Consider the following 55,322-nt stretch of genomic DNA (forward strand, 5'->3'; position numbering starts at 1 on the left):
TCCCGATCGCGCACATGGTCTGGGATTCCAACGGCCTGATCTTCGGCTGGGGCGCGCTTGATTTCGCAGGCGGCACCGTTGTGCACATCAACGCCGGTATTGCCGGTCTGGTGGGCGCACTGTTGATCGGCAAGCGCCACGGCTATGGCCGAGACAACATGGCGCCGCACTCCATGACGCTGACCATGGTGGGTGCATCCATCCTGTTCGTAGGCTGGTTCGGCTTCAATGCCGGTTCCAACCTCGAAGCCACAGGCGGTGCAGCACTTGCCATGATCAACACCTTCACCGCCACCGCCGGCGCCGTGATTACCTGGGTGGTGATCGAAGGTCTGGCACGCGGCAAGGCTTCGATGCTCGGTGCGGCATCGGGTGTCGTCGCCGGCCTCGTTGCCGTGACGCCTGCTGCGGGTCTTGTCGGTCCGATCGGCGCGATCGTGCTTGGCGCTCTTGCTTCTGCGGTCTGCTACTGGTTCGTGGCCGTGGTGAAGATCAAGGCCGGCTATGACGACTCGCTCGACGTGTTCGGCATTCACGGCATTGGCGGCATCATCGGCGCGATCGGCACCGGCATCTTCGCTTCGCCTTCGCTGGGCGGCGTCGGCTATGCCGATGGCGTCACGATGGGCGGCCAGGTCTATACGCAGATCCTTGCCGTGCTCGTGACCATCATCTGGTGCGGCGTGGTGTCCGCGATCCTCTACAAGCTGGTGGATGTCGTGATCGGTCTGCGTCCAACCACCGAAGCCGAAACGCAGGGTCTCGACATCACCTCGCACGGCGAGGTGGCGTACCACTCCTGATCGAAGGAGCGGGCTTTGAGGGCCCGCCTCTTCAGTTCTCAGAAAAAGAAAAGCCCGCCACCTGCGCGGGCTTTTTTGTTGCCTCGGATTAACAAAAAGCAATGCTTTGAGGGGCTTGGCAGCTTCGTCAGGCTTTTGTATTCACCTGAAATCTCTTTCTGTTCTTCGTGCGAGTCGCCGTGACCAATCCCCTTGTGCTGTTTTTGTCGCGGCGGGATGATGTGAGCGCGGAAGAAATCGCCGCGCTCGAAACCCTGACGCTCAACCACCAGGATTTTGCAGCGGGCACCGCGATGATCCGGCAAGGCGATCGACCGCAATCCAGCATTCTGGTTCTGGATGGGCTGGCGGCACGCGCGCATTACCTGGCCGACGGCAAGCGCATGATCAGCGCCCTGCATATTCCGGGCGATTACGTGGATCTGCATTCGCTTCTGCTCGACCGCATGGACCACGATGTGACGGCGTTGACGGATTGCCGCGTCGCTTTGACCGCGCATCCCGACATCCGGCGCGTGACCGAAAGGCTGCCTCATCTCGGGCGCTTGCTGTGGCTTTCCACGACGATCGACGCCGCCATGCATCGCGCATGGATCGTGGCGCTCGGTCGCATGTCGCCGCTCAGCCACATGGCGCACTTCCTATGCGAAATGTATATCCGGCTCGACATCGTCGGTCAGGCTGCCGATCACAGCTATCGCCTGCCGATCACCCAGATCGATCTTGCCGACATGCTTGGACTTTCGGTTGTGCACGTCAACCGCACCCTGCAGGATCTGCGGGCAACCGGTATGGTCAGCTGGGTGGGGCCGACGGTCAGCATCAAGGACTGGAACGGGTTGCGTGAACTCGGCCAGTTCGAGGACGCCTACCTCAATCTCAACAAACGCCCGCGCTGATTATCGCTTCAGCAACGCCGTTGGCCGCTGGGTAAGCTGACCGGCGGTCCATGGTTAATGCAGCTTTAACTGTCCTGTCGTTACGGTCACACCGAATCCTGTCCGGGAGAACCCGGCCTTTTTCGCACGATCGAGGACTGTTCTATGCGCATTGGCCTTTCGGCACCCATGAATGTGGCTGATGCAGGGTATGGCTTGCGCGGTTTTGCCCGGCGGCAGGTTGCGCGTCTGGTTGGATTATCCCTGCTTGGTTTGACCGCGCTCGGCGTGGCGTCGCTGGCGACCTGGAACGTAGCCGATCCAAGCTTCAGCCATGCCACCGACAATCCCGTCACCAACGCGATCGGCTATCCCGGCGCTGTTTTCTCCGATCTCGCGACGCAGTTCTTCGGTCTGGCCGCACTGGCCGTTCTCGTGCCGCTTGCGATCTGGGGCATGCTGTTGATGACGGGTCATCGCATCGATCGCAAGCCGACGCGTGCGGCGGTTTGGTTCCTCGGCGGGATGTTTGCGGCAGGTGTTGCCGGCTGCTTTGCACCCAACGCGACCTGGCCGCTGCCGACCGGCTTTGGCGGCGTGTTCGGCGACATCATGCTGAAGCTGCCGGCTCTCATGCTCGGTGCTTATCCGACGGGCTTGGTGGCAACGATCCTCAGCGTCATCCTCGCGATCCCCGCTTTGGCACTGCTCGCTTTTGGGTCGGGTCTGGTCGGCCGCCGCGCGCCGGTTGAAGACGATTTCGAGGATGAAGACGACCTTGCCGTTTCCGTGCAGTCGGTCGACGAGGAGGACGATCGCGACTCCGTTCTGATGGGCTTGATGACCCACTGGTTCCTGTCGGCACAGGCGATGGTTCGTCGCTTGAAGGGCGGCAATGAGCGTCAGGTGCCGCAAAAGAGCAAGCTGCGCCAAGCCATGGTGCGGATCGATCGCGACATGGACATGGAGGCGCATTATCCCGCGCCCAGTCAGCGTGTCGAGCCTGGCTTCGGCAGCCCCTACACCGCCGAAGAGCGCCATGAGGCCTTCGACCTGGACCGCATCGTAGGTGTGGCAAACCCCGTGCCTGCCGCTGCTCGCGCGGCCCCGAACATGCCTGTTGTTGAAGCCCCGATGCGCCGCCCGATCGTGGTGGAGCCGCCCGCGCAGCCGGTTCCGCAGCGTGTCGAACGCGTGGAACCCGATTGGTCGAACTGGACGCCGGTCAAGGAAAGTGCCAACGGCCATGTGCAGGCCTTCCGCTCCATGCCCGGCATGGTGCGTGGTGTGCGCCGCCCCGAGCCCGAACTCACGCAGCCGAACGAAATCCAGGCCGAGCCGGACTTTGCGCCCTTGCAGGATCTGACGCCGGACGTCGCTGACGATGACGCGCCCTTCGACATGCCGTTTGATGCACCCTACGAAGACAGCTACGCCGAACCTGTTGCACCGCAGCCGGTGGCTTCCGTTGCCGCGATGCGCCAGCCGATCGATCGCCGTTCAGCTGAAACGCCGGACCAGCTGTTCGACGCGCCGGCAATGGCGCATGGCGAAGCGCAGGCACGGGGTATCCAGCGTACCGATGCCGCTGCTTCCTCTCGCGTGATCGAAGCGCCGTTGCCAAGCCGCGCCAAGATCGACGCTCCGGCCCCTGCACCGCGCCTCGTCGCCGCTTCTTCCCGTAGTTATGCCGCTAGCGGAGCGATGGATGACGGCTTCATCATGCCGGCGCTGGAGTTCCTGGCAGAGCCCAAAAATATCGGCCGCGATCCGACTTTGTCCAAGGATGCGCTGGAACAGAATGCGCGGCTGCTCGAAGGCGTGCTGGAAGACTTCGGTGTGAAGGGCGAGATTATTCATGTTCGTCCCGGCCCGGTGGTCACGCTCTACGAACTGGAACCGGCGCCGGGCATCAAGTCCAGCCGCGTTATCGGCCTGGCAGACGACATCGCCCGCTCCATGAGCGCGATCGCTGCCCGCGTTGCCGTTGTTCCGGGCCGCAACGCAATCGGTATCGAGTTGCCGAATGCCCGCCGCGAAACCGTTTATCTCCGCGAAATGCTGGCTTCGCAGGCCTTCGATGATTCGACGGCTAAGCTGGCGCTGGCGCTCGGCAAGACGATCAACGGCGATCCCGTCGTGGTTGATATCGCCAAGATGCCACACGTGCTGGTGGCCGGCACCACCGGCTCGGGTAAGTCGGTCGCGATCAACACAATGGTGCTGTCGCTGCTTTACCGCATGAAGCCGGAACAGTGCCGTTTGATCATGATCGATCCGAAGATGGTCGAACTCTCGGTCTATGACGGCATTCCGCATCTGCTGACACCGGTCGTGACCGACCCGAAGAAGGCCGTCGTGGCGCTGAAGTGGTTGGTGCGGGAGATGGAAGACCGCTACCGCAAGATGGCCAAGGTCGGCGTGCGCAACATCGACGGCTTCAACCAGCGCGTGGCGCAGGCGACAGCCAAGGGCGAGGTCATCACGCGGACCGTGCAGACCGGTTTCGATCGCGAAACGGGCGAGGCAATCTATGAAAGCGAAGAGCTCGACCTGCAGCCCTTCCCCTTCATCGTGGTCATCATCGACGAAGTGGCTGATCTGATGATGGTGGCCGGCAAGGACATCGAAGGCGCGGTTCAGCGTCTCGGCCAGATGGCACGTGCTGCCGGCATCCATGTCGTGATGGCGACGCAGCGACCGTCGGTCGACGTCATCACCGGCACGATCAAGGCCAACTTCCCGACCCGCATGTCGTTCCAGGTGACTTCCAAGATCGACAGCCGCACCATTCTCGGCGAGATGGGCGCCGAGCAGCTGCTTGGCATGGGCGACATGCTCTATATGGCCGGCGGCGGTCGTATCCAGCGCGTTCACGGACCTTTCGTTTCGGATGACGAAGTGGAAAAGGTTGTGGCGCATCTCAAGCTTCAGGGCGTGCCGGATTATCTCGACGCCATCACCGAAGATGACGAGGAAGAGGCGGAAGACGGCGCCTCGGGCAAGGGCGGACCTTCGGGCACCAGCAACCTCGAAGATTCCGAGGACCCATATGACCAGGCGGTTGCGGTGGTGCTGCGGGATGGGAAGGCGTCCACAAGCTACATCCAGCGCCGTCTCGGCATCGGCTACAACCGCGCGGCCTCGATCATCGAGCGGATGGAAAAAGAGGGGATCGTTGGTCCCGCCAACCATGCGGGCAAGCGCGAAATCCTGGTGCCGACGGAAGACGACAAGTTCTAGCCGTACGGCTTTGCCCGCGAACACATTGCAGCGAGTTGAAAAGGGCGTGTCTTGCGATGCGCCCTTTCTGCCATACCTGATGGCCATACTCTCGTGCTCACCGAAGCCAAATTTGAGCCGCACTGGTCCGCTACCCGGTGCGCTAAAGGATCAAGGAACCAAGAATGCTGAAGCGTCTTCCGAACCGTTTTGACCGCCGCGACGTGATGCGCCTGATGGGCGGAGCCGCCTTGGCCGTCACGATGTTCGGTGCTCTCGGGACCACCCATGCCGCTGCCCAGGACGCCGCCGTGGCGCAGCAGATCGCCGATCACTTCGGCAGGGTCAAAACCATGACCGGCGAGTTCGTGCAGTTCGGCCCGCGCGGCGAACAAACCGGCGGCAAGTTCTTTCTAGAGCGCCCCGGCAAGATCCGTTTCGATTACGAAGGCAAGAACGGCTACCGGGTGACGGCCGACGGTACCTCTGTCGTGATCGACAACAAAAAGATGCGCACGGCTGATCTTTATCCGCTCTCGAAGACACCGCTGAAGCTGCTGCTCGACAGCCGCATCGATTTGTCCGGCAACAAGGTCCAGCAGGTCAAGCAGGAGCCGGACATGACCACGATCAAGCTCGCGGATCGCAGCGTGTTCGGCAATTCGACCATCACCATGATGTTCGATCCGACGTCCTATACGCTGAAGCAGTGGACGATAACCGACGCGCAGAACAAGGACACGACGGTGATGATCTTCAACACCAAGGAAGGTGTAGCGCTCGATCCCGGCGTGTTTACGATCGACTACAATCGCGTAAACCAGCTGAACGTGAAGGGTCCGAAGGACCGCTGATCCCGCCTGCGTTGCTCACCGAAAAGGTCGCTGCGGCGGCCTTTTTTGTTGGCTCGGCGCGCCGATGGAGCCGCCGGGGTTGTCACTCAAGGGAGAGGCTGGCAGGGTCGCGCCGCTTTCCACAACCAGTCTGATTGTTTTTTCATGCCCTTCACGCTTGCCACCTGGAACATCAACTCCGTGCGGCTGCGTATGCCGATTGTCGAACGCTTCCTGCAGACCTACCAGCCCGATGTCCTGTGCCTGCAGGAGATCAAGGTTCCCGACGAGTTGTTTCCAACCGAGGCCTTCCACGCGATCGGCTATGAGCACGTCACCTTCCATGGGCAGAAGGGCTATCATGGCGTCGCGACCGTCGCGAAGCACCGCATCGACATCGAGGAAAAGCGCAACTTCTGCGACATGGGCGACACCCGCCATATGTCGACTCGCATCGATATCGCCGGCAAGTCCATCCTTCTGCACAATTTTTATGTCCCGGCCGGCGGCGACGAGCCCAACCCTGAGACAAACCCGAAATTCCGCCACAAGCTCGACTTCGTAGAGGAAATGCGCTGCTTCAAGGCGCTGTCATCAGACAACTCCGCGTCGATCCTGGTGGGCGATCTCAACATTGCACCGCTGGAAAACGACGTCTGGTCGCACAAGCAGATGCTGAAGATCGTCAGCCACACGCCGGTGGAAACCGAGGCGTTTGAAGCCATGCGCCGTGCCGGCGAGTGGGAAGACCTGATGCGCCACCATGTTCCCGCCGACCAAAAGCTGTTCACCTGGTGGAGCTATCGCGCTGCGGATTGGGCTGCGTCCAATCGGGGCCGGCGGCTCGATCATGTCTGGGGTTCGGCCAACTTGGCGCCGCTGCTAACCGATATCGAAGTGGTGCGCGATGCGCGGGGCTGGGACCGTCCCTCCGATCATGTTCCGGTGATCGCGCGCTTCAACCTCGATGCCTGAACCGGAAACGATCCGCATCGATGATCTGCGCGATCGTCCCGACCGCGTTCCCGATGTGGCGGACCGGATCTGGACGGCCTGGTGGCGCGATGCCGGCGTTTCGCTGGAAGACCTGACGGCTTTGGTGCACGACGGTCTCGGACCGTCTGTCGTGCCGTCTACCTTCGTAGCCCATCGCGGCGAGCGCTTTGCCGGCACGGCTTCGATCATCGCCCACGACATGGATGCCCGGCCCAACTACTCACCCTGGGTGGCTGCGGTGTGGGTGGAAGCGGAGCATCGCGGCTGCGGCGTCGGCTCACGGCTGGTGCGCCACGTTTCCGACTTTGCCTTCGCGGCCGGGATCACCCGGCTGTATCTGTATTGCGAGCCTTCCAAAGCGTCGTTCTACGAGGGGCTTGGCTGGCTGCGGATCGAAGCGGATGTCGAGGGCAACGACATCTTTGTACTCGATGCCTGACGCCGCTTAATCCTCGAAGCGGTCGGCCAGCTGGGCGATGCGCGCAACCAGTTCCTGAAGCTCGGCGGAGATGCGGCTGTGGAGCAAAGCAGCGAGCTCCGGATATTCTTCGAGGATGCGGCGGAACAGGCGGCGGTTCAGCCGGATCAGCTCGACATCGGTGGCGGCAACCGCGCTGGTTGGGCGCGAGGTGTCGGCGATCAAAGCGAGTTCGCCGAGCAGGGTGTTGGAACCGAGGGTTTGCAGTTCGACGGCCGTGTCGCCGGTGCCATGCACGAGTTTGACCGTGCCGGATGTCACCACGAAGGCGCAATCGGCCGAATCACCTTCGGCATAGATCAGACGATCGGCGGCAACGGAGATGTTTTCGGCGCCGAATGCCAGGAGGCGGAGCTGTTCCTGGGCAAAGCCCTCGAACAGCGCTAGGCCGGCCAGAACCCGGATATCGTCATCCAGCGCCATTCACAATTCAATCCCCGGCACAGGTTAATCCCCGGTGCCTGTTCCTCCCCCTCGTGGTCTTGGAAGGATTTCCAGAGGATCACGGAACGAGCTTGTACCCACCGCTTTCTGTCACAAGAATTTCGGCATTGGAAGGATCACGCTCGATCTTCTGGCGCAGACGATAGACATGCGTTTCCAGCGTGTGGGTGGTGACGCCCGAATTGTAGCCCCAGACCTCTTCCAGCAGGATGTCGCGGGTCACGACCTTCTGCTCGGCGCGGTAGAGATATTTGATGATCGAGGCTTCCTTTTCGGTCAGCCGGATCTTGCCACCCTTTTGGTCGAGCAGGAGCTTCTGGCTCGGCTTGAAGGTGTAGGGGCCGACGGTGAAGGTCGCGTCTTCGCTCTGCTCGTGCTGGCGCAGCTGGGCGCGGATGCGGGCCAGCAGCACGGCGAAGCGGAAGGGTTTCGTGACGTAATCGTTGGCGCCGGCTTCCAGACCCAGGATCGTGTCCGAATCGGTATCCTGGCCGGTCAGCATGATGATCGGCGCCTTGTAGCCGCCCTTGCGCAGGAGCTTGACGGCTTCGCGCCCGTCCATATCTGGCAGACCCACATCCATGATGAGCAGATCAACCGTGCGGCCGCGCGCGGTGTTCACGCCCTTGGTGGCGGTCGGCTCCTGGATCACCTCGAACTCCTCATAGAGCCCGAGCTGCTCGGCCAGTGTGCTGCGCAGGTCGTCGTCGTCGTCGACAATGAGGATGGTGCGAGAAGTCATCGATCAATCCATTGTTTCAAATCATCAAATGAGAAGCTTGACGATTTTGGCAATATGCTGAACCTCGCCATCAGCGATAGGCCGATCACGGCGATGTGTCCGATGGTGATGAGTTCCGGTGCAGGTGTCCAGGCAAAAACACAGCTTCATCAAGCGCATCACGGTTCGGCCGCGGCCAGGCAAGCCGACCCAAGGGCTGTTGGTGGCCGACGGTGTGGTATTTCCTTGCGCGCTCGGCCGCGGCGGCATCACGGCCAACAAGCGCGAAGGCGATGGCGGAACGCCGCTCGGGCCCATGCGGCTCTTGTCCGGCTATCTGCGCGACAACCGCTTCGCCCGTCGTAGCCGCCTGCCGCTTGCGCCCATCACCGCCGATCTCGGCTGGTGCGAAGTGCCGGATGACCGCAACTACAACCGCCCAGTCCGCATCCCCTATGGCGCCAGCCACGAGTGCATGCGCCGCGACGATACGCTCTATGATGCCTGCATCGTGCTGGACTGGAACATCCGGCCGCGAAAGCGCGGACGCGGCAGCGCGATCTTCTTTCATCTGGCACGACCGGGTTTCACGCCGACACAGGGCTGTGTGGCGGTGACGCATGCGGTAATGGCGCGGTTGCTGCCGCGATTGTCGCGGGACACGGTGCTGGAGGTGAGGAGGGGGTGAAGGAGGGGAGTAGGTGAGTAGGTGAGTAGGTGAGTAGGTGAGGTGCGTCCTTCGAGGCTCGCCTGGCATGGATCCATAATGATCGTTCAGGCATGGATCCTCGGGTCAAGCCCGAGGATGACGACGTCATGGTGGCCTCTGCTTGACGACAGAGGAAGCACAGCGGTCCTCATCCTGAGGTGCGAGCCCACGCAGGTTCAAAGGCGTTCCGCCAAGCTATCCGGGCGAGCCTCGAAGGACGCACCGCCCTGATGAAGCAGGCTTCTCACAGCCGTCTGCTTGATTGTCAAAGACCACAGGGTTGCCGAAGTGGCTGCCTGTTCACAGGTTGGGCGCAGGCACGGCTTCTCGCCTTCCCGACCATGAAAGTTCGGGAAGCGGACGCAAAATCCCGCGCCTCTGATTGAATTTATGTACGGCGCGGAAATTTCGCGTCCGTCGGTGTTTTTGCCGCGAAACCGGTGGGCTGGTCGGATGGCTCTCCCCATGGGAAAGGTCCGAACCTGCACTGAACCGGTTCGTGGCCCGGGCTTGGGAAGGACTGGCTACCTCCAGATCACGCTACCGCAGCGCAACCAGCCCGGACACCGCCGCCCTCCTCTGATCCCCGGTGCGCACCAGAGTTCCCGACAAGGGCGATGGGGGGAGGATAGAGGGATAGGTCGGGGCGTGGACAAAAAAGATGCCTCAAAGATGGCGTTCTCAGCAAGATCAGGGATTTAGCCGCACCCGTCCCACTTCGTCATCCTCGGGTCTGCGCCTCCGCTTTCTCCGCGGTTCCGTCCAAGGATGACGAAGGGGATGTGACGGTCGAGCGCGCGGCCCTTTCCCCTTGTGAGGAGAAAAGGAAGTCACGCACCACGCGTTTGTCAGGTCAATTGGCCGCCGTCGACGTTGAGGATGGCGCCGGTGATGTGGCGGGCGGCGGGGGTGGCGAGGAAGGCGACGGCGGCGGCGACGTCTTGGGGGGTGCCGTAGCGGCCGAGCGGGATCAGGCTCTTCTGGAAGTCGGCGAAGGGTCCATCGGCCGGGTTCATGTCGGTATCGGTCGATCCCGGCTGAACGAGATTGGCCGTGATGTCGCGGGGGCCAAGCTCGCGCGCAAGGCCGCGTGTGAAAGTCTGCAGCGCAGATTTGGTCATAAAATAGATGGTACCGGTATCGCCGACGATGCGGTCGGCACCGCCTGAGCCAATGGTGATGATGCGTCCGCCTGCCGGAAGATGTTGCATGGCTGCTTGGGCCGTCAGGATCGCACCGCGCACATTGATGGCGAAGAGTTCGTCGATGGTCTCGGCGCTCACATCCGCGATCGTTGAATAGGTTGCGATTGCCGCATTGTTGACGAGGATGTCGAGGCCGCCAAGAGCCTCTGCTGCATCGTCGACGGCACGCCGGATGGCTTTCGGATCCGCCGCATCGGCCTGGATCGCTGCCGCTTTTCGCCCCTCGGCCTCGATGGCTTGTTTGACCTCGGCAGCGCGTTCCGGCGACCGAGCGTAGGTGAAGGCCACGTCCGCGCCTTGCTCGGCGAGTGCCAAAGCGATCGCTGCACCGATGCCGCGGGATCCGCCGGTGACCAGCGCCTTTTTGCCGTTGAGTTGGTTCATTGGACTGCTTTCTGTATCGATCGATATAGAAAGTTTAAGCAGCTTGCTGCACGTCGTCAATCCTATTATGTAGTGAGCAATGCAGAAATCTGACGAGACGGCGATTGCTGACACACCGGGGCCGCGGCAGCGTGGACGTCCGCGTGCGTTCGATCGTGATGCGGCGCTTGGCAAGGCGGTGCGGTTGTTCTGGACACGCGGCTACGAGGCGACCTCGATCGCCGACCTGACGGCGGAACTTGGTATTGGTGCACCGAGCCTTTACGCTGCCTTTGGCTCGAAAGAGGCGCTTTATGCCGAAGCGCTGCAACGCTATGCCCGGGATAACGAGGCCTATGTCTGGGCCGCGTTCCGGGTCGCTGAGACGGCGCGCGGGGCGGTGTATTCGCTGCTGTCGGACTCGGCGGCCGCCCTTACCGGCTGCGTCGCCGATATCCCGCGCGGTTGCATGATCACGCTTTCCCAGGTTGGGAGTGAGGGGCATGAGGCGCTGGGCGAACTCGTTCGTGCGGCGCGGGCGCAGACCTTGGAGTGTCTCCTTGCGCGCCTCGACGCCGGTGCGGATGCAGGCGAGATCCCTGCGTCCGTCGATCGCCATGCGCTTGCCCGTTTTGTGCAGACCACGCAGGCCGGCATGTCCATTCTCGCGCGCGACGGTGCGAGCGGAGCCGAGCTTCAAGCCGTCGCCGATCTCGCGATGGACGCATGGGATGCCAGGCTGGCTGCGGCCAATAAGGTGTCGGAGCGCCCGAACGGTTCCTAGCGGAGCGCCCAGACTGTCGTGCGCTTCACTTCCGCGTCTTCCAGGGCGCGGGTGACTGGGACTTCGTAGACGGCGCGCGACACCAGCCGGTCTTTCGGCAGATAGGAGCGGCCGGGGTCGCCGACGAGGACGGTAGCGCCGCGGGCGGCGAGGCGCTCGAACCAGGGCATCAGGCGCTGGGCGAAGGCTTGGTCGTAGAAGACGTCGCCGGCCAGAACGACGTCCCAACTGTCGTCGTGGTCGATCAGGTCGGTGATGGTGATGTCGATCGGGACAGCGTTGGCTTCTGCACTCAGGGCGATTGCGGCGGCGCAGAAGGGGTCGATGTCGGCGGCGAGGACGTGGGCAGCGCCGGCCTTGAGCGCGGCAATGCCGACCAGGCCGGAGCCTGAGGCGAAATCGAGCACGGTTTTGTCGCGAACGGTTTCCGGGTGATCGAGGATATAGCGGGCAAGCCCCTGGCCGCCGGCCCAGGCGAAGGCCCAGAAGGGCGGCGGCAGGCCGATTTCCTGAAGCTCGTCTTCGGTTCTCAGCCAGAGATCATGCGCTTCGGTGGCGAGATGCAGCTTGAGTTCCGGCACATGCGGGGGCGCGAGCAGTTCGGTGTTGGCGAGGATAAAGGCGCAGGCGCCTTCCGGCGTCAGCGCCATCGTTTCAGTCCTCGAGCTCGCCCATGCGGCAGACTTCGGCCCATTCGTCTGGCTTCACCGGCTGAACGGACAGGCGCATGGAGGTGACCAGCGACATATCGGACAGCTTGGGATTGGCCTTGATGGCCTTCAGCGTCACGGGCCTAGGCATGTCACGGACGGCGCGGATATCGACGCAGTCCCAGCGCGGATCCTCCGTGGTGGGATCGGGATGAGACAGGGCGCAGACCTCGACGATGCCGACGATTTCGAGACCTTCGTTGGAATGATAATAGAAGCCGCGGTCGCCGATCTTCATGGCGCGCATGTGGTTGCGCGCGAGATAGTTGCGCACGCCGGTCCATGTCTCGCCGGCTTCGCCCTTGGCCTTCTGCTGGTCCCAGGACCAGGTTTTCGGCTCGGACTTGAACAGCCAGTATTGCTCGCTCATTGCGCGTCCGGCTTATTGAAGACCCAGTTCCAGCCGCGAATCTCGACGCTTTCGAACAGGCCGGCCTTGGCGTAGGGGTCGTTGGCGGCGAGCGCTTGGGCTTCTTCTAAACTGTCGGCTTCGACGATCACGATCGAGCCGGTGGGCTTGTTGTCTTCGCCGAGCGTCGGACCGGCCAGCACGAGCTTGTTTTCGGCATTGAGGGTGTTGAGGTAGTCGACATGGGCCGGGCGGTTGTCCATGCGGACAGCCAGATGACCCGGCTTGTCGGTGCAATAGATGGCGTAATTCATGGGCGATCTCCCTTATGCGGCTTCACTGATCCAAGAGCGGAAAGCGGTCAATCCGCTTCGTGCTTGAGCGGGCGTGTCATCAGCGCTTCCACCGCTTCGGCAATGCTGTGCTCGCCCTTCAGGATGCCATCCACGGCGGAGATGATGGGGGCGGCGATGCCGTGCTTGTGGGCGATGGCGGCGGCGATGGTGGCGGTTGCTACGCCTTCCGCGAGGGGCCGATTGTCGAGCGGCTCACCACGGCCGAGCGCTTCGCCGTAAGCGAAGTTGCGGGACTGGCCGGAGCCGCAGGTCAGCATGAGATCGCCGAGGCCGGACAGGCCCATCAGCGTTTCGCCCTGCGCGCCAAGCGCTTCACCGATGCGGCGCAGTTCCACGAAACCGCGCGTGATGAGGGCGGCCTGTGCGCTGGCGCCGAGCCCGGCACCGCTGGCTGCACCGGCGGCGAGTGCCAGCACGTTCTTCAACGCGCCGCCGATTTCCACGCCGGTGAGATCATCGGCGGAATAACAGCGCAAGCGGGGGGTGGAGAGGTTGGCGGCAAGCGTTGCGGCAAGGTCGCGGTCACGGGCGGCGACGGTGACGGCGGTGGGAAGGCCGCGGGCGAGATCGGTCGCGAAGCTTGGGCCGGACAGGGCAGCAGGCGGATTGTCGGGCAGGGTGGCTTGCAGGACGTCAGAGGGAAGGCGGCCAGTGGTGCGCTCGATGCCCTTGGCGCAGATCACGATCGGCAGGCCTGCCGGGATATGTTGGGCGAGGGATTGCAGGACGAGCCCAAGCGTTTGCGCGGGAACGACGGCGAGGATGGTGCCGGCATTTTGCAGGGCTTCGGCTGCCTCGGTTGTGGCACGCAGCGATGGATCGAGCGCGATGCCGGGGAGATAGCGCGGGTTTGCCGAGCCTTTGTTGATGGCGTTTACCGTCTCAGTATCGCGCGCCCATAACAGTGTGTCGCGGTTGGCGGCGGCGAAGGTGTTGGCGAGCGCGGTGCCCCAGGCGCCGCCGCCGAGAACGGTTATGCGCGATCCGTTCATGCCTTCGCTCCGCGCCGACCGGAACCGACCACCGGAGCCGATTGGGCGTCGAGGGGCCAGCGGGAGCGCGGCGCAAAGCGCATCGGGTCTTCGTGAGGGAGGCCGAGCGCCAGGCGTTCCGCACCGGCCCAGGCAATCATCGCGGCATTGTCACCGCACAGCTTGACCGGCGGGGCGACGAAGCGAAAGCCGTGGCGGGCGCAGAGATTTGTCAGGCCGCCGCGCACGGCCTGGTTGGCGGCAACACCGCCGGCGACCACGAGCGCGGGTTCGGCGGCATCGGGGAACGTTTCGCGGAAGCGGGTGAGGGCGCGCGACACGCGGTCGTCCAGCGTGTCGACGATGGCGCGCTGGAAGGAGGCGGAGATGTCGGCGCGGTCCTGGGGCGACAAAGGCGCGATGGCGGTGGCGGCTTGGCGGACGGCGGTCTTGAGACCGGAAAAGGAGAAATCGAGCCGCTTTTCACCCTTCAGCGGGCGCGGAAAGGCAAAGCGGGTTTCGTCGCCATCACGGGCTGCGATCTCGACATTGGGTCCGCCGGGGAAGGGCAGGCCGATGAGTTTGGCGGTCTTGTCGAAGGCTTCGCCGAGCGCGTCGTCGATCGTGGTGCCCCAGCGCTCATAGTGGCCGACGCCCTTCACCAGAACGAGCTGGGTGTGTCCTCCGGACACGAGCAGCAGTAGATAGGGGAAAGCAACGCCGTTTGTGAGGCGGGCGGTGAGCGCGTGGCCTTCGAGATGATTGACGGGCAGAAGCGGCTTGTTGGCAGCGGCAGCGAGCGCCTTGGCGGTCATCAGGCCGACGATGAGGCCGCCGACGAGGCCGGGACCAGCGGTGGCGGCGACGGCGTCAATATCGGTGAGCGTCAGGTTGGCTTCTTCGAGGGCTGCGGCGACGATATCGTCGAGCGCTTCCACATGGGCGCGGGCGGCGATTTCCGGCACGACGCCACCAAAGGCTGCGTGATCGGCGATCTGGCTGAGCACGACGTTGGACAGGATGGTGCCCTGCCCGTTGTCCTCACGCAGCACGACCGACGCGGCGGTCTCGTCGCAGCTCGTTTCAATGCCGAGGACGCGGATTGTCACGGGTTGGGCTCCATCATTGCCGCTGGCGGCGTTCCCCGGTAGGAGAAGCACAAAGACAAAGGCTCGGGTTTTTTCCCGAGCGCGCGTATCACGGACCGAGTTCATCATGCAAACACAGCCCATCCGCATCGGCACCCGGGGCAGCGATCTCGCTCTTGCGCAGGCGCGGGAAACGCGGGCGCGGTTGATGGCGGCGCATGGTTTGGCCGAAGACGCGTTCGAGATCGTGGTCATTACCACGACCGGCGACCGCATCACCAACCGGCCCCTCTCGGAAGTGGGCGGCAAGGGCCTGTTCACGCTCGAAATTGAGGAAGGGCTGATCGAAGGCCGGCTCGATCTCGCCGTGCATTCGTCCAAGGACATGCCGACTGTTTTGCCGGAAGGGCTCGAGCTTTCCGCGTTTCTGCCGCGCGAAGATCCGCGCGATGCGTTTATCGGCAAGGCTGCGCCCACGATCGCCGGCTTGCCTAAGGGTGCGGTGATCGGTTCGGCCTCCTTGCGGCGGCAGGCGCTGTTGCGTCGGATGCGGCCCGATCTCAACGTGGTGCTGTTTCGCGGCAATGTGCCGAGCCGGCTGGCCAAGCTGGAAGCGGGTGAGGTGGATGCGACCTTGCTGGCGCAGGCGGGCCTGAAGCGACTCGGGCTGGAAGCGGCGACTACCGAGCTTTTGCCGCTCGACACATTCCCACCGGCACCGGGTCAAGGCGCGATCACCATCGAATCGCGGCGCGGCGACGAGCGGATCAACGCGATCCTGGCGCCGATCCATCATCGCGAGACCGGTCTGGCGCTGACGGCCGAGCGCGCTTTCCTCGGTGCGTTGGATGGGTCGTGCAAGACGCCGATCGCCGGGCATGCGGTGGTTGATGGCGACACGCTTTCACTGCACGGGATGATCCTGACGCCGGACGGTACGGAAGCGCATGAAACGCGCGTCGATGGGTCCGTTGGCGATGTCGTGGCGGTGGGCGTTGAAGCCGCGCGGATCTTGCGCGAGCGCGCCGGACCGAGCTTCTTCACGACCTGGTAAACGGCGGTGAGAAGGGCACGCGTTCTTCTCACGCGGCCCGAGCCGGGTGCGTCGCGCACGGCAAAGACGCTGTTTCAGCGGGGCTATGAACCGATTGTGATGCCGCTGACGCAAGTGCGGGCGGTGGAAGGCGCGGGTCTTCCAACTGTTGTCGATTGTGTTGCCGTAACCAGCTCGAACGCCGTGCGCCATGCTTCGCCGGAGCTGATCGCGGCGCTGCGAGGGCGTCCGGTGTTCGCGGTCGGCGCACGAACGGCGGAGGCGGCGCGGGCAGCTGGGCTGAGCGATGCCGAAGATGCTGGCGGTACGGCGGCTCTGCTTGCGGCAACGCTGATTGCGCGCACGCAGGCCGATGCAAGGGTCGCCTATCTCTGCGGGACGCCGCGCAAGCCGGTTCTGGAGGCGACGCTGTTGGAGGCTGGGCGGCAAGTCCAAGTGGTCGAAACCTATGCGACGGTTCGTCTCGCTCCCGATCCGGCTGAACTGGACGCGTTGGCGCGGCACGGCTTTGATGCCGTTCTGGTTTACTCTGCCGAGAGTGCTGGAGCGCTGATGGATGTCTTCGGCAAACTTGAGCGCGCACTGTGGCGAAGCGCTGTCTTCGTGTGTCTGTCCGCCAATGTTGCTCAGGCCCTACCCGACGATCTGCGCATGGCCGTTGCCGCGACACCGGATGAACCAAGCTTGCTCGCTCGCCTCGATGGACGTTTTGCAAGGCCATCCGGCCCGCATTGAGCCGCGCCTGCGACTCCGGGCTTGCCGCCGCACCCCTTTTCAGGTGACCCTCCTGTTCTAGATCGTGATATCGAAATGTTCGTCTGTCCGGCAGCGTGCCGAAAACCAGAGCGGAGACGGGAAGCATGGTGAAAAAGCCGAGCACACGGCACTCAAAGAGCAGCCGGGAGCCCGTCACCATCGATCTGGATGCGTCAGAGGCCAAGATCGCGGCTTCGCCTGGCGATGGCGGTCCGTTTGAAGGCTCCCCCACAGGGGGCGCTTCTTCGTTCACCGAAACAGAAGGGACGGATCTCTCCGGCCAGCCGCAGCGCGGTCCAGCGACCCGGGCCGGCGAGGTGTATTCGGATGCGCAGGCCGATCGCACTGGTGGCGAGCCGTTCCAGTCCGAACCCTCGCTTGCCGATGAAGCGCTGGTCGACACGCATGCGGATTCGCCGATCCTGCATCTGGATGACGGCGATCAGCCGGCACAATCCACCAGCGACATGCTGCATGCAGATCGTCCGGCTGAAGATCGCGACACCATATCCAGCCGGGAAACCGACAAGGAAACGGTGGTCGAAGCGGCCCCTGTTGAAACCCACAATCCCTACGAGACACCTGCCGCCTATGACGATCCAGAATACGAAAAGCCGCCCGTGCATCCAACCGCGGCAGCGTCCACGGTGACCGCCGAGCCTGCAACGCCGGCCCGTCGCGGAGCCGGGTTCGGTTCGCTTCTGGCAGCCGGTTTGATTGGTGGCGCCTTGGCGCTTGGCGGTTCGATGCTGCTGGGAAGCGGTCTTCACGACAATGATGCACCGGTAAGCGGCGGCGCTTCGACCGCCGATCTGGAAGCCTTGCGCGCCGAGGTCGGCGAGCTTCAGGCTGCCCGCAACACGGCCCCGGTCGCGGCCGGCAATAGTGATGTTTCCGCCGAGATCGAGCAACTGCGCACGCAAGTAGCGGCTTTGCAGCAGGGTGGCGGGGAAGGGTCAGGCGGGGGTGCGGATACGCAGGCACTCACCAGCCGCATCGACGAACTGGCCGCACAGGTGCAGCAGCTCAGCCAGAACGGCGGCGGCAGTGGACAGACGGTCGATCTGCAGCCGCTGAACGGCCGCATCGATGCGCTGGAACAGTCCCTGCAAGCGGCAAGCCAGGCTGCCAACCAGGCAGGCAGCGCGGATGAGCAACGCCTCACCGAATTGCAGCAGTCGCTTGCGACTTTGAGCCAGCGGGTGGAAGAGCGCGCCAACGATCCGCGTTTGGCGTTGGCGATCACTGCTTCGGCGCTGAAGGCGGCGATCGATCGCGGCCAGCCGTTCCAGACCGAGTTCGACGCTTATGTCGCGGTGGCGCCCAATGCGCCGGAAGCCGACACGCTGCGTGGCATGGCCGCAAGTGGCGTGCCGACGCGGGCAGAAATCTCGTCAGAACTGACGGGGGCTACAAGCGCGATGGTGGCTGCCGGCAAGACCGAGCCGGAGAATGCCGGCGTGGTGTCGCGGCTGTGGTCGAGTGCGACCGATCTCGTGGAAGTTCGCCCGGTTGGCGCCAATGTTCAGGGCAATGAGCCCGGTGCGATCGTGGCTCGCCTGGAAGCCGCCGTGCAGGCCGGCGACTATGAAAAGGCGATTGCCGAATACGATACGCTGCCGGCTGGCTCAAAGAGCGCCGGTGCCGACTTCATCGCCAAGGTCCGCGCCCGTCAGGCTGCGGACGATCTGGTCGGCAAGGCGCTTGCCGAAGCGCTCAAGGCCTGAGGACGCCCTTCATGATCCGTCTTCTTGTCTTTCTGATTGCTGTTTTCGCCTTTGGTCTCGGCTTCACCTGGCTGGCCGACCGCCCCGGCGAAATGATGATGACCTTTGGCGGTTATCAGTATCGCGTGTCCTTGATGGTCGCGACCGTCACCGTGGTGGCGATCGTTGCCGGCGTGATGCTGCTTTGGTGGGTGCTCAAGGGTCTTTGGAGATGCCCATATACCGTCACGCGCTATTTCCGCACGCGTCGGCGCGACCGGGGCTATCAGGCACTGTCGACCGGCCTGATCGCGGCCGGCTCGGGCGATGCGGCCAAGGCCAAGTCGATGCGCAAGCAAGCGGCCAAGCTGATCAATGCCGACCAGGAACCGCTGGTACATCTGTTGGACGCGCAAACGGCGATGCTGGAAGGCGACCACGAAGGCGCGCGCAAGAAGTTCGAGGCAATGCTCGACGATCCCGAAATGCGGCTGCTGGGCCTGCGCGGGTTGTATCTCGAAGCTGAGCGCCACGGCGACCACGCGGCTGCCCGCCATTATGCCGGCCGTGCGGCTGCCGTGGCGCCGCAGCTTGCCTGGGCGTCCGACGCCACGCTGGAAGAAAAGGTCGCGCAGGGCGACTGGGATGCGGCGCTTAAGATCGTGGACGCGCAGAAATCCACCAAGCAGATCGACCGCGACGTGTTGAATCGGCGCAAGGCGGTGATGCTGACCGGCAAGGCGATGACGCTGTTTGAAAGCCAGTTCGATCAGGCCAAGGCGGCAGCCATCGAGGCCAACCGTCTGCAGCCAGAATTCGTGCCGGCAGCCGTGATTGCCGCGCGCGCTTATTTCCGTGGCGACGAGTTGCGCCGTGGCTCCAAGATCCTGGAGCATGTGTGGAAGCGCAATCCGCATCCGGAAGTGGCGCAGGCCTATGTTTTTGCTCGCCCCGGCAATTCCACGCATGATCGCCTGCAACGCGCGCAGAAGCTGCAGGCGCTGCGCACCAACAATGTGGAATCATCGCTTGTGGTGGCTCGTGCCGCCCTCGACGCCCGCGAGTTCAGGCTGGCGCGCGAACAGGCGGAGACCGCCCTGCGGTTGGAGCCGCGCGAAAGCGTGTATCTGTTGCTCGCTGATGTCGAAGAAGCGGATGTGCGCAACCAGGGCAAGATCCGCGAATATCTGTCCAAGGCCGTGCGCGCGCAGCGCGATCCGGCCTGGACGGCGGATGGCATGATCTTCGACACCTGGGCGCCGGTTTCGCCGATCAGCGGTCGCTTCGATGTGTTCGAGTGGAAGACGCCGGTTGAACGCGCTGCGCCGGTGATCGAGGATCATCGGGACTTGGCTGAACAGGAGCCTGAACAGGCCGAGATCCACCCGGCGATCGTCAGCTTGCCGGTTGCCGTTGGCGCGCCGCCGCCGACTGTGGTGGACGCCACGCAGCCTGTGGCCGAAGCTGAGATCGAGCCGACTGTGGTTGAAGAGCCTGCGCCGGTGAAAGCCGTGGTTCAAGCCGAGCCTCAGCCGGAGGAGATTTCAGCGGAAGAAGCGTTTGCCGCGTCTGAAGCCGATCGCAGCATCGACGATGCGCAGCCGATCGAGGATGACGACAAGCCGATCGCCTTGACGCGCCTTCCGGATGATCCGGGTGTCGCCGATGATGAGAAGAAGGAACCGGCGCGTTTCCGCCTGTTCTGAAGCTGAGGTCTCGTTAACCCTCACTGTGACTTCCGGGCCGCAGCCTGATCTTTGTTGCGAAGGGCACATTGCCGCCCTTGCCTTGCACCCATAGGTTTAACCCACCACACAACGGGCTTCGGCTCCCAGGGGTTAAGCGGATGTTCGAACGGCTGGTTTCCTTTCTGCAAGGTCTGCCGTTTGGCGGCACGACGGAAGCAGGCGTGACCGAAGACGATCCGCGCGTCGCCGCCACCGCGCTCCTGCTTCATGTCATGGACGCCGATGGCGTACGCAGCGAAAACGAGCATAGTTTGCTGCATCAGGCGCTGAGCAAGCGCTTCGGTTTGGAAGGCAGCGAGCTGGATGCGGTTTTGGCGGCGGGCGAGGAAGCCGAGCGCGAGGCCGTCGATCTTTATGCCTTCACCAGTGTCTTGACGCGGCGGCTCGATGAGGGACAGCGCGCGCGCTTCATCGAGCTGATGTGGCAGATCGTGTTTGCCGATGGCGAAGTGCACGAGCTGGAAGACAATACGGTGTGGCGCGTTGCCGAGCTGATGGGCGTCGACAGCCGCACCCGCACCGAGTTGCGCACGCGTGCCGGTGGACGCACGCCGAGGCTGGACGCGCTAGCGCTTTCCCAGACGGAATAACGCTTCGTTTGTCGCTTAAACGCGCCCGTTAAGGTGGCGCGTTTTGCGCAGTTGCGGGAAGGCCCAGGCCCAGATGCCTGCCACCGCAATGGCTCCGACGCCGCCGAACACCACGGCCGGCATCGTGCCGATCAGCGCCGCCATCGTGCCGGCGCGGAACTCTCCGAGCTCGTTGGATGCGCCGACAAAGACGTTGTTCACGGCATTGACGCGGCCGCGCACCTGGTCCGGCGTCCAAAGCTGGATCAGCGTTTCGCGGATATAGACGCTGACCATGTCGGTGGCGCCAAGCAGTGCCAGAGCGAGGATCGACACCCAGGTGGTGGTGGACACGCCGAACACGATCGTCACCAAACCGAATAGAGCGACGAAGGTGAACATGATCCGGCCTGCATGATCGCGGATCGGATGGCCGGCGAGCCATACCGCAACCAGGATCGCGCCGACGCCGGGGGCCGCGCGCAGCAGGCCGAGCCCCCAGGGTCCGAGATCGAGGATATCGCGGGCGTAGACCGGCAAAAGGGCGACGGCGCCGCTGAGCAGCACGGCGAACAGATCGAGCGAGATGGCGCCCAGTACGACCTTTTCACCCCAGATGTAGCGGAAGCCGGCAAACAGCGTTTCCGTGGTCGGCTTTTCGCCCGAAATCTTCCGCGCGGGCTTGGGGATCGTAAACACCAGCACGGTTGCGGCCAGCATCAAAGCGGTGGCGGTGCCGTAGGCGATTTCGGGATTGAGGCCGTAAAGCAGGCCGCCGGCCACCGGTCCGACGATGGTCGCGGTCTGCCAGGCCGAGGAGTTCCAGGCGACCGCGTTTGCGAACGTATCGGCCGGCACGAGGTTGGCGACCAGCGATGCGGAAGCCGGACCGAAGAAGGCGCGTGCGATGCCGAACACGGCAAGCAGCGCGAAGATGCCGGCTGGACCGGTGAGGCCGTGCCAGGTGAGCAGCAACAGCGCCAGGGCGCAGGCTGCTTCGAGCAGCGCGGCCAGGCCCATCACCAGGCGGCGGCCGAAGCGATCGGCAACCGCGCCGGTGACCAGCACGAGCAGCAGCGAGGGCAGGAACTGGATGATGCCGACGAGGCCGAGGTCGAACGGATCGCGCGTCAGGTCATAGATCTGCCAGCCGACCGACACCGACACGATCTGTGTTGCAAAAGTGGTGAGGAAGCGAGCCGCCCAATAGCGAAGAAAGGCGCCATGATGAAACGCGGCGAAGCGCGCTTCTGGTGCGGTCTGATCAATCTGCATGGGGAATGGCTCGCAAGGACGGCGCGCGGAGACTGCGCAAGCAATGCCCTTAAAGCCATCTTGGCAAATGGGAAAGACAATTTGCCGCGCAGGTCCATTGGCTCGGATGATCTGGAAGAACAGCTTGGGGGCAGGCTGGACCAGCGAAGCGCTTCTTTCGTGAATGGAAGCCCTTTATAGAACGGTTGCGAAGCGTTGAACGGTGGTGCCATGCAAACCAGAGCTGACGTGCTGGAAAAACTGCGGTCGGGAGAATCAGGCGATGTCCTGATCGTCGGCGGCGGCATCAATGGCGTCGGCGTTTTTCGCGATCTGGCGGCGCAGGGCGTGGCCGCGACCCTCGTGGACATGGCCGATTTTTCCAGCGGAACGAGTGCAGCGCCTTCGCGGCTCATCCATGGCGGTATCCGCTATCTGGAGCAGGGCGAGTTCAAGCTGGTGCGCGAATCAGTGGAAGAGCGCGACCGCCTGCTGCTCAACGCGCCGCATCAGGTAAAGCCATTGAAAGTCTGGGTGCCGGCGCTGTCCTGGGCCGGCGGTACGGTGCAGGCGGCCTTGCGCTTCATGCGGCTGGTGAAGGATCCCGGTCCGAAAGGCGCGCTGATCTTGAAGTTCGGGCTGGCCTTCTTTGACAGCTTTTCCTGGCAGCATCGCTCTATGCCCAAGCACCGGCTGATCCGGCGCGAAGAGGCGCTGAGAACGATGCCGGGGCTGACCGGCGACACCCGCATCGTCGCCGAATATTACGACGCCAAGATCGAGAGCCCGGAACGGCTGACGCTGGAACTCGTGGCCGATGCGGAGAAAGATTGCGCCGGTTCGATCGGCATCAACTACATGAAGCTTGATGGCTTCGCCAACGGCGAGGCGGTGCTGCGCGATGTGGTCGATGGCAGCACGATCAAGCGCCGGTTCCGGCTGATCGTGAATTGCGCCGGCGCCTGGATCGACAGCGTCGATGCCAATCTCGGCATCAATGAAGGGCTGGTCGGCGGCACGCGCGGCTCGCACCTCGTTTTGGCGCGGCCGGATCTCGCGGGATCGCTCGGCGAAACCATGCTCTATTTCGAAACGCCGGATCACCGCGCTTGTTTGATCTATGCGCTGGATGCGGGGCATGTGCTGCTCGGCACGACCGATCTGCGCACGGAAAAACCGGATGATCGCGATACGACGGATGCCGAGATCGACTACCTGTTCGACGTGCTGCGCTCTGTGATGCCGCAGTCGAACTGCAAGCGCGAGGACATCACATTCGCCTATGCCGGCGTGCGGCCGCTGCCGCATACGTCGGGCGGAGCATCGGGCGCGATCAGCCGCGATCATGTGCTCAAGGTCTATGAACCGGCAGGAGACCGTGAAGCGCCGGTGCTGACGCTGATCGGCGGCAAGTGGACGACCTATCGCGCTTGCGCCGAGCAGATCGCCGATGCCGTGCTGACGCGGCTGAAGCTGCCGCGCAAGATCAAGACGGAGTCGATCCCGATCGGCGGCGGCGTGGGTTATCCCCGCGACGCCAAGGGCATTGCCTTGCTCCATGCCGGCATCGTGCAAAGCAGCGGCGTATCGCGTGAGCGCGCTGCCGTGCTGGTGGAACGCTATGGCACGATAGCCAAGACGGTCGCTGCCTGGCTGAAGGCGGAGGGCGATACGCCGCTGGTTCATGCACCGCTTTATTCCCGCGAGGAAATCGCCTGGATTGCCCATAACGAGCGCGTCGTGCGGCTCGAAGATGTGATTTTGCGGCGTTCCTTGATGGGTTTTGAAGGCTTGGCCGGCGAAGCCACGGTGCGGGAAGTGGCGGAGGTCCTTGAACACGAGCTCGGCTGGGACGCGGCACTTCGTGAGGCGGAGATTGCATCCACCGTGCAGCTGCTGCACACCCGCCACCGCACGCCGGCTCGCGCTGGCGTGCCACCGATACCTGCATAGCATTCTGGAGTTTGTTGATGTCGCGCCCGCTCGAAGGTCTCAAGGTTCTCGAACTCGCCCGCATCCTCGCCGGTCCTTGGGCCGGTCAAACCCTGGCCGATCTCGGCGCCGATGTCGTGAAGGTGGAAAGTCCGGAAGGCGACGACACCCGCACCTGGGGACCGCCCTTCGTGGAAGCGGCCGATGGCGGCAATCTTTCGGCCGCTTATTTCCATGCCTGCAACCGCGGCAAGCGCTCGATCACGGCCGATTTCACGACGCCGGCAGGCCAGGCGCTGGTGCGCGATCTCGCGGCTTCGGCCGATGTGGTAATCGAGAACTTCAAGGTCGGCGGCTTGAAGAAGTACGGCCTGGATCACGCCAGCCTGAAGCAGATCAATCCGCGCCTCATCTACTGCTCCATCACCGGCTTCGGCCAAGACGGGCCTTATGCAAGTCGCGCCGGCTATGACTTCCTGATCCAGGGCATGGCAGGCGCGATGTCGATTACCGGCGACCCGGAAGGACAGCCGACCAAGACCGGCTATGCCATGGCCGATCTGTTTTCGGGCCTTTATGCCACGATCGGAATCCTCGCTTCCTTGCGCAAGCACGATGAGACCGGCGAGGGCGCATATATCGATTGCGCTCTGATGGACTCCCAAGTCGCCGTGCTGGCCAACCAGGCGATGAACTATCTCGTTTCCGGCAAGTCGCCGCAGCGGCTCGGCAACGCCCATCCCAACATCACGCCCTATGAAGTGTTTCCGGTGGCAGACGGCCACGTCATCATCGCAGTCGGCAATGACGGGCAGTTTCGCCGCCTGTGTCATGCGATCAACCGGTCGGATCTGGCTGAAGCGGCGGAGTACCAGACCAATGCGCTGCGGGTGAAGAACCGAGGCGAGCTGGTGCCGGCGCTAACCTCTGCTACCCTGAAGTTCGATCGCGCAACCTTGCTGAAGCTTCTGGAAGACGCCACCGTGCCGGGCGGGCCGATCAACACGATCGGCGATGTGTTCGGTGATCCGCAGGTTCAGCATCGCGGCATGCGGCTCGATCTGCCGAGCGAAGCGGCGGCGGCAGGTAGCATCCCAGGCGTGCGAACGCCGTTGTTGATCAACGGCCAGCCGATGGCCGATCCGCGGCCCAGCCCGCGCCTTGGCGAACATGCAGCGGAGGTTGCCGGCGATCCCCTTTGGACGCGGCCGGCGGCGGGCTGAGACCCGCTCAGCCACGTCTGGCTTTTTGTTGTTTCAGCCTAGGCAGGCTCCCGGCAGCAGCGTAATCAAGAGTTGAGCAGGTGCGGGAGGAACCCGGCACTGCCTTTTATCATCCCAGGGGAGGACACCATGGACCGTCGTTCGTTTTTCCGTAAAGCCGGCAGCGCAGGTGCTGCGGCCGCAACCGCATCCGTGCTCGCCGCACCGGCCATCGCACAGTCGATGCCAAAGGTGAGCTGGCGCCTGACGTCGGCCTATCCGAAGAGCCTCGATACGCTGTTCGGCATCAGCACGGATGTGTCGAAGCGCGTTTCGGAACTGACCGACGGCAACTTCACCATCCAGCCCTTCGCCGCAGGTGAAATCGTGCCGGCGCTGCAGGCTACCGACGCGGTGACGGCGGGAACCGTCGAGTGCTCGCACACGCTGTCGTCCTTCTCGATCGGCAAGGACCCGACCTTTGCCTTCGACACTTCGCTGCCCTTCGGCTTGAACACCCGCCAGCATATCAGCTGGCTGTATTATGGCGGTGGTCGTGAGCTCGTGAACGAGTTCATGAAGGACTACAACATTCACGCCATTCCGTCAGGCAATACCGGCGCGCAGATGGGCGGCTGGTATCGCAAGGAGATCAAGTCGCTTGAAGACCTGAAGGGTCTCAAGATGCGCATTGCAGGCCTTGGCGGCACGATCCTGTCGCGGCTCGGCGTGGTGCCGCAGGTGATCGGTGGCGGTGACATTTACCCGTCGCTGGAACGCGGCACGATCGACGCGGCCGAGTTTTCCGGTCCCTATGATGACGAAAAGCTCGGCCTGCAGAAGGTCGCGCCGTTCTATTATTATCCGGGCTGGTGGGAAGGCACGGCCAACGTCATGCTGGCCGTCAACCTCGACAAGTGGAACGAGCTGCCGAAGCCGTATCAGGCAGCCCTCGAAGTGGCGGGTTCGGAAGCCATGTCGCACTGCCTTGCAAAATACGACGCCAACAATCCCGATGCGCTTTACCGACTGGTGGGCTCCGGCGCGCAGCTTCGCCCCTTCCCGCAGGACGTGCTGAAGGCCGCTTTGGAAGAGTCGCGCAAGCTTTACGCCGAGTACGCCGCGAGCAATCCGAAGTTCAAGAAGTTCTACGACAACTGGCTGCCTTACTCGCAGAAGCAGGGTGTCTGGGCACGTGTCGCGGAAATTCCGTTCGACACCTTCGCGTCCTCGCAGGCCCAGGCGCAGCAGCCGGCCAAGTAAGACGATCCGGGATGCCGCATCCGTGTGGCGTCCCGCTTCCATAACGCGATGCGCTTGCCTTGTTCATGGCAAGCGCAATCGCTTTCTTCTGTTGAACGATCCTTGCAGCGAAGACTCTTCTGCTGCGTGGCCGCCCAGCCGCATCAAAAGAAAGTCTTTCCGGCTTGCATCGGGATAGGATGCACAGGAAGCTCGTTTTGAACGAGCGGACTCAGGCAAGGGTGGAGCGCATGGGTATTCTCAGGATCAAGATGCCGGATATCGGCGAGGGGATCGCGGAAGCGGAACTCGTCGAATGGCATGTCGCGGTGGGTGACCCGGTGCAGGAGGACCAGGTCATCGCCTCCGTGATGACAGACAAGGCGACGGTGGAAATTCCGTCCAGCGTGCATGGCACGGTGGTGTCGCTTGGCGGCGAGGTCGGCTCCAAGATCGCGATCGGCAGCGAACTGGTGCGTATGGAAGTGTCCGGCGCGGGCAACATTTCGGAAGAAGACGCCACGCCAGAGCCGGTCGCTTCCGAGCCGGTCGGCGCGCATGCCGCATCGCCCGCGCTTGAAGCACCGATGCCGGACCCGAAGGCCGAGCCCGTTCCGGAAGCCGCGGCAAAGGCTTCGCCTGCGCCTGTCGCGAGACCTGCTGTGGTGGCTCCAACCGGTGGTGCATCCGCGCCGCGCGCGGAAGGCGAGAAGCCGCTGGCGTCCCCGGCCGTACGCGCCCGCGCGAAGGAAGCCGGTATCGATCTGCGCCAGGTGCAGGGAACCGGCCCCGCCGGCCGCATCAGCCATGCCGATCTCGATGCGGTGTTCGAGAAGGGTGCTGGTCAAGGCGGTGGCTCGGCCAAGCGCGGTCTGGCGGCGGACACGTCGGTCAAGGATATCAAGATCGTCGGTCTGCGCCGCATGATCGCCGACAAGATGACGGCGTCGAAGAAGCACATTCCGCACATCACTTATGTCGAGGAAGTCGATGTCACCAAGGTCGAGGAACTACGGGCGACGCTGAACAAAACCAAGCGTGACGACCAGCCCAAGCTCACGCTGCTGCCCTTCCTGATCAAGGCGGTGGTGTTGGCGGTGCGCGACGAGCCGGTGGTCAATGCGATCTTCGACGACGAAGCCGGCGTCGTGCATCAATATGGCGGCGTGCATGTCGGCATGGCCGTGCAAACGCCGACCGGGCTGATGGTCGCCAACGTCAAGCATTGCGAAGCGCGCGACCTGTGGGACACGGCCGGTGAAGTGAACCGGCTGGCCGATAGCGCGCGCAAGGGCACGATCACGCGCGACGAGCTGCGCGGCTCCACCATTACGATCACCTCGCTTGGCGCGCTGGGCGGTCTCGTGCACACGCCGATCATCAACCATCCGGAAGTCGCCATCGTCGGCGTCAACAAGATGCAGATCCGGCCGATGTGGGACGGGCGAGAATTCGTGCCGCGCCAGATGATGAACCTGTCTTCGTCCTTCGACCATCGCATCGTCGATGGCTGGAACGCCGCGACCTTCGTGCAGCGCATCAAGCAGCTGCTCGAAGAGCCCGCGCTACTGTTCATGGAGGGCTGAGCATGGCTGCCTATCGTTGCAAGGTTCTGGTGATCGGCGGTGGACCCGGCGGCTATGTCGCGGGCATTCGTGCGGGACAGCTTGGTCTCGACACGATCCTGGTGGAAGCGGCGCGTGTTGGCGGCACCTGCCTCAATGTCGGCTGCATCCCCTCCAAGGCGCTGATCCATGTTGCCGAACAGTTCGAGGCCGCGCATCGCTTTACGTCAGACAATGCGCTGGGCATTTCCGTGTCGTCGCCGAAGCTCGACCTGCCGAAGGCGATGGCGTGGAAGGACGGCGTGGTGGGCAAGCTCACCGGCGGCGTGGCCGGCCTGCTTCGCAAGGCCAAGGTGCGGGTGATCGAGGGCACGGCGACGTTCAAGGACGGCAAGACGGTCGAGGTCGCTAAGGCAGATGGCGAGAGCGACACCATCACCGCTGAAAGCATCATCATCGCGACGGGTTCGGAATCGGTCGAGCTGCCGTTCCTGCCGTTCAGCGAGGATGTGATCTCGTCTACCGGTGCGCTGGCGTTGGAAACCGTGCCGGAAAAGCTTTGCGTGGTCGGCGGCGGGTATATCGGGCTGGAGCTTGGCATTGCTTATTCCAAGATGGGCTCTGCCGTGACCATCGTGGAAATGGCCGATCGCGTGTTGCCGCTTTACGATGCCGAACTCACCGGACCGGTGACCAAGCGCCTCGATGAACTCGGCATCACCGTGCTGACCGGCGCGAAGGTGACGGGCGCAAAGGGTGGTTCGGTCGAGGTGGTGGATGCGTCGGGCGCTACCCGCCATATCACGGCGGACAAGGTGCTGGTGACGGTCGGCCGTCGTCCTTTCACCAAAGGGCTGGGGCTCGAAAACCTTGCGCTCGACATGGATCGCGCCTTCATCAAGATCGACGACCGCTGCCGCACCTCCATGCGCGGGATCTATGCGATCGGTGACGTGACGGGCGAGCCGATGCTGGCACATCGCGCAATGGCGCAGGGCGAGCTGGTCGCCAATGTGATCGCCGGCCAGAACGATAGCTGGGACAAACGTTGCATTCCCGCGATCTGCTTTACCGATCCGGAGATCGTTTCGGCCGGATTGCAGCCGGAAGAAGCAAAGAAGGCTGGGTTCGAGACGATCGTCGCGAACTTCCCCTTCCGCGCCAATGGCCGCGCCATGACGATGGAGCGCGAAGACGGCTTCATCCGCATCGTCGCGCGCAAGGACAATCACCTGGTGCTGGGCATCCAAGCCGTGGGTGCGGGGATTTCGGAGATGGCGGCGGGTTTTGGACTGGCGATCGAGATGGGCGCCTGCCTGGAAGATATTGCCGGGACGATCCATTCACATCCGACGCGCGGCGAGGCCTTGCAGGAAGCGGCGCTGAAGGCGCTCGGGCACGCGCTGCATATGTGACGAAAATGGCCGGACGCTTCATGCATCCGGCCACCGCAAGTTCGTAGGTCGTTCGTGTCTTACACAGCGGCCGAATGGCGGGCGGCACCGGTGGCGAGATAATCGTCGAACCAGGATGCGACGACGCGCACGAAGGGGCGGCCTTGGCGGGTGACGATGAAGCGGTCGCCTTCCATGCGAACGAGGTCGTCGAGATCGGCGGCAACGAAGCTGGCGGCCTGGCGCAGCAGCGCTTCGGCCTGAGCCGGGAACAGTTTGCGCAACTCGGCGGCATCGAAGGCAAAGCCGCACATCAGCATCTCGATGATCCAGCGCCGCGCCTTGTCAGCTTCGCTCAAGGCGAAACCGCGCGCAACCGGCAGTTCGCCGGCCAACGCCCGGCGGCTATATTGCGCGGTGGCGGTGATCGACTGGATATAGCCTTGCGGCAGCGAGCCGATCGAGGACGCGCCGAGACCGATCAGCACATTGGCGGAATCGGTGGTGTAACCCTGGAAGTTGCGGCGCAGCGTGCCGTTCAGCGCGGCTTGCGCCATCGTATCGCTCGGCAGGGCGAAATGGTCGATGCCCACAGTGATATAGCCGGCTTCGGTGAGCAGTCGCGCACCCAGCGCTGCCTGCGCGAAGCGCTGTTCCATGTTCGGCAGCGCGGCCTCGTCGATCATGGTCTGATGCTTCTTCATCCAGGGCACATGCGCATAGCCGAACAAGGCGACGCGGTCCGGGATCAGGCTGATCACCTGCTTGATCGTGGCCGCCAGCGTTTCTTCCGTCTGGTGCGGCAGGCCGTAGAGCACGTCGAGATTGGCGGAGCGCACGCCGCGCTGGCGGAAACCTTCAAGCGCATCGCGGGTTTGTTCAAAGCTTTGCAGGCGGTTGATGCTCTGCTGAACCTTGAGGTCGAAATCCTGCACGCCGAAGCTCGCGCGGGTCGCGCCGAACGCGCCCCAGCCATCGAGGCGGGCCTGGTTGATGTCGTTGGGATCGACCTCGACGCTGATTTCACAGGTCGGCAGAATGGTGAAATGCTTGTCGAGCGTGGTGCGCAGCCGGGCCAGGTCGACCGGCTCGATCATGGTCGGCGAGCCGCCGCCGAAGTGGATGGCGCAAACCGGTTGGGAGCGGCCAAGGTGGCGCGCGACGGTTTCGATTTCCATATTCAAGGCATCGAGATAGGCCGCGATCGGGTCGTAGCGCACGACCTGCTTGGTGTGGCAGCCGCAGAACCAGCACAATCTGTCGCAGAACGGTAGATGCAGATATAGTGATATAGGTTCGTTCGAGTTGATTTCGCCGAGCCAGCGCGCGTAGGTCTGCTGGGTCACGCCATCATGGAAGTGGGGGGCGGTCGGATAGCTGGTGTAGCGGGGTACGGGACCCGCATAACGGGCGATGAGGTCTGTAGTCATGGAATCTCTCACCGTTCTTGTCGGGGATCTCGTTCGGGGATCTCAGTTGGGATCTCCCTGGGGCTGACAGTTATTTAGCTTCGAACGCGCGTTGCGTTGTTGATCTCGATCAAGGTTGAAACCTCTTTCATGGAGGCAGGAGCGCGTCATTTCGGGAACGGTCCAAGGCAGCTTGAAGCCAGCGGATCGGGATTGGCGCGGAAGTCGGGAAGGTATGATGGCCGATCGAAAGGATATCCATAACTCCGATACGCCGGTGCTGTGTCAAAGCTGCGAAGCGCGTCACAACGGCATGTGCGGCGTTCTGGAGCCAACCGAACTGCTCGCTTTATCGAAGATCACCCGCGTAGTGCGGCATGAGGCGGGGGCGGAACTGGCTGCGGAAGCGCAGCCGGTAGACTCTTATGCCAATGTGATGCGCGGCGTGGTGAAGCTGACCAAGACGCTGGAAGATGGGCGTCAGCAGATCGTCGGTCTGCAATTTGCGCCCGATTTCCTCGGACGGCTCTACACGAAGGAAAGTGCGGTTACGGCCGAAGCGGCGTCCGACGTCGATCTATGCCGCGTGCCACGTGCAGCACTCGAGCGGCTGATGTCGGAAAATCCGGCCCTCGAACACAGGCTGATGCAGCAGACCTTGCGCGAGCTCGATGAAGCGCGCGACTGGATGGTGACGTTGGGGCGCAAGACCGCATCGGAAAAGGTCGCGAGCTTCCTTTACCTGATCGCCACGCATCTCGACCCAAGCCACGAGGGCGAAGCGATCCGGCATTTCGATCTGCCGCTGACGCGCAGCGACATTGCCGATTTCCTCGGGCTGACGCTGGAAACCGTGTCGCGCCAGCTATCCAGGCTGCGCGCCGATAAGGTGATCGCGATTACCGGCAACCGCCATGTCGACGTAATGGATATGGCGCGCTTGAAAAGCCGCTGCGGCTGAGCGTTCAAGCGACCGCGCGCGGGGCGTGCGTCGTGCTCCATGACATTTCCAGCAGCGGTGTCAGCAATTCGCGCTCAAAAGCGATATGGCGGCGCACGCTTTCAAAGAAGCCGCGCAGCATATAGCCGGCAGCATCACCCGACAGGCGGTTCTCGCCCTTGCCGATCGCCAGCAGCGTGTCCTGCAGTTCTTCGGCAAAACACATATCCTCGTAATGCTCGTAGCGCAGCCGATCCAGCGTGGCCGGCATGGTCTTCAGCGTCGTGGACAGAGGTTCGAGAGCCGGAAACAGCACGGCTTCTTCCAGGCGATGCGCATCCGCAACTGTGCGGCACACGGCACGCGCCACATGCAGGCATTGTTGCCGGTCGACATTGGACGGAAGGCTGTCTGCGATAGATTCCAGCTGATCGCAGAGATGCAGCATATCGTCATGGCTGGTGCCAAGACTGGTCAAAGCAAGCTGAAGCGAAGTACGTGGCATCAGAAACTTCCTCCCGAAACGGTAATCGGATGTCGTCTTGAGCGGTGCGGTTGCCCGTCGAAACCAAGCCTGGCCAACGAAAGCGTTTGGGGAAGCGGTGCACAGCGTGGTTTGCCGGGCGCGAGCATCCTGTTTCGGTCGGTCGGTTTTTCCATCATGGCCGCAGATGTAGCGGGGAAGCGAGTGCTGCACTTTGATCTGGATCAGACAAACGCGTCCGATCCTTTGTCAGCTATCAGCTGTGCGCTGCCGCAAACCTTAACACTTTGCTAATTGCCGCCGCGCTAGGAGCGAAGACCCTGCCGCGGTTGATCGCCTGCGGAAGAGAGAAAGGGTCGACTGGAGGCCGTCAACGGCCACCGTTGAGGGGACGCATTGGGGAACCGGCAATGCCGCGCACAGAAAATCTGCGTATGCTGATGTTTGCGCTTCAGCAGGATCTCAACAACGAGTTCCTGAAGCGTCTGGTGCGCCGCCTCATCCTCGATGTTCCCGGCTTTCAGGGCGATGCCTTCGTGCGGGATCTGCAGGATTATGCCGACGCGCTCGAGCAGGGTCTCGGGAGTGTCAGCACGCCGCTTCCCACCAAGGCGATGGCTTGCGAGATGTGGCTGGAAAAGATCGATTTGGTTCAGATGGCCATGGCCGAAAACGGTTCTGATGAGGACGGCGGCGCGGCGCGTCCGCAGGATTAGAAGTCGGCTCTTCGCTGCATTTTCCACCGGTCGGCAGTTTTTCCGGTTTGCCGAGCAACAATCATGCAACCCTTTGCGGGGCTCGCCCGTTGGCGAGTAAGATCAAGTTCGCGAGGGCAGGATTGTCTGAGGTCGTGATTGACAGCGCCGAAAGGTCGGCCGCGCTTCTTGCGGTGCTTGGCAATGCCAAGCGCCTGTTAGTCATGCACCACCTGTTGCAGGACGAACTGGCCGTCAACGAGTTGGCGAGACGCGTCAATCTCAGCCAATCTGCCATTTCCCAACATCTTGCACGCTTGCGCGAAGCCGGGCTTGTGGAAACGCGGCGCGACCGCCAAACCATCTATTATTCCAGCCGCTCCGAGATCGCCCGCCGCCTGCTTGGCGCGCTGGACGGCTATTTTTCCGAAAACCAGAGTGCCGCTGAATAGAAGCCGGCTTATTGTTGCTGGCTCATCTCTGCTTCTTCAAGCACATGCGCGACGCCCTTCACCGCCAAGCCAACATGGCTGCCGGTTGATGGAATGTCGACGCCGCTGATGCGCAGATGTAGGGGCGGATGGTTGGGCTGATCGATCAGCCTGAGCTGCAGCGTCCAGTTGGCACCGCTGAAGGCGGCATGCAGGATTTCGAGCTGCGGCTGCCCACTGTCTGGCGGAACAAGCTGGATCTGTTCGGGACGCAGCAGGATTTGGGCCATGCCGGATGGTTCGTGCTTCGCAACCGGGAAGCAGCCGAGCGGGGTGGAGGCCGTGCCACCATCGAGCTTGGCGGGCAGGATCAGGGCGTCGCCCAAAAAGAGCGCTGTTTCCCGATCGGCAGGGTGAAAATATACGTCGCGGGGCGTTCCCCGTTGCACCAGCCGGCCGCCGCGCATCAGAGCCACTTGATCGGCAAAGGACAGGGCTTCGGCCTGATCATGGGTGACGAGAACGGCGGTGATGCCGGCATCGCCCAGGATCTGCGTGACGGCCTGGCGCATCTGCTCGCGTAAGCCGGTATCAAGCGCTGAAAAGGGTTCGTCGAGGAGCATCAAACGAGGCTGACGAGCCAGCGCACGGGCCAAGGCGACACGTTGCTGCTGACCGCCGGACAGCTGGTGCGGGCGGCGTTCCAGCATGGCGAGGTCGAGGCCGATCAGTGCCATCAGGTCAGCGATGCGCTTCTTGCGATCGGGCGAGCGGCGATCGAGGCCAAAGGCAATGTTGTCGGCTATGCTGAGATGGGGAAACAGCGCGCCATCCTGCGAGACAATGCCGATGCCGCGAAGATGCGCGGGCACAGCATTGGCGCCGTCCACCAGGGTTGCGTTATCGAGTTCGACCGTTCCCGCATCGGCGGCTTCAAAGCCGGCGATGATGCGCAGCAGTGTCGACTTGCCGGAGCCGGACGGACCGACGATGGCGGTGCGGCTGCCTTGCCGGACATCCAGGCTGACATCATCGAGCGCGGCGACCGGGCCGTAATGCTTGCTGAGCGCGCGGACCGTCAGAAAGCTCATCGTGTCGGCGCCTTTTCCGCGCGGGTGTAAAGGAGAAGGCTGAGCGGTAGGGACAGGACGATCATCATCAGGGCGTAAGGGGCTGCGGCGGCATAATCGAGCTCGCTGGTCTTGATCCAGAATTGGGTGGCGAGCGTACGGGTGCCGTTGGGCGACAGCATCAGGGTGGCGGTGAGCTCATTAGTGATGCCGAGCGCGACCAGCGCGATGCCGGCGGCAATGCCGGGTGCTGCGAGCCGCACCGTCACCTGCCAGATCGCCTGCAGTGGCGGACGTCCCAACGCCATGGCCGCCCATTCGAGTTCCACCGGCGCCTGCGCAAGGCTGGCGCGCAGGGCCGTGACGGCGCGCGGAAGGAACAGGAGGACGTAAGCGATGATCAGGGTCGCGTAGGTCTGGTAGAGCGGCAGCGCAATGCGCACGGTGATCGTCACCAAGGCCAAAGCCACCACGACGCCCGGAAGCGAGCCGACATAGAAGTGGCAGGCCTCGATCAGCCGTTGCAGCCGGCTTGGCGCCCGCACGGACAGCCATGCGGCAGGCGCTGCGACCAGAGCGGCCAGGATGCCGCCGCCGAACGCGAGCGCCAATGTCTGGCCGAAGGCGGCGCTGATTTCTTCCAGTGGCCACACGGCCCATCCGCCGGACCACAGCCAGCGGGCGACGGTGATGAGCGGCACGCCGAGCGCCAAAGCGGCAAACAGGATGACGGTAGCCAGCGCGATCGGCATTGCGCGACCGAGATGGTGGCGGGATGCGATCTGCGCCGCGCCGCTGCCGACCCGCGCATAGCGCTCGCTGCCGCGGATCAGCGCTTCCAGAGCAAGCAGGGCAATGCAGCAGAGAACAAGCACGCCGCCGAGGAGGTTTGCGACCGGGCTGTTATAGGAGGACTGGAACTGGTCGACGATGGCGGTGGCGAAGGTGTCGAAGCGGATCATGGCGAAGAGGCCGTATTCCGCCAGGAGATGCAGTCCGACCAACAAAGCGCCGCCGCAAATGGCAAGGCGCAGCTGCGGCAGAACCACAAGGGCGAAGACGGCAGGCGGTGTTTTGCCGAGCGAGGCGGCGGCGTTTTCCAGGCCGGGATCGAGGCGGCGGAGCTGGGCGGCAACCGGCAGATATAGAAAGGGCGAATAAGCAAGAACCGACACCAGCACCGCTCCCGGCAAGCCATGCAGCGACGGCGCGGCGCTGATCCAGCCGTAGGAATGCACGAAAGCGGGAATTGCGAGCGGCGCGACGGCGACGGCGCGCCAAAGCGGGATGCCGGGCAGGTCGCTGCGCTCGGTGATCCAGGCCAGTGTGACGGCAAGCGCGATGCAAAGTGGCACGGCGAGCAGTTCGAGCAGCAGCGTGTTGACCAAGAACTCGCCGACGCGTGGGCGAAACACCAGCCGGACAACCGTGTCCCAGCCCGCATCCAGCGCGACCCACAACACGAAGCCGAGCGGCACAAGGCTGATCAGCGACACGACAGCAGCAGCCAGCACAACCGGCGAAAGCAGGCCGCGCCGCTGTGGCCGCAGGCTCAAGGGAGCGCGGCCGACGCGGTCGCCGAGAAGAGAGGCTGCACTGAGCTGCGCTTGCGTCACGCTGTCTATCCCATGAGAACGCTGAACGGCGTCCACGTGTCGGTTGGTCTAGAGCAGCCCTGCGTCGGTCATCATGTCCGTGACCTTCTGGCTGTCGAGCTTGTCCGGATCGAGCTTCGGCGCTTGAAGATCGGCAAGCGGCACCAGAGCGGGGTTGGCGGCTTCTTGGCTGCCGACGGGATATTCAAAGGACTTGCCTTCGCGCAGAACCGCCTGTCCCGCCTTGGATGTGATCCATTGCACGAAGCGCTCGGCCTGAGCCTTGTTCTTGCTCGAGGCCAGCGTGCCCGCGCCCGAAATGCTGACAAAGGCGCCGGGATCCTCGTTGCGGAAATAATGCAGGGCAACATTGCCGCTGTTTTCGCCGGTGCGGGCCTGATCGCCGAAATAATAATAGTGGTAGATCAGCGCGCCTTCGACCTCGCCGATATTCACGCCCTTCATCGCCGCGCTGTTGCCGCGATAGGGCTTGGCGCCTTCCTTCATGGCTTCCAGCCAAGATTTGGTTTGCTCCTCACCTTTGAGAGCGAGGATCGCGCCGACGATGGCCTGGAAGTCGGCACCGCCGGCCGACGCCGCCCAGCGGTTGTTCCAAGCGGGATCGGCGAGATCCATCACGGATTTCGGCAGATCGGCTTCGGTCAGCTTGGTCTTGTCATAGGCGAAGACGGTGCTGCGGGCGGCAATGCCGATCCAGTTGCCGCTGGAGGGACGGAACGTGTCGGGCACATTGGCCAACGTGTCCTTGGCGAGCGGCTCAAACAGGCCGGCCTTGTCGACCAGCACCATGCCCGGCGAATTTTCGGTCAGGAACACGTCGGCGGGCGACGCTTCGCCTTCGCTTAAGATCTGGTTGGCCATTTCCAGGTCGGCACCCTGGCGCATGGTGATGCGGATGCCGGTCTCGGCCGTGAACTTCTGCGCCCATTCGCGCGCGAGGTTCTCGTGCTGCGCATTATAGACAACGAGCGAGCCGGTTTCCTGCGCCTGCGCTTGCGGGGAAAGCAGGCTGAAGGCCAGCAGCGAGAGCGCTGCGATGCGCGGGATCATCATCATCGGGAAAGCACCTCCGAACGGCGCGACCGATCCGTGCCGGTCACGCCAATTCTAGAGGAAGCTGAGTTCAGTGGTCAACTTTCGCGCGCGGCCAAGCAAAGAGGTCGCACCATGTTCGGCTTACGCGCCGTGGCCGGTAATCCCCTTGATCTCCAGGAAGTCGTGGATGCCCCAATCCGCATATTCGCGGCCGTTGCCGGACTGCTTGTAGCCGCCGAACGGTGCGAACGTATCCCAGGCCGGATAGTTGAGCGCAACCGTGCCGGCGCGCAGGCGATGGCTGAGCGCACGCGCCTGGTTGATGTCGCTGGACTGGATGTAAGCGGCGAGGCCGTAGACCGTGCCGTTGGCGATTTCGACGGCTTCGTCGATGTCATGATAGGGCATCAAGGCGATCACCGGGCCGAAGACTTCTTCGCGCGCGATCGTCATGTCGCGGGTGACGTTGCCGAATACGGTGGGGCGCACATAATAGCCGCGGTTCAGGCCTTCCGGTCGGCCGATGCCGCCGGTCACCACGGTTGCGCCTTCCTTGATGCCCTGGGCTATCAGGGTCTGGATGCGCTCGAACTGGGACTCACTGATCACCGGGCCGAGATCGGTGTCGTCAGCTTGTGGGTCGCCGACCCTTAGGGTTTCGGCGGCCTGGCGCGCGATGCCGAGCGCTTCGTCATGCCGGTCGGCCGGCACGAGCATGCGGGTCGGCGCGTTGCAGGATTGGCCGGAGTTTTGGAAGCAGCGCACCACGCCTTCGCTCACCGCCTTGTCCAGATCGGCATCGGACAGGATGATGTTGGGCGACTTGCCGCCAAGTTCCTGCGCGACGCGCTTGACCGTATCGGCCGCAGCCTTGGCAACGAGGATGCCCGCGCGGGTCGAGCCGGTAAAGGAGACCATGTCGACGTCGGGATGTTCGGCCATGACCTGGCCGACAGCGGGGCCGGTGCCGTTGATCATGTTGAACACGCCCTTCGGCGTGCCGGCAGCTTCCATCACTTCGGCGAAGATGATGCCGCTAACCGGCGACAATTCTGAGGGTTTCAGGACCATGGTGCAGCCCGCCGCGATCGCCGGCGCAACTTTCGAGACAATCTGGTTGAGCGGCCAGTTCCAGGGCGTGATCAGCGCGCAAACGCCGACCGGCTCACGCGTCACCAGCGTGGTGCCGCGCTGTTCGGTGAGTTCCATCCGCTCGAGTGCCGTGATCGTGGCTTCCAGATGGGCGCGGCCGACCCAAGCCTGCGAGTCGCGCGCAAAGGCAAGCGGCGCGCCCATTTCGAGCGACACGGCGCGGGCAATGTCCTCGTAGCGGTCGTTGTAGGCTTCGAGGATGCGGCGCAGGAGGTCCAAACGCTCGGTCTTGGATGTGAAGGCGAAAGTGGCGAAGGCCGCGCGGGCTGCTGAGACTGCACGATCGACATCGGGCTTCGCGCCAACCGCGATGGTGGTGAAGGCTTCTTCGGTCGCGGGATTGATGACGTCGAGCCGCTCTAGCCTGTCTGGCGCAACCCAGGCGCCGTCGATGAAGAACATGTCGTGATGGTTCATGAACTGACCTCCTGGAGTGATGGAGGATAAGCGGCGCGGCCGTGCAAGTCATGCACGGGATCGGCGGCGATTGCGGGAAAAGCGACTTTCCACACTAAGGCACCGAGTTGGTCAGGTTGTCGCAGTGCGCTGCGGTTTGCGCGGTTGTTGATCCAGATCAAAGGCCTTGCCGGTCGGCGGACGTAGAAGGAGCCCATCAAACGTCAAGGAGACGAGAAATGAAGCGTTCCACCGTTACCGCTCTTCTGGCTGCTGTTGCCGCCGTTGCTTTCGCCGGCCCCGTGCTTGCAGCCGATCACCAGGTTCAGATGCTGAACAAGGGTGAGAAGGGCGCAATGGTTTTCCAGCCTGATTACATCGAGGCAGCTCCCGGCGACACTGTGACCTTTATCCCGACCGACAAGGGCCATGACGCGGAATCCATCAAAGGCATGATCCCGGAAGGCGCCGAGCCGTTCAAGGGCAAGATCAATCAGGAAGTGAAGGTCACGCTCGATAAGGAAGGCCTCTACGGCGTGAAATGCACGCCGCATTACGGCATGGGCATGGTCGCGCTGATCAAGGTCGGCACCCCCGCCAATGCGGAAGAGGTGAAGGCCGTGAAGCATCCGGGAAAGGCGAAGACCCACTTCGAAGCCCTGCTGACGCAAGCCGGTGCGCAGTAAAACAAACACCAACTCCAAACAAAAGAGGCCGGAGCGATCCGGCCTTTTTTGTTGTCTGCCGATGGATGGGAAGCGCCTACTTGAAGGCGATCACGGCAAAGCAGATCACGAACAGCGCCGAGATCCAGGCAAAGGATACCCAGCGCTCGGCAACTCGGCGGCCTTTTACGAAATCGCCGGCCCGGCGCAGCTGCGAAGCGCGCACGCGCTGCATGATGTGAGCGAGCGTCAGCACGCAGACCAGCAGGAACTTGGCGGTAAACCAGGCGCTAAGCGCACGGTCGCCGGTGCCATAGCGGCTCCACAACAGCGTCAATCCGCTGATCCAGGCGAAAGCGACGCCGAAGCTGGTGATGTCGGCCAGCGTGCGGCGCGTCAGGGCCATGCCGGTTTCCGCTTCGCGCCCTGCACTCGCGCGCAAGGCGACGTAATGCGACAGCAACAGGCCGGACACCATCGCGATGGTGATGAGATGCGCCATCTTCAAAAGTTCAAACACGGCGCGTTTCCTCCTTCGTGCCGGATGGGTTGGTGTCTGGTTGCTGACCGGCCGGTGGTTCGTCGTCGATCAGGATGCGGGCTGCGGCGCCGTCGAGATCGTCATACTGGCCGTTGCGCAGCGACCAGAGAAAGACGACCAGCGCGAGCAGACCGAAGCCGAGTGCGATCGGGATCAGGCCAAGCAGTGCGCTCATGAAGCGATCCCGGTGGCCGGCTTTGCGGCGTTGCGCATGCCGACCTTGCGCAGGGACAGGCCGAGCGTCAGCGCGTTGGCGATCACCAGGATCGACGAGGCCGACATGGAAACGGCGGCGATCAACGGCGTGGCAAAGCCCAGAACGGCGATCGGCACGGCAATGACGTTGTAGCCGATCGCCAGGCTGAAATTGCTGAAGATTTTTCGGCGCGCCTTGCGGGCAGTGACCACGCTTTGCAGCACAGGTGCGAGGTTTTCACCGGTGAAAACGATACCGGCCGCGGCCTGTGCAATGTCGGCGCCTGAAGCCGGCGAGATCGAAACATGGGCTGCAGCAAGCGCCGGCGCATCGTTGAGGCCGTCACCCACCATCAGAACTTTGCGGCCTTCGCGGGCGAGTGCCTGCAAGGCTTCGACCTTGCCGCCGGGCAAGCAGCCGGCGAGACTTTGCGTGATGCCTGCCTGCGAGGCGACACGATCCACAGCGCCCTGCGCGTCGCCGGAGATCAGGCGGACATCAAGGCCAAGCGCCTGCAACTCTGCGATCGTCTGCTTGGCATCCGTGCGCAGCTCGTCGCTGAACAGGAAGGGCTGCGGCGTTTCATCGCCGATTCGCAGCCAGACTTCTGACAGGCCGGACTGGGTATTGCTCGGTGCATCGACCCAGTTGGCGCGGCCGAGGCGGACGGGCACGCCGTTCCAGCTGGCTTCCACGCCGAAGCCGGGACGCTCGGCAAGACCGGTCACCGGGGCGGGGCGGATGCCTTGGGCATCTGCTGCTTCGGCAAGCGCGCGCGATAGGGGATGACGGCTGCCTCCAGCCAGTGCGGTGGCGACCGACCAAGCGTCGCCCGCTTCCGGGCCCTCGGCGAGGAGCGGGGTGCCGCGGGTGAGCGTGCCGGTCTTGTCGAACACGACCGTGTCGATTTCGGACAGCTTTTCCAGCGCCGCGCCATCCTTGAGGATGATGCCGGCGGACAGGAGCCGACCGGCGGCGACGACCTGCACGGCGGGCACGGCGAGGCCGAGCGCGCACGGGCAGGTGATGATGAGAACGGCGACCGCCGCGGTGACGGCCGGATGCACGCCATAGCCCAGCATCAGCCAGCCGATCAGCGTCAGGAAGGCGGCCGAATGGACAGCGGGGGCGTAAAGGCGCGAGGCCCGGTCAGCGAGGCGCACGAAGCGGCCATCGGGCCGTTCGACCTTTTCCATCAGCCGGATGATGCCGGCGAGAACGGTTTCATTGGCGGGTGCGGTGGCGCGCATTTCCAGCGGGCCGGTCAGGTTGTTGGCGCCGGCATGGATCAACGTGCCTTCGCTGACGGCTTCCGGCACGGACTCGCCAGTGAGGAGAGCGCGGTCGAGATCGCTGGCGCCCGATGTGACGACGCCGTCGACCGGTACGCGTTCGCCTGGCAGAACACGCAACACGTCGCCGATGCGAACGGAGCTGATCGGGATGTCGCGGGCGCGGCCATCCTCAAGCACGAGGCTCGCGACGGTTGGCGCAAGCGTCAGCAGGCGGGCCGCGGCGCCACGCGCGACATCACGCATGCGATTGTCGAGCACGCGACCGACAAGGAGGAAGAACAGCAGCGCGACCGAGCCGTCGAACCAGGCGTGCTCGCCGCTGGTGATGGTCTCATAAAGCGACAGCGCGGTTGCGCCGGTGACGCCGATGGCGATCGGCACGTCCATATTGGTGCGACCGTGACGCAGCGCATTCCAGGCTGATCGGAAGAAGGGCCGGCCGGAATAGATCACGGTCGGGATCGCGATCATCGCCGAGAGCCAGTAAAACAGGTCGCGTGTGCTGCCATCGGCGCCCGACCAGACCGACACCGACAACAGCATCACGTTCATGGACGCAAAGCCGGCCACTGCCATGCAGCGGATCAGTTCGCTCGCTTCGCTGTTGTTTTCGGTCGAGACGCCGGGATCGAAGGGGCGTGCGGAGCGGCCGGCCTTGTGCAGCGCTTCGAGCACGGCTTCCGGCGATCCGCCGGCGTCCAGATCCACCGCCAGCCGCTTGGTTGTCAGGTTGGCGCGGGCGTGGGCGACGCCCGGCACGGCATTGGCGGTGCGCTCGACCTTGGCGAGACAGCCGGCGCAATGCATGTCGTCAACCAGCAGGTCGAGGCTGCGCGTGCCGTCCTTGGCCGTGCGGATAAAGGACGGGTCGATCAGGCGGGAAGGGGAAGACAGGGTGGTGGCGCTCACGGTCTATCTGCCTTTCACTCGATGGTGATGGACTTGGTTTGGCGCCACAACAGCTCCTCGCCCTGGCGCGCGACGATTTCCACCAGCCAGCGGCCGCGTTCGAGCGCCTGGTCGGCGCGGTAACCGCCGGGTATCGGCTCCAGCTTCAGCTCGCGATCCGTGGATGCATTGGACGGTCGGCCGGCCAAAACCGAAACATCCAGGCCGTTGATCGGCGAGCCGGTCCGATCGTTCAGCGTCAATAGCGGACGGCCTTCATCCACGGTCAGCTTGCCCTTCCAGCCGCGCTCGTCCTGCGCGGCCGCGTCCTTCAGGAGAACGTTGTAGTTCTGGCTGGCGACATAGGAATTATGCGCGTTAAGGCCGGGAAATGTGCTGACCGCCCAATAGGCCATCGCGATGTTGACCGCGATGATGGTGCCGAAGAACAGGAACACCACGCCCAGCATATGCCAGCCGGTGAAAGGATGTCCTTCGCGAGGGATGATGCTCATCGTTTGGCTCCCGCCTCGAATTGTGCCTTGGATGCAACCGTCTCGCCGCTTTCCGGGTCGGTCAGCACGAAGGTGAAGTCATCCGGCGTCGCACCGCGTGGCCGGCTGACGAAGACGCGCAGGTCGCGCACCGCATCCGGCGGAACGATCACGGAGAGCGAACGGGCCCGCGTTTCGTTTTCGGCCGTCCACATCACCGCATCTTCCAGACCTTCGAGGTGCAGTTCGAGCGGACGCTCTTCCAGCGTCTTGCTGGCGAGCTTGAGCGTGAAGCCGTTGCGCACCGAACCGTCCGACAGCGTGGTGTAGAGCGGCGCACGATCATGCAGCACGGTGACATCCAGATGGCCGCGCGTAAACAGCACGAACAGCATGCCGAGCCCGATCGCGGCCCACAGTGCGAAGTAGAGAATGGTGCGCGGGGTGGCCATGCGGGCGAGCGACACGCGCTTCTGCTCCGCCTTGGCGGCCTCGCGTCCTTGCGCCTTGGTGGTCTGGGTGTGATGCTCGAAGTCGACCAGCGTGGAATAGGAGATCAGGCCCTGCGGCCGGCCGACCTTGTCCATCACCGTGTCGCAGGCGTCGATGCACAGCGCGCAGGTGATGCATTCGAGCTGTTGCCCGTCGCGAATGTCGATGCCCATCGGGCAAGCGGCCACGCAGGCATTGCAATCGACGCAATCGCCGACATCGAGCCCTTGCGCCACAGCCTTCTTGGAATGGCGGGAACGGGGTTCGCCGCGCCAGTCATTATAGGTGACGATCAGCGAATTCTCATCGAGCATCGTGCCCTGGATGCGCGGCCAAGGGCACATATAGGTGCAGACCTGTTCGCGCATGAAACCGGCCAGCCAGAAGGTGGTGGCGGCGAGCGTCAGAATGGTGAAATAGGCGGTGGGAGCTGCTTGAAGCGTGACGATCTCGCGCGCCAAGGTTGGCGCATCGGCAAAATAGAACACCCAGGCGCCGCCGGTTGCCACCGAAATCAGGATCCACGAGGCCCAGACGGTGAGGCGCTTGCGCCATTTAGACAAGGTCCAAGGCGCGGCATCGAGCTTCATGCGGGCATTGCGGTCGCCTTCCACCCAGCGTTCCACCTGGATGAATAAATCGGTCCATACCGTTTGCGGGCAGGCATAGCCGCACCATGCGCGGCCGGCGACGGAAGTGACGAGGAACAGGCCGAGACCCGCCATGATCAGCAGGCCGGCGACGTAATAGAATTCCTGCGGCCAGATCTCGATCGTGAAGAAGTAGAAGCGGCGATGGGCGAGATCGAGCAAAACCGCCTGATCCGGCGCGTTCGGGCCACGATCCCAGCGGATCCAGGGCGTCAGCCAGTAGATGCCGAGCAGAACCGCAACAAGAATCCACTTCAAGCGCCGGTAGAAACCCTGGACGCGGGATGGGAAGATCTTGCGCCGTGCTTCGTAATCGGCGCGGAACTCGTGATTGTTGACGGGGGTCGCGTTCTCCACGGGCACTGCGGTGCCGCGCGGGTCGCTGTGAATGGTGTCGAGCAAGGTAGCCATGGTGGCGTTCTACGCCTCGACAGAGAAGCCAACCTTGATCTGGATCAAGGTGACACCAGGGATGAGCATGCCGGAAAGTGACGAAACGTCGCTTCCCGGCATGACGGTTCTTCACTGCGTCGCGGCGTCTTCTTCCGTTGAAGCCTCGCCGCCGCCGAGCTCGTGAACATACACGGTCAGCTGCTTGATGGTTGCTGGATCGAGGCGCTGGCCCCAGGCCGGCATCGCACCATGGCGCGGCGAATTGATCTGGCGCTCGATGTCGGTCAGAGCCGAACTGTAAAGCCAGACGGCGTCGTTGAGCTTGGGCGCACCCATTTCGCGGCTGCCTTCGCCGCCCTCGCCGTGGCAGGACGCACAGTTCTGCACGTAGAGCTCGGCGCCTTCCGCGTCTTCCTCGCCGGACTTGCTGAGTGCTAGAACATGGCGGGCGACGGCCTGGATCTGCGGACGCTCGAGGATGCCATCGCGACCGAAGGCGGGCATTTCCGAGTAACGCGTTTCCTCGTCACCGGCAAAGCGCACGCCATGCGTGATGGTGGTCTGGATGTCGGCCAGCGTGCCGCCCCAAATCCAGTCGTCGTCCTGCAGGTTGGCAAAACCGGGACTGCCCGAAGCATCCGCGCCATGGCATTGCACGCAGTTCACCTTGAAAGCCGAGAAGCCGCCGCGAAACGCGGTTTCGCGCAACTCGTCATTCTTGACGATCTCCTCCACCGGCAGATCGCGGATCTGGGCGTAGAGCGCTGCACGTTCGGTTTCGGCCGCCGACAGATCCTGCGCCACTTCCGAGCGCGAGTGCCAGCCGAGCAGGCCGGTGGTTCCGTCGCGTAGAAGCGGGATCGACGGATACAGGATCATGTAGGCCAGCGCGAAAACATGCGTGGCGTAGAACACCCACAGCCACCAGCGCGGCATCGGCGTGTTCAGTTCCTTGATGCCGTCCCATTCGTGGCCGGTTGTCGGGGTGCCCGTCGGCTGGTCGACCTCGCCCCGGTAGGGCTCGGATCCGGGGACGCGGGGGAAACCCTTGTCTGCACCGATGTCAGTCATCTTTGCGGCCCTCACGGTCGTACTTGAAGGGAATGTCGGCCTGATTTTGATAGTTGCGGCGCGATCCCGGGCGGAAAATCCAGAGCAGGATAGCTGCGAAAACCAGGGTCAGCGCAGCCAGCGCCCAGCTGTCGGCAAAATGCCGAAGCGCTTCATAGAGGTTGGGTGTGTCGCCCATCGCGTTACCTCAGATTTTCGTGGCTCAGGGGCTCGTACTGGGTGAAGTCCACCATCGTGCCGAGCGACTGAAGATAGGCCACGAGCGCATCCATCTCGGTCAACCGCTGCGGATTGCCGTCGAAGTCACGCGCCTGCATCTTGGGGTAGCGTTCGGCCAGCGCCGTGGTGTCGGCATCGGAAGAACCCTGGGCGATCAGGTCGGCCTTGGCCTCCGCAATCATCTCATCCGTATAAGGAACGCCGACGATGCGGTTGGTACGCAGATGGTCGGCGATGTCGTCCGTACGCAGATCGGTATCGGCGAGATGGCTGTAGCGCGGCATGATCGATTCGCGCACCACCGAGCGCGGATCGTTCAGGTGGCGCACGTGCCATTCATCCGAATAGCGGTTGCCGACGCGGGCGAGGTCGGGGCCCGTGCGCTTCGAGCCCCATTGGAACGGATGGTCGTACATCGATTCCGCGGCAAGGCTGTAATGGCCGTAACGCTCGACCTCGTCGCGCATAGGACGGATCTGCTGCGAATGGCAGGTGTAGCAGCCTTCGCGGACATAAACGTTGCGGCCCGCCAGTTCGAGCGGCGAATAAGGCCGCACGCCCTGAACCTTCTCGATCGTGTTGTCGACGTAGAACAGGGGCACGATCTCGATGATGCCACCGATGGTGACGATCAGGAACGAGAAGATCAGGAGGATCGAGACGTTGCGCTCCACCTTGTGGTGGTGGCGGAACAGGAATTTGGAAATCGGATCTAGCATGATTTTATCCTGAACGGCCGGCTATTCGGCGGCCTGAAGGCCGCCGGGCTGCACGGTTCCCACCGTGATCGCCTGAGGCTGTTCGCCCTGGATGGTCCGGTAGACATTGTAGGCCATCAGCAAGCCGCCGGTGAGGTAGAGCAAACCGCCGAGTGCGCGGATGACGTAGAAGGGGAACATGGCCGCAACCGATTCCACGAAGGAATAAACCAGGTAGCCTTCGGCATTGTATTCGCGCCACATCAGGCCCTGCGTGATGCCGGCGACCCACATGGATGCGGCGTAGAGCACGATGCCGATGGTGGCGAGCCAGAAGTGCCAGTTCACCAGACGCAGCGAATAAAGGCCGTTGGTCTTCCAAAGGCGTGGCGTGAGGTAATAGATCGCGCCGAAGGTGATCATGCCGTTCCAGCCAAGCGCGCCGGAATGAACGTGACCGATGGTCCAGTCGGTGTAGTGCGACAGCGAGTTGACCGCCTTGATCGACATCATCGGACCTTCAAAGGTCGCCATGCCGTAGAAGGCCACCGCGATCACCAGCATGCGCAGAACGGGATCGGTGCGCAGCTTGTCCCAGGCGCCCGAAAGCGTCATCAGGCCGTTGATCATGCCGCCCCAGGACGGCATCCACAGCATCACCGAGAACACCATGCCCAGCGTCTGCGCCCAGTCGGGCAGCGCGGTATAGTGGAGGTGGTGGGGGCCGGCCCAGATATACATGAAGATCAGCGACCAGAAGTGCACGATCGACAGGCGATAGGAATAAACCGGGCGTTCGACCTGCTTCGGGATGAAGTAGTACATCATCCCTAAGAAGCCCGCGGTGAGGAAGAAGCCGACCGCGTTATGGCCGTACCACCACTGCACCAGCGCATCCTGCACGCCGGAGAAGATCGGGTAGGACTTGGAACCGAGGAACGACACCGGCACGGCCAGGTTGTTGACCACATGCAGCATCGCGATGGTCACGATGAAGCCGAGGAAGAACCAGTTCGCCACATAGATATGCGGCTCCTTGCGCTTCACGATCGTGCCGAGGAAGACGATCAGGTAGCAAACCCAGACGATGGTCAGCCAGATGTCGATATACCATTCCGGCTCGGCATATTCCTTGGACTGGGTGACGCCCATCAGGTAGCCGGTAGCAGCCAGCACGATGAAGAGCTGGTAGCCCCAGAACACGAACCAGGACAGGCCGCCGCCGAACAAACGGGCAGCCGTGGTGCGCTGGACGATATAGAACGAGGTCGCGATCAGCGCATTACCGCCGAAAGCGAAGATCACCGCTGATGTATGCAGCGGGCGCAGACGGCTGAAGTTCAGCACCGGCTCGAAGTTCAGATCGGGGAAAGCCAGCTGGGCCGCGATGACGACGCCGACCAGAAATCCGACGACGCCCCAGAACACCGTGGCGATCACGCCATAACGGATCGGTCCGTCCATATAGATGCCATCATCCAGGCCTACAGGCTTGGGCCGGCCGGTCGGATCGGAGCTGGTGATGGTCCAGATGGCGAGACCAAGGCCGATCACGGCGAAGAGTCCCATATGGACGGCGAACTGTGTGTCATGGGCAAGGCCGGAGGCAATGGCTGCCACGACGGCCGCCAGGAACAGCAATCCTGGCTTGATCAATTCCATGTGAGGCTCTCCGATAAGTATTCAGGCTGGCTTAGCAACCTGCTTGAGACATTGCTTTGATCTGGATCAAGACTTGGTTGCCTCGCTGCATCCGGGGTCAGCACCCGGCTGCGACACGAAGACGCGTCCTGTCCTTGACAGACACGCGGCGTGCATCCGTGAATTCGATCAGGCCGTCCTTGCGAAGTGCCGCGAATTGCCGGCTGACGGTTTCAAAGGTCAACCCAAGGAAATCGCCGATCTCGGCGCGCGTCAGCGGCAGGTCCACCACGCCGGGCTCGCTGATTGCCAAACCGCAATCGCAGCGCTTGCCAAGTTCAGCGGAACGGAAGCGGCCAGCCATGTCGAGTAGGAAGGTCGCGATGCGCTCGCGCGCTGTCTTGCGGCCGAGCGTCAAGAGCAGGGCTTCCGCTTCGCTGAGGTCCTCAAGTGCCCGCAAATGCAACCGGTGTTCCAGCACGCGGTTTTGCAGCACGATCGATTCCAGGGCCGGACGCGGCACGCAGTAGATTTCGGCTTCCGTGACCGCGCGCACCGACACCTCGCCGGGCGGCGCGAAAGGCGAGCCAAGCAGGTCGGGTGCTGCTTTCAGCGACACGATCTGCTGGCGCCCATCGGTCAGGAGCCGCGAGATCTTCACCACGCCGCGCAACAAGGCCACGCAGCTTTCGTGGAGGTTGAGCGCCGACATCAGTTCCGTTCCGGGACTGACATGCCGGCGGGTGGACACTGCCGCGATCTGGCGGGATTCTTCCGCCGTCAGCAAACCGCCAACACCGCATCGCCATTCGACGCAGGTTGGGCAGAGTGGCGACGAGGATCCCCCAGCGCCTGCGGTACTGTCCGGGTCAGGCTGTTTCACCGTCCGTTCTTTCCATATCTCGAGCGCAGCTTCGGCGCGATGGCCTTGGCGATCGGCCAGGCCAGAACAAGGCTGAGCACAACCACGATCGGCAGAAGGTAAGGCCATTGTTCCTGCAACGAGGGAATGGACAGGATCGTGATCGCACCCGTTCCAAAAACCACCGCGTTGGCGAGGCCGTAGATGATCAAGGCGATGCGCGTTTCAGTCGTCATGGAAGCCCCCAAGCCTTCAAGTGTCTGGGAAACCTAGCCGCGCCAGTCGGGCTACGCCTTGATCTGGATCAAGAGGCCCGTGATTGCGCCGGCCATGCGGCACCCCGGCAACATGCGGGGGAAGTAAGCGCTGCGCTTATCGCGATCTCGGGAGAAGATGGTTGGTGGAGCTGAGGGGGATCGAACCCCTGACCTCGTCATTGCGAACGACGCGCTCTCCCAGCTGAGCTACAGCCCCGTTCCACCGGCCGACTGCATCTAGGACCCGGCTCGATGAGCTGTCAAGCAAGCCACAAACCCGCCGAAAGTGGCTGATCACGATGATGCGGGTCGGGCGCTCGTGGGGTTGCGAAGGCTTGTTCCTGTTAAGCGCAATCGCTACATCTGCGGCGCCTAAAGGAGACCGGCATGACAGCCCTGGTGCTTACGCTACTTTTTGTTTTGAGGATCGTCTGGTGGATCGTGATCCTGTCCGCCGTGTTTTCCTGGCTCTACGCATTCAACGTCATCAATTCGCGCAATGCCGTCGTGAACTCGATCGGCTCGATGCTGTATCGGCTGACCGAGCCGGTCTACCGGCCGATCCGTCGTGTGATGCCGGATCTCGGCGGCGTCGACATTTCGCCGATCATCGTACTGATCATCCTGTATTTCCTGGAAGTCTTCCTGGTCTACACCGTGCTGCCGGCGGTTAGTGGATACTGATTGGCTGCAAGGCGGGCGGAACGGCGTGCTGGTTCACGCCCAGGTTTCGCCCGGCGGCTCGCGCAACATGATCGAAGCGCCGATTGCGCGTGACGACAACCACATGCGGCTGCGCATCAAGGTGCGCGCCGTGGCAGCCGATAATGCCGCGAACGAGGCCGTTTGCGGTTTGATGGCGAAATGGGTGGGGTTGCCGAAAAGCAGCGTGTCGATCGCGCGGGGCCATACCAGCCGGCAAAAGGTGATTGCGATCGAAGGGGAGGCCGGTGCCCTGAGCGACCGGCTTGTCAGCCTGGCGGCGGCACTCGCCGCCAAGCCGTTCGTGATGCGGTAGAAGAGGGCCGGCGCAAGCCAGCCCTGTCAGCTTTCAGCTTTCGACCGACTTGGCGCGTTCGATCGCCTGAACGATCATCTGGCGGGCGCGTGCGGCATCATGCCAGCCACCGATCTTGACCCACTTGCCGGGTTCCAGATCCTTGTAATGCGTAAAGAAGTGCTCGATCTGCTGACGGGTGATCTCCGGCAGGTCGGTGTAATCGTGCACGTTTTCGTAGCGGCGGGTGAGCTTGGGCGACGGCACTGCGATGACCTTCTCGTCTTCGCCGGCATTGTCTTCCATGATCAGCACGCCGATGGGGCGCACATTGATCACGCAGCCCGGCACGAGGCCGCGCGTGTTGCAAACGAGCACGTCGATCGGATCGCCGTCGCCCGACAGCGTATGCGGCACGAAGCCGTAATTTCCGGGATAGCTCATCGGGGTGTAAAGGAAGCGGTCAACGAACAGGACGCCGGCGTCCTTGTCCATCTCGTACTTGATGGGCTGGCCGCCGATCGGCACTTCGATGATGACGTTGACGTCTTCCGGCGGGTTGTTGCCCACGGGGATGGCATCGATACGCAAGGGGTCGTTCTCCGATTGATCGCAAAGCGCTTAACGCGCAGCCGGTTAACAGGCAATAAGCAGGAATAACAAAGGGCAAGGCCGGTCGTCTAAGCCCGCTTTCATCGTTTAGGGTCGTTAATCCCAGATGAAGGCCAGTTTGCGCAGCGCTTTCTGGTCGAACACTTCGACGCCTTCGGCAATGTCGCGCCCGCCGATGCCGCGGTAAAAAGAGAGCGCGCCGTCGTTTTCTTCCAGCGCCCAGACCACCATGCCATGGAGGCCGTGATCGGCGAGTTTCTGACGCGCGGCGGTGAACAAGCGGCTGCCGAGCCCGATGCCCTGGCATTCCGGGCGAAGGTAAAGCTCGTAGATCTCGCCCTGCTGCGGCAGATCGCGCGCGCGGTTGCGGCCGATCGTGGCATAACCGGCAATATCGCCGCCGATCTCGATCACCAGAACGGAAGCGGCGCGGCGGATCGCATTGGCCCACCAGTTGCCGCCGCGACGGCCAATCATGGAGGTCAGCGCCTTATGCGGGATGATCCCCGCATAAGCGCCCTGCCACGCGGCGCGATGCACCTCCGCGATGGCATTGGCATCGCGTGGTTCTGCGCGGCGGATGTCGATCGTCACCGTCTTCATGATTGCTTAACCATAGACGCGACGATGCACATCGCCAAGCAGGCTTCGTGCTGGCTCAATCGAATGTTGCGGCAAAACTGCGCGGCTGTGGCGCGCAGGACTCAGATGCAGGTTTCGATGCTGGAACGGCCGTCAGATCTCGGCGAGGTGGTCGTCGAGTTCGTTGCGGTCGTCGGTCCCGACGGGGAAGTGAGCGGCCAGCAACTGGCCTGCCGCGCCCACCGCCTGCACATAGCCATCAGCGAGTTGCCCGGCCTTTGCCGCCTTGACGAGATTGGCGATAATGGCGTTCCAGGCTTCCTGGGGCACTTTCTCGGCGATACCTTCGTCGGCCAGTACGGTGGCATAATGCTCGGCGAGCGACACGAAGATCAGAATGCCGGTGCGACCTTGCGTGCGATGCACGTTGCGCGACAGGAACTGGCGCAAGGCATTGTCATGCGCCGTACGGTAAAGCGTGCGGCGCGGCACAAGCTGCAGCCTGAGCGAAGGAAAGAACCAGAGCAGGCCGAGTACGGTAAGTACCGCCGCCCCCTCCAGCGCTGCAAACAGCGGCAGGCGCAAGGAGACCCAGAGATGGTCGAGGATAAAAGCGGCCGCGATATCGGCAACCACCATCGCGCATAGAACGGAGAAGCCGGCGGCATAAAAATAATCGCCGCTTTGGCGCGCCAGCACGCAATAGATTTCGCCGGATGTTTGGGCTTCGGCTTCGCGGATCGCCGCAGCGACTCGCTCGTGATCATGAGCATTGATATGCGGGATCATCTACCAGCTCCCCGACGCGCCGCCGCCGCCCGACGAGCCGCCACCGCCGGAAAAACCACCGCCCCCCGATGATCCGCCGGACCAGCCGCCGCCACCGCCAAAGCCACCACCGAACCCGCCTCCGAAACCACCGCCGCCGCTGCGATCGGAGCCGGAAGAACCGAAGGTCATGCCGAGCCACTTGTAGCGGCCGGGACCGATCTTGCGGCCGAACTGCCGCGCCAGGAAGGGCAGAACAAACGAGAAAAAGATGATCGTGCCCCAGATTAGGAGGAGCGGGTCGATGCCCATGCCGGCATCACCGCTCGTATCCGGCGCGTTGCGTTTGTAGCGCGCTTCGAGCTCAGCGGCGTTGCCGCTCAGCACACCGACGATGTCGTTTGTTGCGGCCTGGATCCCGAGGCCGAAATCGCCGGCGCGGAAAGCAGGAACGAGGACGTTTTCGATGATCAGCTTGGAGTGCAGATCGGTCAGCGTGCCTTCCAGCCCATAGCCGACCTCGATGCGCATCTTGCGATCATTGGGCGCCACCAGAAGCAGCACGCCGTTGTTTTCACCCGCCTGACCCAGGTTCCAGGCGCGGAACAGGCGATTGGCATAGGGTTCGATAGCTTCGCCGTCGAGGCTGGCGATCGTGGCGACCACGATCTGATCGGTGGAGCGGGCTTCGAAGTTGGCCAGCGTCTGCGTGATCTCAGCTTCGATCGCCGGATCGATAACGCCCGCCTGATCCACCACGCGCCCAGTCAGCGCCGGAAGCTCTGCTCCTTGCGCAACCACACTCGCCGTTGCCGCGAGCATAAACGCGGCGAACAGTCGAATGACGAAGGTGCGCAAGGCGATCATGGCTGGCTGAAGCGTCAGTTGGCCGGCTTGGCGCCCGTTCCGAAGTTGACGCTCGGCGGCGTCTGGTTTTCTTCCGTGGTCGTGAAGGCCTGGAACGGCTTGGCGTCCGTGTACCAGATCTTCGCCCAGATGATGTTCGGGAAGGTCCGCAGCGTGGTGTTATAAACGCGTGCGGCTTCGATGTAGTCGCGACGCGCGACGGCGATACGGTTTTCCGTGCCTTCGAGCTGCGCCTGCAAGGCAAGGAAGTTCTGGTTCGACTTCAGGTCGGGATAGTTCTCGACCACGGCCAACAAACGCGACAGCGCGCCGCTGAGATTGGCCTGGCTATCCTGGAACGCCTTGATCGCAGCCGGATCTTGCAGCATCTCGGGCGAGACCTGGACCTGTGTTGCGCGGGCGCGGGCGTTGATCACGCCTTCCAGCACTTCGCGCTCCTGCTGGGCATAGCCCTTCACGGTTTCCACGAGGTTGGGGATGAGGTCGGCGCGGCGCTGATACTGGTTCTGCACTTCGCTCCAGGCAGCCTTGGCCTGTTCTTCCTCGGTGGGAATCGTGTTTATTCCGCAACCCGCCAGCAGCGGCATAAGGAGAAGGAGCAGCAGCGCCGGCACCGAGAAAGTCGGGCGCGGCAGGGGCAGAGCGCGGATCATCAAAAGCCTCGCGAAACGGTTTCAGCGCTTCATACATGCTCCGTCGAGGCTGGGAGACAAGAGGTGCGCCACAAGCTTGGTTCCTGCGCGCGCATCGCTATGCTGGCGATGGGGGCAGCGCAAAGGGTGGAATGGCGATGTCGAGGGACGACGAACAAACACGCGAAGCGCGGCGCATCCTCGAGCGGATTAGCGCCGAAAGCGACGGGGCGGCCATGAAGGTCGTCAGCCGCACGGCAGCGCGCGGGCGCGATCATTTCGGTGCGGCGGATGCGGATGAGAGTGACTGGGTGGAAGTGTGGGGCACGCGGATCGGACGTGCGATCAGCCTCATCCTGTTGCTTGGGGCAATCCTTTACCTCGTCCTGTATCTCTTCCGCGGCTGAACCTAGCGGTTCACGACTGCGGACTGTCGGGCGTCACGGCATTCGTCTTGACGCTGGCTAATGCTGGTTCGGGCAAACGGCGCCACAGGAACCAGCAGATGATGCTGATGACACCCATCACCGGCACTACGATGGCGAGACCCAAGACCGGATCGGGGAAGGCGGCGATCAACAAGCCGCCGACCATGCCGGAGCCCATCTGGAAGAAGCCGGCCAGCGCGGATGCTGCACCCGCAATATGCGGGAAGGGTGCGAGCGAGGCCGTGGTCATGGCCGGCATGATGAAGGCCAGGCCGAAGGCGGCAAAGGCGATCGGACCCATCACCTTTAGAAAGGTCGGTTCGGTAAAGGTGAGGAGATAAAACAAGGTGGTGATGCCGATTGCCGTAAAGCACAGGCCGACCGGAACAAGGGCTACGGCATGCATGCGGCGCATCAACCGGCGCACGACGATGTTGCCGATGAAGTAGAAGCCGGACTGCATCAGCATGCCGACCCCGAACTGGCTCGGCGTCAGGCCGACGCGGGTCATCAGGATGAAGGGGAGGGCCGTCGCCTGCGCATAGATCGCGCCGGTGGTGCCGCCGACCACAATGGCCGAATACAGGAAGTAGCGGCTTTTCAGCAACGTCGCATAGGAGCGGACCAGCGCTTTCGGCTGCACGCGAGAGAGATCACGCACCACGGTCTCGCGCAGCGAGGTGTAAACGGTGATTGCAATGCCTGCGCCGGCAGCAAACATCAGGATGAAGATCGCGTGCCAGCCGAAGACTTCCATGGTCAACCCGCCGAGCGTCGGTGCGGCAGCGGGCGCCACGCCGAGGATCAAGCCGATCAGGTTCATGATGCGGGCGGACTGGTCGCGTGTGAACAGATCGCGCACCACCGCGCGCGAGATCGCTATGCCGACCGCCGCACCGACCCCTTGCACGAAGCGCGAGATGATCAGCACTTCGATGCTGGGCGCGAACAGAGCAGCCGCGCTTGCCACGCAATAGATGCCCATGAAGGCGATGGTAACGGGACGGCGGCCCCAGCCATCCGACAGCGGGCCGCAGATCAGCTGAGCGAAAGCGAAGCCCGCGAAGTAGAGCGTCAGCGTGAGCTTCACCATCTGTTCGGTGGTGCCGAACGCCTGCACGATTTCGGGCATGGCCGGCGTAAACAGCGCCATGGAGGTCGGGCCGATCGCGACCAGGATCGCGCCGATCAGCGCCACCCGGCGCTCGCTCATGAGCGGTTGCGCAGTCGTGGCGAAATGCGGCTGGACGTTCATGCGGCGTTTGCCTGCCCATCCGCTCGCATGGTCAAAAGCCTATCCCTCACCGCCTTGAGCATGATCGTAAATTGCTGCCAGTCCGCATCGGGAAATTCACCGGCGAGGTCTGTGCGGATACCGGCTGACACTTGCTGGACCTTGTCGAGCAGCGCATCGGCTGCTTCGGTGACGGAAATCAGCTTGGCGCGGCGGTCAGCGGGATCAGGCGTACGCTTGACCAGCCCGCGGGTTTCCAGGCGATCGAGCAGGCCGGACA

General features: G+C 63.2%; 58 protein-coding genes and 1 tRNA gene (2 of these 59 only partly in view). 25 read left to right on the forward strand and 34 right to left on the reverse strand.

The window, feature by feature from the left end; translation table 11 throughout:
• From IE166_RS13390 to IE166_RS13415, 6 genes are all read left to right on the forward strand, one after another.
• On the forward strand, positions 1-803 hold the 3' portion of the coding sequence (locus tag IE166_RS13390; RefSeq protein WP_385965647.1) for an ammonium transporter. It extends 586 nt beyond the left edge of the window; only the last 803 of its 1,389 coding nucleotides appear in the window; its start codon lies beyond the left edge, outside the window; it ends in the stop codon at positions 801-803.
• A 179-nt stretch (positions 804-982) separates the two neighbouring features.
• Positions 983-1,702 carry a Crp/Fnr family transcriptional regulator gene (locus IE166_RS13395; RefSeq protein WP_189504615.1) on the forward strand — a complete coding sequence of 240 codons (720 nt, stop codon included), beginning with the start codon at positions 983-985 and terminating at the stop codon, positions 1,700-1,702.
• A 144-nt stretch (positions 1,703-1,846) separates the two neighbouring features.
• On the forward strand, positions 1,847-4,924 hold the full coding sequence (locus tag IE166_RS13400) for a DNA translocase FtsK (protein ID WP_189504617.1): 3,078 nt from the start codon (positions 1,847-1,849) through the stop codon (positions 4,922-4,924).
• 164 nt (positions 4,925-5,088) lie between these two features.
• Positions 5,089-5,757, forward strand: a complete 669-nt coding sequence (locus IE166_RS13405) for an outer-membrane lipoprotein carrier protein LolA (protein ID WP_189504619.1) — start codon at positions 5,089-5,091, stop codon at positions 5,755-5,757.
• Positions 5,758-5,901: 144 nt separating this feature from the next.
• On the forward strand, positions 5,902-6,711 hold the full coding sequence (locus IE166_RS13410) for an exodeoxyribonuclease III (RefSeq protein ID WP_189504621.1): 810 nt from the start codon (positions 5,902-5,904) through the stop codon (positions 6,709-6,711).
• The gene (locus tag IE166_RS13415; protein ID WP_189504623.1) at positions 6,704-7,171 is read left to right on the forward strand and encodes a GNAT family N-acetyltransferase; all 468 of its coding nucleotides are present in this window, start codon (positions 6,704-6,706) and stop codon (positions 7,169-7,171) included. The genes IE166_RS13410 and IE166_RS13415 overlap by 8 nt, the downstream gene beginning before the upstream one ends.
• A gap of 6 nt (positions 7,172-7,177) precedes the next feature.
• Here IE166_RS13415 and IE166_RS13420 read toward each other — a convergent pair whose 3' ends face one another.
• On the reverse strand, positions 7,178-7,633 hold the full coding sequence (locus IE166_RS13420) for a Crp/Fnr family transcriptional regulator (RefSeq protein ID WP_189504625.1): 456 nt from the start codon (positions 7,631-7,633) through the stop codon (positions 7,178-7,180).
• A 79-nt stretch (positions 7,634-7,712) separates the two neighbouring features.
• Positions 7,713-8,396, reverse strand: a complete 684-nt coding sequence (locus tag IE166_RS13425) for a response regulator transcription factor (RefSeq protein ID WP_189504627.1) — start codon at positions 8,394-8,396, stop codon at positions 7,713-7,715.
• A gap of 124 nt (positions 8,397-8,520) precedes the next feature.
• Here IE166_RS13425 and IE166_RS13430 point away from each other — a divergent pair, with 124 nt between their 5' ends.
• Positions 8,521-9,063: a L,D-transpeptidase family protein gene (locus IE166_RS13430; RefSeq protein WP_244641465.1), complete on the forward strand. Its 543-nt coding sequence runs from the start codon at positions 8,521-8,523 to the stop codon at positions 9,061-9,063.
• A gap of 869 nt (positions 9,064-9,932) precedes the next feature.
• Here the strand turns inward: IE166_RS13430 and IE166_RS13435 are convergent.
• Positions 9,933-10,673: an SDR family NAD(P)-dependent oxidoreductase gene (locus IE166_RS13435; protein ID WP_189504629.1), complete on the reverse strand. Its 741-nt coding sequence runs from the start codon at positions 10,671-10,673 to the stop codon at positions 9,933-9,935.
• 79 nt (positions 10,674-10,752) lie between these two features.
• On the opposite strand from IE166_RS13435, the gene IE166_RS13440 reads away from it, so the two are divergent.
• Complete coding sequence (locus IE166_RS13440) at positions 10,753-11,436, forward strand: TetR/AcrR family transcriptional regulator (protein ID WP_189504631.1); 684 nt, start codon at positions 10,753-10,755, stop codon at positions 11,434-11,436.
• On the opposite strand, the gene IE166_RS13445 is transcribed toward IE166_RS13440, so the two are convergent.
• From IE166_RS13445 to tsaD, 5 genes are read right to left on the reverse strand one after another with little or no spacing between them, the layout of a single operon-like run.
• Entirely contained in the window at positions 11,433-12,086 is a 654-nt protein-coding gene (locus IE166_RS13445; RefSeq protein ID WP_189504633.1) for a class I SAM-dependent methyltransferase, read from the reverse strand. The genes IE166_RS13440 and IE166_RS13445 overlap by 4 nt on opposite strands.
• Positions 12,087-12,090: 4 nt before the next feature.
• The gene (locus IE166_RS13450; RefSeq protein WP_189504635.1) at positions 12,091-12,516 is read right to left on the reverse strand and encodes an EVE domain-containing protein; all 426 of its coding nucleotides are present in this window, start codon (positions 12,514-12,516) and stop codon (positions 12,091-12,093) included.
• Positions 12,513-12,809, reverse strand: coding sequence for a YciI-like protein (locus IE166_RS13455; RefSeq protein WP_189504637.1), 297 nt, complete (start codon positions 12,807-12,809; stop codon positions 12,513-12,515). The genes IE166_RS13450 and IE166_RS13455 overlap by 4 nt, the downstream gene beginning before the upstream one ends.
• 47 nt (positions 12,810-12,856) lie before the next feature.
• Positions 12,857-13,843 carry an NAD(P)H-dependent glycerol-3-phosphate dehydrogenase gene (locus IE166_RS13460; protein ID WP_189504638.1) on the reverse strand — a complete coding sequence of 329 codons (987 nt, stop codon included), beginning with the start codon at positions 13,841-13,843 and terminating at the stop codon, positions 12,857-12,859.
• On the reverse strand, positions 13,840-14,925 hold the full coding sequence (gene tsaD / locus IE166_RS13465; protein ID WP_189505967.1) for a tRNA (adenosine(37)-N6)-threonylcarbamoyltransferase complex transferase subunit TsaD: 1,086 nt from the start codon (positions 14,923-14,925) through the stop codon (positions 13,840-13,842). Before tsaD ends, IE166_RS13460 begins: the two co-directional genes overlap by 4 nt.
• A 112-nt stretch (positions 14,926-15,037) precedes the next feature.
• On the opposite strand from tsaD, the gene hemC reads away from it, so the two are divergent.
• The 5 genes from hemC to IE166_RS13490 all read left to right on the forward strand — a co-directional run bounded on the left by hemC (position 15,038) and on the right by IE166_RS13490 (position 20,764).
• A complete protein-coding gene (gene hemC / locus IE166_RS13470) occupies positions 15,038-15,964 on the forward strand; it encodes a hydroxymethylbilane synthase (protein ID WP_189504640.1) in 927 nt (308 codons plus the stop codon).
• A gap of 6 nt (positions 15,965-15,970) precedes the next feature.
• Positions 15,971-16,699 carry a uroporphyrinogen-III synthase gene (locus IE166_RS13475; protein WP_189504642.1) on the forward strand — a complete coding sequence of 243 codons (729 nt, stop codon included), beginning with the start codon at positions 15,971-15,973 and terminating at the stop codon, positions 16,697-16,699.
• Positions 16,700-16,824: 125 nt separating this feature from the next.
• Positions 16,825-18,447 (forward strand): COG4223 family protein, encoded by a 1,623-nt coding sequence (locus IE166_RS13480; protein WP_189504644.1) that lies wholly within the window; start codon positions 16,825-16,827, stop codon positions 18,445-18,447.
• A gap of 11 nt (positions 18,448-18,458) precedes the next feature.
• Positions 18,459-20,132 carry a heme biosynthesis protein HemY gene (locus tag IE166_RS13485; RefSeq protein ID WP_189504646.1) on the forward strand — a complete coding sequence of 558 codons (1,674 nt, stop codon included), beginning with the start codon at positions 18,459-18,461 and terminating at the stop codon, positions 20,130-20,132.
• Positions 20,133-20,272: 140 nt separating this feature from the next.
• Complete coding sequence (locus tag IE166_RS13490; protein ID WP_189504648.1) at positions 20,273-20,764, forward strand: tellurite resistance TerB family protein; 492 nt, start codon at positions 20,273-20,275, stop codon at positions 20,762-20,764.
• A 15-nt stretch (positions 20,765-20,779) separates the two neighbouring features.
• On the opposite strand, the gene IE166_RS13495 is transcribed toward IE166_RS13490, so the two are convergent.
• Positions 20,780-22,018 carry an MFS transporter gene (locus IE166_RS13495; protein WP_189504650.1) on the reverse strand — a complete coding sequence of 413 codons (1,239 nt, stop codon included), beginning with the start codon at positions 22,016-22,018 and terminating at the stop codon, positions 20,780-20,782.
• Between the two features lie 210 nt (positions 22,019-22,228).
• Between IE166_RS13495 and IE166_RS13500 the strand changes: the two genes are divergently transcribed.
• From IE166_RS13500 to lpdA, 5 genes are all read left to right on the forward strand, one after another.
• Entirely contained in the window at positions 22,229-23,950 is a 1,722-nt protein-coding gene (locus IE166_RS13500; RefSeq protein WP_189504652.1) for a glycerol-3-phosphate dehydrogenase/oxidase, read from the forward strand.
• Positions 23,951-23,967: 17 nt separating this feature from the next.
• Positions 23,968-25,152: a CaiB/BaiF CoA transferase family protein gene (locus tag IE166_RS13505; protein WP_189504654.1), complete on the forward strand. Its 1,185-nt coding sequence runs from the start codon at positions 23,968-23,970 to the stop codon at positions 25,150-25,152.
• Between the two features lie 129 nt (positions 25,153-25,281).
• Positions 25,282-26,394 carry a TRAP transporter substrate-binding protein gene (locus IE166_RS13510; protein WP_189504656.1) on the forward strand — a complete coding sequence of 371 codons (1,113 nt, stop codon included), beginning with the start codon at positions 25,282-25,284 and terminating at the stop codon, positions 26,392-26,394.
• A gap of 230 nt (positions 26,395-26,624) precedes the next feature.
• Positions 26,625-27,959 carry a dihydrolipoamide acetyltransferase family protein gene (locus IE166_RS13515; protein WP_189504657.1) on the forward strand — a complete coding sequence of 445 codons (1,335 nt, stop codon included), beginning with the start codon at positions 26,625-26,627 and terminating at the stop codon, positions 27,957-27,959.
• Positions 27,960-27,961: 2 nt separating this feature from the next.
• Positions 27,962-29,353, forward strand: coding sequence for a dihydrolipoyl dehydrogenase (gene lpdA / locus IE166_RS13520; RefSeq protein ID WP_189504659.1), 1,392 nt, complete (start codon positions 27,962-27,964; stop codon positions 29,351-29,353).
• A gap of 59 nt (positions 29,354-29,412) precedes the next feature.
• On the opposite strand, the gene hemN is transcribed toward lpdA, so the two are convergent.
• A complete protein-coding gene (gene hemN / locus IE166_RS13525; RefSeq protein WP_189504661.1) occupies positions 29,413-30,762 on the reverse strand; it encodes an oxygen-independent coproporphyrinogen III oxidase in 1,350 nt (449 codons plus the stop codon).
• Positions 30,763-30,979: 217 nt separating this feature from the next.
• Here hemN and IE166_RS13530 point away from each other — a divergent pair, with 217 nt between their 5' ends.
• Entirely contained in the window at positions 30,980-31,702 is a 723-nt protein-coding gene (locus IE166_RS13530) for a Crp/Fnr family transcriptional regulator (RefSeq protein WP_280514883.1), read from the forward strand.
• 4 nt (positions 31,703-31,706) lie between these two features.
• On the opposite strand, the gene IE166_RS13535 is transcribed toward IE166_RS13530, so the two are convergent.
• Positions 31,707-32,186: a hemerythrin domain-containing protein gene (locus IE166_RS13535; RefSeq protein WP_189504665.1), complete on the reverse strand. Its 480-nt coding sequence runs from the start codon at positions 32,184-32,186 to the stop codon at positions 31,707-31,709.
• A 389-nt stretch (positions 32,187-32,575) separates the two neighbouring features.
• Between IE166_RS13535 and IE166_RS13540 the strand changes: the two genes are divergently transcribed.
• Positions 32,576-32,881: a hypothetical protein gene (locus tag IE166_RS13540; RefSeq protein WP_189504667.1), complete on the forward strand. Its 306-nt coding sequence runs from the start codon at positions 32,576-32,578 to the stop codon at positions 32,879-32,881.
• A 134-nt stretch (positions 32,882-33,015) separates the two neighbouring features.
• Entirely contained in the window at positions 33,016-33,312 is a 297-nt protein-coding gene (locus IE166_RS13545) for an ArsR/SmtB family transcription factor (protein WP_244641467.1), read from the forward strand.
• 8 nt (positions 33,313-33,320) lie between these two features.
• Here the strand turns inward: IE166_RS13545 and IE166_RS13550 are convergent, their stop codons facing one another.
• From IE166_RS13550 to IE166_RS13565, 4 genes are all read right to left on the reverse strand, one after another.
• A complete protein-coding gene (locus IE166_RS13550; protein WP_189504669.1) occupies positions 33,321-34,382 on the reverse strand; it encodes an ABC transporter ATP-binding protein in 1,062 nt (353 codons plus the stop codon).
• Positions 34,379-35,977, reverse strand: coding sequence for an ABC transporter permease (locus IE166_RS13555; protein ID WP_189504671.1), 1,599 nt, complete (start codon positions 35,975-35,977; stop codon positions 34,379-34,381). The genes IE166_RS13550 and IE166_RS13555 overlap by 4 nt, the downstream gene beginning before the upstream one ends.
• Before the next feature lie 48 nt (positions 35,978-36,025).
• Positions 36,026-37,033 carry an iron ABC transporter substrate-binding protein gene (locus tag IE166_RS13560; RefSeq protein ID WP_189504673.1) on the reverse strand — a complete coding sequence of 336 codons (1,008 nt, stop codon included), beginning with the start codon at positions 37,031-37,033 and terminating at the stop codon, positions 36,026-36,028.
• A gap of 120 nt (positions 37,034-37,153) precedes the next feature.
• Positions 37,154-38,581 carry an aldehyde dehydrogenase family protein gene (locus IE166_RS13565; protein ID WP_189504675.1) on the reverse strand — a complete coding sequence of 476 codons (1,428 nt, stop codon included), beginning with the start codon at positions 38,579-38,581 and terminating at the stop codon, positions 37,154-37,156.
• A gap of 218 nt (positions 38,582-38,799) precedes the next feature.
• Here IE166_RS13565 and IE166_RS13570 point away from each other — a divergent pair, with 218 nt between their 5' ends.
• Positions 38,800-39,246, forward strand: a complete 447-nt coding sequence (locus IE166_RS13570; protein ID WP_189504677.1) for a pseudoazurin — start codon at positions 38,800-38,802, stop codon at positions 39,244-39,246.
• A 76-nt stretch (positions 39,247-39,322) separates the two neighbouring features.
• On the opposite strand, the gene IE166_RS13575 is transcribed toward IE166_RS13570, so the two are convergent.
• The 12 genes from IE166_RS13575 to IE166_RS13630 form a co-directional block, all read right to left on the reverse strand.
• Positions 39,323-39,745: a hypothetical protein gene (locus IE166_RS13575; RefSeq protein ID WP_189504679.1), complete on the reverse strand. Its 423-nt coding sequence runs from the start codon at positions 39,743-39,745 to the stop codon at positions 39,323-39,325.
• A complete protein-coding gene (gene ccoS, locus IE166_RS13580) occupies positions 39,738-39,941 on the reverse strand; it encodes a cbb3-type cytochrome oxidase assembly protein CcoS (protein ID WP_189504681.1) in 204 nt (67 codons plus the stop codon). The genes IE166_RS13575 and ccoS overlap by 8 nt, the downstream gene beginning before the upstream one ends.
• Positions 39,938-42,166 (reverse strand): heavy metal translocating P-type ATPase, encoded by a 2,229-nt coding sequence (locus IE166_RS13585; protein WP_210312968.1) that lies wholly within the window; start codon positions 42,164-42,166, stop codon positions 39,938-39,940. The genes ccoS and IE166_RS13585 overlap by 4 nt, the downstream gene beginning before the upstream one ends.
• Positions 42,167-42,180: 14 nt before the next feature.
• Positions 42,181-42,660: a FixH family protein gene (locus IE166_RS13590; RefSeq protein ID WP_189504683.1), complete on the reverse strand. Its 480-nt coding sequence runs from the start codon at positions 42,658-42,660 to the stop codon at positions 42,181-42,183.
• Positions 42,657-44,192, reverse strand: a complete 1,536-nt coding sequence (gene ccoG, locus IE166_RS13595; protein ID WP_189504685.1) for a cytochrome c oxidase accessory protein CcoG — start codon at positions 44,190-44,192, stop codon at positions 42,657-42,659. The genes IE166_RS13590 and ccoG overlap by 4 nt, the downstream gene beginning before the upstream one ends.
• Positions 44,193-44,303: 111 nt before the next feature.
• A complete protein-coding gene (gene ccoP, locus IE166_RS13600; RefSeq protein ID WP_189504687.1) occupies positions 44,304-45,245 on the reverse strand; it encodes a cytochrome-c oxidase, cbb3-type subunit III in 942 nt (313 codons plus the stop codon).
• Positions 45,238-45,423 carry a cbb3-type cytochrome c oxidase subunit 3 gene (locus IE166_RS13605; protein WP_189504689.1) on the reverse strand — a complete coding sequence of 62 codons (186 nt, stop codon included), beginning with the start codon at positions 45,421-45,423 and terminating at the stop codon, positions 45,238-45,240. Before IE166_RS13605 ends, ccoP begins: the two co-directional genes overlap by 8 nt.
• Positions 45,424-45,427: 4 nt before the next feature.
• Positions 45,428-46,183 carry a cytochrome-c oxidase, cbb3-type subunit II gene (gene ccoO, locus IE166_RS13610; protein ID WP_189504691.1) on the reverse strand — a complete coding sequence of 252 codons (756 nt, stop codon included), beginning with the start codon at positions 46,181-46,183 and terminating at the stop codon, positions 45,428-45,430.
• Positions 46,184-46,204: 21 nt separating this feature from the next.
• Complete coding sequence (gene ccoN / locus IE166_RS13615) at positions 46,205-47,824, reverse strand: cytochrome-c oxidase, cbb3-type subunit I (RefSeq protein ID WP_189504693.1); 1,620 nt, start codon at positions 47,822-47,824, stop codon at positions 46,205-46,207.
• A 97-nt stretch (positions 47,825-47,921) separates the two neighbouring features.
• The gene (locus IE166_RS13620; RefSeq protein WP_189504695.1) at positions 47,922-48,686 is read right to left on the reverse strand and encodes a Crp/Fnr family transcriptional regulator; all 765 of its coding nucleotides are present in this window, start codon (positions 48,684-48,686) and stop codon (positions 47,922-47,924) included.
• Positions 48,683-48,901, reverse strand: coding sequence for a hypothetical protein (locus IE166_RS13625; protein ID WP_189504696.1), 219 nt, complete (start codon positions 48,899-48,901; stop codon positions 48,683-48,685). The genes IE166_RS13620 and IE166_RS13625 overlap by 4 nt, the downstream gene beginning before the upstream one ends.
• A gap of 162 nt (positions 48,902-49,063) precedes the next feature.
• A tRNA-Ala gene (locus IE166_RS13630) sits at positions 49,064-49,139 on the reverse strand.
• A 170-nt stretch (positions 49,140-49,309) separates the two neighbouring features.
• Here IE166_RS13630 and IE166_RS13635 point away from each other — a divergent pair.
• On the forward strand, positions 49,310-49,606 hold the full coding sequence (locus IE166_RS13635; RefSeq protein WP_189504698.1) for a YggT family protein: 297 nt from the start codon (positions 49,310-49,312) through the stop codon (positions 49,604-49,606).
• Positions 49,596-49,940, forward strand: a complete 345-nt coding sequence (locus IE166_RS13640) for a DUF167 domain-containing protein (RefSeq protein WP_189504700.1) — start codon at positions 49,596-49,598, stop codon at positions 49,938-49,940. Before IE166_RS13635 ends, IE166_RS13640 begins: the two co-directional genes overlap by 11 nt.
• 33 nt (positions 49,941-49,973) lie before the next feature.
• Here IE166_RS13640 and ppa read toward each other — a convergent pair whose 3' ends face one another.
• From ppa to IE166_RS13665, 5 genes are all read right to left on the reverse strand, one after another.
• Positions 49,974-50,510 carry an inorganic diphosphatase gene (ppa, locus tag IE166_RS13645; protein WP_189504702.1) on the reverse strand — a complete coding sequence of 179 codons (537 nt, stop codon included), beginning with the start codon at positions 50,508-50,510 and terminating at the stop codon, positions 49,974-49,976.
• 117 nt (positions 50,511-50,627) lie between these two features.
• Entirely contained in the window at positions 50,628-51,134 is a 507-nt protein-coding gene (locus tag IE166_RS13650) for a GNAT family N-acetyltransferase (protein WP_189504704.1), read from the reverse strand.
• Positions 51,135-51,266: 132 nt separating this feature from the next.
• Positions 51,267-51,902, reverse strand: a complete 636-nt coding sequence (locus IE166_RS13655) for a TPM domain-containing protein (protein WP_189504706.1) — start codon at positions 51,900-51,902, stop codon at positions 51,267-51,269.
• Complete coding sequence (locus IE166_RS13660; RefSeq protein ID WP_189504708.1) at positions 51,903-52,748, reverse strand: TPM domain-containing protein; 846 nt, start codon at positions 52,746-52,748, stop codon at positions 51,903-51,905.
• A 14-nt stretch (positions 52,749-52,762) separates the two neighbouring features.
• Positions 52,763-53,401 carry a LemA family protein gene (locus tag IE166_RS13665; protein ID WP_189504710.1) on the reverse strand — a complete coding sequence of 213 codons (639 nt, stop codon included), beginning with the start codon at positions 53,399-53,401 and terminating at the stop codon, positions 52,763-52,765.
• A 137-nt stretch (positions 53,402-53,538) separates the two neighbouring features.
• On the opposite strand from IE166_RS13665, the gene IE166_RS13670 reads away from it, so the two are divergent.
• Positions 53,539-53,787, forward strand: coding sequence for a hypothetical protein (locus IE166_RS13670; RefSeq protein ID WP_189504712.1), 249 nt, complete (start codon positions 53,539-53,541; stop codon positions 53,785-53,787).
• Between the two features lie 10 nt (positions 53,788-53,797).
• On the opposite strand, the gene IE166_RS13675 is transcribed toward IE166_RS13670, so the two are convergent.
• Both IE166_RS13675 and IE166_RS13680 read right to left on the reverse strand, forming a co-directional pair.
• The gene (locus tag IE166_RS13675; RefSeq protein WP_189504714.1) at positions 53,798-55,063 is read right to left on the reverse strand and encodes a multidrug effflux MFS transporter; all 1,266 of its coding nucleotides are present in this window, start codon (positions 55,061-55,063) and stop codon (positions 53,798-53,800) included.
• Positions 55,060-55,322, reverse strand: the 3' portion of a protein-coding gene (locus IE166_RS13680) for a MarR family winged helix-turn-helix transcriptional regulator (RefSeq protein ID WP_189504716.1). Its footprint extends 205 nt past the window's final position; only the last 263 of its 468 coding nucleotides appear in the window; the start codon falls outside the window, past its right edge; it ends in the stop codon at positions 55,060-55,062. The genes IE166_RS13675 and IE166_RS13680 overlap by 4 nt, the downstream gene beginning before the upstream one ends.

The sequence above is a fragment of the Tianweitania populi genome (assembly GCF_014652875.1).
Taxonomy (GTDB): Bacteria; Pseudomonadota; Alphaproteobacteria; order Rhizobiales; family Rhizobiaceae; genus Tianweitania; species Tianweitania populi.

What these genes read in the sequence shown, in the direction of transcription:
- IE166_RS13460 (WP_189504638.1), bottom strand. Translation starts at nt 13,843, where the DNA reads ATGAACGGATCGCGCATAACCGTTCTCGGCGGCGGCGCCTGGGGCACC.
- lpdA (WP_189504659.1), top strand. Translation starts at nt 27,962, where the DNA reads ATGGCTGCCTATCGTTGCAAGGTTCTGGTGATCGGCGGTGGACCCGGC.
- IE166_RS13560 (WP_189504673.1), bottom strand. Translation starts at nt 37,033, where the DNA reads ATGATGATGATCCCGCGCATCGCAGCGCTCTCGCTGCTGGCCTTCAGC.
- IE166_RS13425 (WP_189504627.1), bottom strand. Translation starts at nt 8,396, where the DNA reads ATGACTTCTCGCACCATCCTCATTGTCGACGACGACGACGACCTGCGC.
- ccoO (WP_189504691.1), bottom strand. Translation starts at nt 46,183, where the DNA reads ATGCTAGATCCGATTTCCAAATTCCTGTTCCGCCACCACCACAAGGTG.
- IE166_RS13625 (WP_189504696.1), bottom strand. Translation starts at nt 48,901, where the DNA reads ATGACGACTGAAACGCGCATCGCCTTGATCATCTACGGCCTCGCCAAC.
- IE166_RS13550 (WP_189504669.1), bottom strand. Translation starts at nt 34,382, where the DNA reads ATGAGCTTTCTGACGGTCCGCGCGCTCAGCAAGCATTACGGCCCGGTC.
- IE166_RS13665 (WP_189504710.1), bottom strand. Translation starts at nt 53,401, where the DNA reads ATGATCCGCGCTCTGCCCCTGCCGCGCCCGACTTTCTCGGTGCCGGCG.
- IE166_RS13440 (WP_189504631.1), top strand. Translation starts at nt 10,753, where the DNA reads ATGCAGAAATCTGACGAGACGGCGATTGCTGACACACCGGGGCCGCGG.
- IE166_RS13515 (WP_189504657.1), top strand. Translation starts at nt 26,625, where the DNA reads ATGGGTATTCTCAGGATCAAGATGCCGGATATCGGCGAGGGGATCGCG.
- IE166_RS13675 (WP_189504714.1), bottom strand. Translation starts at nt 55,063, where the DNA reads ATGAACGTCCAGCCGCATTTCGCCACGACTGCGCAACCGCTCATGAGC.
- IE166_RS13540 (WP_189504667.1), top strand. Translation starts at nt 32,576, where the DNA reads ATGCCGCGCACAGAAAATCTGCGTATGCTGATGTTTGCGCTTCAGCAG.
- IE166_RS13500 (WP_189504652.1), top strand. Translation starts at nt 22,229, where the DNA reads ATGCAAACCAGAGCTGACGTGCTGGAAAAACTGCGGTCGGGAGAATCA.
- IE166_RS13400 (WP_189504617.1), top strand. Translation starts at nt 1,847, where the DNA reads ATGCGCATTGGCCTTTCGGCACCCATGAATGTGGCTGATGCAGGGTAT.
- ccoP (WP_189504687.1), bottom strand. Translation starts at nt 45,245, where the DNA reads ATGACTGACATCGGTGCAGACAAGGGTTTCCCCCGCGTCCCCGGATCC.
- IE166_RS13405 (WP_189504619.1), top strand. Translation starts at nt 5,089, where the DNA reads ATGCTGAAGCGTCTTCCGAACCGTTTTGACCGCCGCGACGTGATGCGC.
- IE166_RS13605 (WP_189504689.1), bottom strand. Translation starts at nt 45,423, where the DNA reads ATGGGCGACACACCCAACCTCTATGAAGCGCTTCGGCATTTTGCCGAC.
- ccoN (WP_189504693.1), bottom strand. Translation starts at nt 47,824, where the DNA reads ATGGAATTGATCAAGCCAGGATTGCTGTTCCTGGCGGCCGTCGTGGCA.
- IE166_RS13510 (WP_189504656.1), top strand. Translation starts at nt 25,282, where the DNA reads ATGGACCGTCGTTCGTTTTTCCGTAAAGCCGGCAGCGCAGGTGCTGCG.
- hemC (WP_189504640.1), top strand. Translation starts at nt 15,038, where the DNA reads ATGCAAACACAGCCCATCCGCATCGGCACCCGGGGCAGCGATCTCGCT.
- IE166_RS13530 (WP_280514883.1), top strand. Translation starts at nt 30,980, where the DNA reads ATGGCCGATCGAAAGGATATCCATAACTCCGATACGCCGGTGCTGTGT.
- IE166_RS13480 (WP_189504644.1), top strand. Translation starts at nt 16,825, where the DNA reads ATGGTGAAAAAGCCGAGCACACGGCACTCAAAGAGCAGCCGGGAGCCC.
- IE166_RS13495 (WP_189504650.1), bottom strand. Translation starts at nt 22,018, where the DNA reads ATGCAGATTGATCAGACCGCACCAGAAGCGCGCTTCGCCGCGTTTCAT.
- IE166_RS13660 (WP_189504708.1), bottom strand. Translation starts at nt 52,748, where the DNA reads ATGATCGCCTTGCGCACCTTCGTCATTCGACTGTTCGCCGCGTTTATG.
- IE166_RS13435 (WP_189504629.1), bottom strand. Translation starts at nt 10,673, where the DNA reads ATGAACCAACTCAACGGCAAAAAGGCGCTGGTCACCGGCGGATCCCGC.
- IE166_RS13670 (WP_189504712.1), top strand. Translation starts at nt 53,539, where the DNA reads ATGTCGAGGGACGACGAACAAACACGCGAAGCGCGGCGCATCCTCGAG.
- IE166_RS13635 (WP_189504698.1), top strand. Translation starts at nt 49,310, where the DNA reads ATGACAGCCCTGGTGCTTACGCTACTTTTTGTTTTGAGGATCGTCTGG.
- IE166_RS13450 (WP_189504635.1), bottom strand. Translation starts at nt 12,516, where the DNA reads ATGAGCGAGCAATACTGGCTGTTCAAGTCCGAGCCGAAAACCTGGTCC.
- IE166_RS13455 (WP_189504637.1), bottom strand. Translation starts at nt 12,809, where the DNA reads ATGAATTACGCCATCTATTGCACCGACAAGCCGGGTCATCTGGCTGTC.
- IE166_RS13505 (WP_189504654.1), top strand. Translation starts at nt 23,968, where the DNA reads ATGTCGCGCCCGCTCGAAGGTCTCAAGGTTCTCGAACTCGCCCGCATC.
- ccoG (WP_189504685.1), bottom strand. Translation starts at nt 44,192, where the DNA reads ATGGCTACCTTGCTCGACACCATTCACAGCGACCCGCGCGGCACCGCA.
- ccoS (WP_189504681.1), bottom strand. Translation starts at nt 39,941, where the DNA reads ATGAGCGCACTGCTTGGCCTGATCCCGATCGCACTCGGCTTCGGTCTG.
- IE166_RS13420 (WP_189504625.1), bottom strand. Translation starts at nt 7,633, where the DNA reads ATGGCGCTGGATGACGATATCCGGGTTCTGGCCGGCCTAGCGCTGTTC.
- IE166_RS13590 (WP_189504683.1), bottom strand. Translation starts at nt 42,660, where the DNA reads ATGAGCATCATCCCTCGCGAAGGACATCCTTTCACCGGCTGGCATATG.
- IE166_RS13415 (WP_189504623.1), top strand. Translation starts at nt 6,704, where the DNA reads ATGCCTGAACCGGAAACGATCCGCATCGATGATCTGCGCGATCGTCCC.
- IE166_RS13490 (WP_189504648.1), top strand. Translation starts at nt 20,273, where the DNA reads ATGTTCGAACGGCTGGTTTCCTTTCTGCAAGGTCTGCCGTTTGGCGGC.
- hemN (WP_189504661.1), bottom strand. Translation starts at nt 30,762, where the DNA reads ATGACTACAGACCTCATCGCCCGTTATGCGGGTCCCGTACCCCGCTAC.
- IE166_RS13485 (WP_189504646.1), top strand. Translation starts at nt 18,459, where the DNA reads ATGATCCGTCTTCTTGTCTTTCTGATTGCTGTTTTCGCCTTTGGTCTC.
- IE166_RS13655 (WP_189504706.1), bottom strand. Translation starts at nt 51,902, where the DNA reads ATGATCCCGCATATCAATGCTCATGATCACGAGCGAGTCGCTGCGGCG.
- IE166_RS13570 (WP_189504677.1), top strand. Translation starts at nt 38,800, where the DNA reads ATGAAGCGTTCCACCGTTACCGCTCTTCTGGCTGCTGTTGCCGCCGTT.
- IE166_RS13565 (WP_189504675.1), bottom strand. Translation starts at nt 38,581, where the DNA reads ATGAACCATCACGACATGTTCTTCATCGACGGCGCCTGGGTTGCGCCA.
- IE166_RS13535 (WP_189504665.1), bottom strand. Translation starts at nt 32,186, where the DNA reads ATGCCACGTACTTCGCTTCAGCTTGCTTTGACCAGTCTTGGCACCAGC.
- IE166_RS13650 (WP_189504704.1), bottom strand. Translation starts at nt 51,134, where the DNA reads ATGAAGACGGTGACGATCGACATCCGCCGCGCAGAACCACGCGATGCC.
- IE166_RS13445 (WP_189504633.1), bottom strand. Translation starts at nt 12,086, where the DNA reads ATGGCGCTGACGCCGGAAGGCGCCTGCGCCTTTATCCTCGCCAACACC.
- IE166_RS13410 (WP_189504621.1), top strand. Translation starts at nt 5,902, where the DNA reads ATGCCCTTCACGCTTGCCACCTGGAACATCAACTCCGTGCGGCTGCGT.